Here is a 42,029-nt window from a genome sequence, read left to right as displayed (position 1 = left end):
GCTGATGGCCGTCCGTGAGCGCCGGCGGCGCGCGTACTTCATGATCAAGGCGGAAATGGCCGACGTGAAGGCGGTCAACTACGTCATCAATCACGCTCGGCTGATCCCGGTGGATCGGAGGTCGGGACACGACGCGTTCGATGTGGCCGTGCAACGCATGCGCGAGGGCGAGCTGATCGGGATGCATCCCGAGGCCACCATCAGCCGCAGTTTCGAACTGCGGGAGTTCAAGACCGGGGCGGCGCGCATGGCGCTGGAAGCCCAGGTGCCGATCGTTCCGATCGTGGTGTGGGGCGCTCATCGCATCTGGCCGAAGGACCATCCCAAGAAGGTGTTTCGCAACAAAGTCCCGATCACCGTCGCGGCCGGGCCGCCATTGGCGCCGCGGGGCACGCCCGAGGAACTCAACCTGCTGTTGCGTTCGGCGATGAACGACCTGCTGTATTCGGTGCAGGAGGAATATCCGCACCCGAAGGACGAGTTCTGGGTACCGCGGCGACTGGGCGGCAGCGCGCCCACCCAGGAGGATTCCCGGGCCCTCCGGTTGTCCGAGTTGCAGGAGCGGATGCAGAGATACGGAACCGACGGCGTGACACGACCGGGTCAGACCCAGAGCGGGCTGCATTGAGCGGTCCGGTCAGCTGCCAACGCGGGCGGTGTCGATGACTCTGCCCGTGCTCATCGCTTGCGACGTCGACGGCACCCTGTTCGACGACGACGAGAAGATCTCCCCGCGCACCCGCGACGCCATCCGCGCCGCCGTAGCCGGCGGCGCGCAGTTCGTGCTGGCGACCGGCCGTCCGCCGCGCTGGATACGTCCCGTCGTCGACGCGCTGGGCTTCGCGCCGATCTCGGTGTGCGCCAACGGCGCCGTCATCTACGACGCCGAAACGGATCGGGTGATGTCCACGCGCACCCTGGGCGTCGATACCCTGGCCGAGTTGGCCGAGCTGGCGACCCGTGTCATCCCCGGCGCGGGGCTGGCCGTCGAGCGCATCGGCGAAAGTGCGCATGACACGGCGACACCCCAGTTCGTCAGCTCTCCCGGTTACGAGCATGCCTGGCTGAACCCGGACAATACCGAGGTGTCGATCCAGGATCTGCTCAGCGCCCCGGCGATCAAGCTGCTCATCCGCCGGTCCGGAGCCCGCAGCGACGACATGGCGGCCGAACTGGCCAAGCACGTCGTTGCCGAGGCCGACATCACCTACTCCACCAACAACGGTTTGATCGAGATCGTGCCGCCGGGGACCAGCAAAGCCACCGGCATCGCCGAGATCACCCGACCGCGCAAGATCGCTCCCGAGGAGGTGGTGGCGTTCGGCGACATGCCGAACGACCTGCCGATGCTGCGGTGGGCGGGACATGGCGTGGCGATGGGCAATGCGCACCCGGACGTGCAGGCTGCCGCCGACGAGATCACCACCGCCAACAATGACGACGGGGTGGGCCGGGTGCTGGAACGCTGGTGGCTCTAGCGACGGTTATGTCGGCGTCGGGTGCGACGGCAGCGAGAAGTGCTCGGCCGGTACCGTTGGGCCGCTTGGCGATTCGGTTGTCAGTGGAACCGTGATTCCGTCCACGACCTCGGTGACATCTCCGGTCAGCCGCTCATAGTTGAGCGTGCCGTGCTGGAAGTTCTGCGTAATCTGCAGCGGCTGTTGAATTTCCGCGCTGGTCGGCAATCCGAGCGGGCCGCGTTCGTAGCTCTGCGAGCCCCATGCGTCGTAAATGGCGCCGGTGACCGGCTGGGCGCCGGTCTCGGGTGACCAGTACATCGCGCCGCGGGCGAAGGTGACGAAGCGGGCATTGCCTTCGGCGTCGTCTTCCGGCGAGGTCGGCGCGCCCAGCACGCTGGTCATCCCGCCGATCGCTTGCCAGTGGTCATAGATCGCACCGCCCTGCAGCGCCTTGAGCAATTCTTCCGGCGGATCGTTGACATGCGATGCGATGTCACGCATTTCGTCCAGCAGCGCGTAGGCGGCGTTGCCCGGACAATCGGTATTGCCGACGTCGCGGTGGGTGAAGATGGTCGGCAGCGTTGCGATGGAGCCGGCCGGAAAGGTGGTGTAGTGGCTGCCGGCCGACTCCAGTTGCACCGTGCCCTTGGGGTCGACGCCATCCAGGCCCAGCCGCCAGCCGAGCAGCCGGCCCATCATTCTGAGCTGGATCGGCGTGGGGGGCACGTCGTCGAAGTTGCCGATCATCGCCACACCGAAGGTGTTGCGGTTGAATCCGCCGGTGTGGAAGGCCTCGACCGCCTTGGTGAGCCCGCCTGCGCTGCCCTCGAACACCTGGCCGTACTTGTCGACCAGTGCGTTGTAGGCGATGTCGCACCAGCCCAGCGTCTTGCTGTGATAGGTGTAGATGGCCTTGACGATCCCGGCTGATTCAAGCGGTGAGTAGTCATTGCTGCCCGCGGTGTGGTGGACGACCGCAGCGCGAATCCCGTTGTCGTACTGCGGGGTACCGCATCGCAGGGACTCGTCGGCGCCCCACTCGGCTCGGCTGATGATGGGCGGGGCCTGGCCGGGCATCAAGACTCCGGCTGGTGGTGTCCAACGTGTTTTGGCCGGCGCCTGTGGTGGGGAGATGAGGACGGCCGAGATGTTCTGCCCGAAGGGCTTTTCCCGGGATGCGGGTTTGTAGCCCAGATCGGCCTTCGCGCTCGGCGGCGCCGGCGGCGTTTGGGTCACCGTCGCGTCGAGCGGGCGGGTGACGGCGATCTGGACGGTCGTGGTGGTGCCGACGAACAGCGGATCGGTTCCACGAGGCCCTTCGGTCGCGCCGCCGGCGGCCGGCCCGGCCGGTTCTTCGGTGCCCGCCGGAGGCGCCGGATCGGGTGCCGCCGTTTCGTACTCGGTCTGGTACCAGGGGCCCCACGAACCGTCGGGGCGCTTCGCGCGCACGCGGGTAGACGTGCCGGCCAGGTCGCCGGTGAGGGCGACCAGAGAAAAGGGAGTGGCCTGACTGATTTCGCGAACCGTGACGCCCGGGCCCAGCCCGATCAGCGGTTGCTCCACGAGTTGGGTGCCGTGCGAAGCCGGCGGGCCGGCGGTACCGCGATCGCGGGTCGGGTCCGTCACCCACGAGACGAGGAGGACGGTCGCCGCCACGGCGGTGAGCAGCATCGTCGGCGCACGACTGCGAGGCACCAGGCGATGTTACGTGTGTTTCTGGTGTTATCTGTGAGACGACACGAGCCGCGGGATGGTGAATCTCCACAAAGTCGACGGCACCGCAGATCATCTGCGGTGCCGTCTTGTGGAGAGTTTGAAATGGATTAGACCGGGGGCAGTGCCGGTAGGGCACCGGCGGCCGCCGGCAGTGCACCGGCCGCACCCGCGGCGGCAGGGAGAGCACCAGCAGCGGCGCCCGGCAGGGCACCCGCGGCACCCGGCAGCGCGCCCGCCACACCCGGCAAGGCACCCGCAGCGCCCGGCAGGGCACCCGCCGCACCCGGCAGCGCACCCGCCACACCCGGCAAGGCACCCGCCGCACCCGGCAGGGCACCCGCGGCGCCCGGCAGGGCACTCGCGGCTCCGGCGCCGCCGTGCATGCCCTGCGTGATGGCCGGCATGACCAAGCCCTTGAGCAGGTCGATCGCCTGGCCGGCGCCCAGCTGGTTGGCGGCCTGCATCACGTCGTTGACCAGACCGCCACTGGCACCGCCACCGGTGCCGGAGCCAGCGCCCAGGCCGGTACCGCCGCCACCAATCGGCGAAGCGTTACCGAAGGTGGACGGGTCGCCCAGGATCGGGTAGGTGCCACCGGCGCCCGGATCCAACCCGGCCCCAGAGTCGATCGGCACCTCGCTCGGCGACATCGCCGGGGCACCCAGGCCCGGTGTGACCCCAGCCGGGCTGGTCAGCCCGGGGTTGGAGAGCGCGGGGTTGAGTCCGGCGCCCGGGGGCGCGGGGCCGCCACCAGGGGTGGTCGGCAACGCGCCGGGCGCGGTGAGCCCGGGCGTCATGGGCGCCGTGCCGGGGCTGGCCAAGCCGGGGCTAGCCAAGCCGGGGCTGGCCAAGCCGGGGCTAGCCAAGCCGGGGCTGGCCAAGCCGGGGCTGGCCAAGCCGGGGCTGGTCATTGCCGGATTGGTCAGACCCGTCGTCCCCAGGCCCGGGGTCCCGAGACCCGGAGTGCCCAGGCTGGGGCTGGCGAGACCCGGCGTGCCGGCAGCACCCCCGCTCAAGGCGGGCACCGGGGGCAGGTTGATCCCGAATTGCGACAAGCCCTGCGACAGCGCGCCCATCAGCTCACCGGGCAGATCGCTCATCACCGCGGCCTGCTTGAACGCGTGATGCTCGGGCGCCTTGTTGCCGGCGGTTGATTCGTAAACAAGGAAGTATGCGCAAGGACTCGCCACTGCCAGGGCGGCAACCGCGCTCATGGCTGTTGAGAGCTTGCGTCGGCGTCGGTTCGGCACGGAAGTCTCCTCAATCTGACTATGTGTTGTGTCGGCGCGTCCCACCGCTCCTATCCGGCGGAATCACACAAAGTCGATGGTACGAGTGGTGATGCTGTTACTAGAGTGGTGATATTGAATCGTGAGGCAATTGCGACCACGACTGTGATCGCGGATCCCAGGCGCCGCAACGATCGTCGTCATAGAGCCAATGCCGCTGCATGGCCTCGCCAAATGGGTTAGGGCCACTCGGTCGGATACCCTAAGCAACCGATGACCGCTCGTTTCGATCTTTTCGTCGTCGGCTCTGGATTCTTCGGACTGACCATTGCCGAGCGCGTGGCTACCCAACTCGGGAAGCGCGTCCTCGTCGTGGACCGCCGACCGCACATCGGTGGCAACGCCTACTCAGAAGCCGAGCCCCACACCGGCATCGAGGTGCACAAGTACGGTGCGCACCTGTTCCACACCTCAAACAAGCGGGTCTGGGACTACGTGCGGCAGTTCACCGACTTCACCGACTACCGCCACCGGGTCTTCGCGATGCACAACGGGCAGGCCTACCAGTTCCCGATGGGGCTGGGCCTGGTGTCGCAGTTCTTCGGCAAGTACTTCACCCCGGACGAAGCCCGCAAGCTCATCGCCGAGCAGGCCGCCGAGATCGATACCGCCGACGCGCAAAACCTCGAGGAGAAGGCGATCTCGCTGATCGGCCGACCGCTCTACGAGGCGTTCGTAAAGGGGTACACGGCCAAGCAGTGGCAGACCGACCCCAAGGAGCTGCCCGCCGCGAACATCACCCGGCTGCCGGTGCGCTACACCTTCGACAACCGCTACTTTTCCGACACCTACGAGGGCCTGCCCGTCGACGGCTACACCGCCTGGCTGCGCAACATGGCCGCCGACGACCGCATCGAGGTCAGGCTGGACACGGACTGGTTCGACGTGCGCGACGAACTCCGCGCGGACAGTCCCGACGCGCCGGTCGTCTACACCGGGCCGCTGGACCGTTACTTCGACTACGCCGAGGGGCGACTGGGCTGGCGCACCCTCGACTTCGAGGTGGAAGTGCTGCCTATCGGGGATTTCCAGGGCACGCCGGTGATGAACTACAACGACCCCGACGTGCCATACACCCGCATCCACGAATTCCGCCACTTCCACACCGAGCGCGACTATCCCGCCGACAAGACCGTGATCATGCGGGAGTATTCGCGCTTCGCCGAGGACGACGACGAGCCCTACTATCCGATCAACACCGAGGCCGACCGTGCCGTGTTGGCCGCGTATCGAGCCCGGGCCAAGTCCGAGACCGCGACGTCGAAGGTACTGTTCGGCGGCCGGCTGGGCACGTACCAATACCTGGATATGCACATGGCCATCGCCAGCGCGCTGAACATGTACGACAACGTCCTCGCGCCGCACCTGCGCGACGGCGCATCCCTGACCGAAGCCCAGAACAAAGAGGAAGGCGCGCGCTGAATGACTGCCGTGAGCCTGCTGTCCCGGATCATCCTGCCGCGTCCCGGCGAGCCGCTCGACGTGCGCAAGCTGTACCTGGAGGAGTCGACGACCAACGCCCGGCGCGCGCACGCCACCAGCCGTACCTCGCTGGAGATCGGCAAAGAGTCCGAGGTGTCGTTCGCCACCTACTTCAACGCGTTCCCGGCCAGTTACTGGCGGCGGTGGTCCATCTGTCAGTCGGTGGTGCTGCGGGTCGAGCTGACCGGAACGGGACGCGTCGACGTCTATCGGACCAAGGCCACCGGGGTGCGCATCTCGGTGGAAGGCCGCCAATTCGTCGGCACCGACGAGCAGCCGGCGATCGTCGAAATCGAGGTGGCGCTCAAGCCTTTCGAGGACGGTGGCTGGATCTGGTTCGACATCACCACCGACACCGCGGTCAACCTGATCAGCGGCGGCTGGTATGCCACCGAGCCCGCTCCGGGCATCGCCAACATCGCCGTCGGCATCCCCACATTCAACCGCCCCGCCGACTGCGTCAACGCGCTGGCCGATCTCACCGCAGATCCGTTGGTGGACCAGGTGATTGGTGCGGTCATCGTCCCGGACCAGGGGGTGCGCAAGGTGCGTGACCACCCGGACTTCGCGGCGGCGGCCGCGGGCCTGGGCAACCGGCTGTCCATCCACAACCAGCCGAACCTCGGCGGCTCCGGTGGCTACAGCCGGGTGATGTACGAGGCGCTGAAAAACACGGACTGTCAACAGATTCTGTTCATGGACGACGACATCCGCATCGAGCCGGACACGATCCTGCGGGTGCTGGCGCTCAACCGTTTCGCCAAGACGCCGACGCTGATCGGCGGGCAGATGCTGAACCTGCAGGAGCCGTCACACCTGCACATCATGGGGGAGGTCGTCAACCAATCGAACTTCATGTGGACCGCCGCGCCGCACGCCGAGTACGACCACGACTTCGCCAGATTTCCGTTGAACGACAAGAACGATCGCAGCGCACTGCTGCACCGTCGCATCGACGTCGACTTCAACGGCTGGTGGACGTGCATGATCCCGCGCCAGGTCGCCGAGGAACTGGGCCAGCCGCTGCCGTTGTTCATCAAATGGGACGACGCCGAGTACGGTCTGCGCGCCGGTGAGCACGGTTACCCCACCGTCACGCTGCCCGGCGCCGCGATCTGGCACATGGCCTGGAGCGACAAGGACGACGCCATCGACTGGCAGGCCTACTTCCACCTGCGCAACCGGTTGGTGGTGGCATCGTTGCACTGGGATGGCGACATCACGGGCCTGGTCCGCAGCCACCTCAAGGCGACACTGAAACACCTTGCCTGCCTTGAATATTCGACGGTCGCAATCCAGAACCGGGCCATCGATGACTTCCTCGCTGGGCCCGAACACATCTTCTCGATCCTGGAATCCGCGCTGCCCGAGGTGCATCGCCTGCGCAAGGAATACCCGGACGCCGTCGTGCTGCCGGCAGCCAGCGAACTCGCTTCGCCGCAGCACAAGACCAAGGCGATGAGGCCGCCGGTGAACCCGGTGTCGATCGGCTACCGGCTGGCCCGCGGAATCCTGCACAACATGACGAAGGCCGACCCGCAGTCCCGCACGCGGCCCGAGTTCAATGTGCCGACCCAGGATGCGCGCTGGTTCCGGCTGTGCACCGTCGACGGCGTGACGGTCACCACGGCCGACGGTTGCGGCGTTGTCTACCGCCAGCGGGACCGGCGAAAGATGTTCTCGCTGTTGTTCGCCTCGCTGCGCCGTCAGCGTCAACTGCTCAGCAGGTTCGACGAAATGCGCACGGTGTACCGCGGCGCGCTGCCCGTGTTGTCCAGCAAGCAGAAGTGGGAGACGGCGTTGTCCCCCGCAAGCGGGCGGAGCCCCCAGCCGGCTGCCGAACATGCATGAGGCCGCCGCCGCAGAGGCGCCGCGCGGCGAGGTGGCCGCGCTCGTCGCCGTCCAGGCCGCACTCAGCGATCGTCCCGGCGTGCTCCCCGTGGCGCGCGCACTGTCCCACTTCGGTGAGCACAGCATCGGCTGGGTGGGCGTCGCCGCGCTCGGCGCGGTGCTTTCACCGAGGCGGCGACGGGACTGGCTGGTGGCCGGGGCAGGGGCGTTCGTCGCACACGCCGCCGCCGTCATCGTCAAGCGGATCGTGCGCCGCTTGCGGCCGCACGATCCCGCCGTCGTGGTGAACGTCGGCACGCCGAGCCAACTGAGTTTCCCGTCCGCACACGCCACTTCGACCACCGCCGCGGCGATTCTGCTGGGCCGGACCACTGGTTTGCCGCTGCCCGCGGTCCTAGTGCCGCCGATGGCGTTGTCACGGATGCTGCTGGGCGTGCACTACCCCAGCGACGTGGCCTTCGGCATCGCCCTCGGTGCCGTTGTTGCGGCGATCGCGCGCCGCGCACAAGAGGTCGCAAGAGGTGGAGCCGAATGAGTGAGGACGTCGTGACCCGACCGCCGGGCAACCTGGTCACCGGGGTGATCAAGGCGATACGCCCCCGGCAGTGGGTGAAGAACGTGTTGGTGCTGGCCGCGCCGGTGGCCGGGCTGGGCAGTGGTATTCGGTATGACTACGCGCAGATGCTCACGCAGGTGGCGTTGGCGTTCGTGGTGTTCAGCCTGGCGGCGTCGTCGGTCTATCTGGTCAACGATGTGCGCGACGTCGAGGCCGACCGCGAGCACCCGACCAAAAGGTTCCGCCCGATCGCGGCGGGCATCGTCCCCGAGTGGCTGGCCTACTGCTTGGCGGTGCTGCTGGGCGCGGCTTCGCTGGGCATCGCATGGCTTGTGACGCCGAACCTGGCGCTGGTGATGGCCGTCTACCTCGCCATGCAGCTGGCCTATTGTTTCGGCCTCAAACATCAAGCCGTGCTTGACATTTGCATCGTGTCGTCGGCATATCTGCTGCGGGCCATCGCCGGCGGTGTGGCCACCGACATCCCGCTGTCGCAGTGGTTCCTGTTGTCGGCCGCATTCGCTTCGCTGTTCATGGTGGCCGGCAAGCGCTACGCCGAATTGCAGCTCGCGGAGCGCACCGGGGCGGCGATACGCAAGTCGCTGGAGAGCTACACCAGCACCTATCTGCGCTTCGTCTGGACGCTGTCGGCCACCGCGGTGGTGATCTGCTACGGCCTGTGGGCGTTCGAACGCGACCGCCACTCGGGGTCTTGGTTCGCGGTGTCCATGGTCCCGTTCACCATCGCGATCCTGCGCTACGCAGTCGACGTGGACGGTGGGCTGGCCGGCGAACCCGAAGACATCGCGCTGCGTGACAGGGTGCTGCAGCTGCTGTTTTTGGCGTGGATCGCAACAGTCGGAGCCGCCGTTGCCTTCGGTTAGCCCCGAACTGCAGGCTCTCAAAGCGCGGATGATGCGCAGCCGGCCGGTGATCAGGCGGCCCGGCTGGCCGGTGTTTCCGTACACCACCATGGTGCGGGTCAGCCTGTGGATCAGCGTGGCATTGGTCGCCGTGCTGTTCGGCTGGGGAAGTTGGCAGCGTCGGTGGATCGCCGACGACGGCCTCATCGTGCTGCGCACGGTGCGTAATCTGCTCGCGGGCAACGGACCGGTGTTCAACCAGGGTGAGCGGGTGGAGGCCAACACCTCCACCGCCTGGACCTACCTGATGTATGTCGGCAGCTGGGTCGGCGGCCCGCTGCGCATGGAGTACGTGGCCCTCGCGCTCGCGCTGGTGCTGTCGATCGTGGGTGTGGCGCTGCTGATGCTGGGCGCCGCGCGGCTGTACGCGCCGAGCTTGCGGGCCCGCAAGGCCATCATGTTGCCCGCCGGCGCGCTGGTGTACATCGCGCTGCCTCCGGCGCGGGACTTCGCCACGTCCGGTCTGGAGAGCGGTTTGGCGCTGACCTATCTCGGGCTGTTGTGGTGGATGATGGTCTGCTGGGCGCAGCCGGTGCGTAACCGCGCGGATAACAAGGTGTTCGCCGGCCTGCTCGCGTTCGTTGCCGGCTTCAGCGTGCTGGTCCGGCCGGAACTGGCGCTCATGGGCGGCCTGGCGCTGATCATGATGCTCGTCGCCGCCCGGACCTGGCGCCGCCGGGTGCTGATCGTGGTGGCCGGCGGTTTCGTGCCGGTCGCTTACGAGATCTTCCGGATGGGCTATTACGGCCTGCTGGTGCCCGGCACCGCCCTGGCCAAAGACGCGGCCGGGGACAAGTGGTCGCAAGGCATGATCTACCTCTCCAATTTCGACGCGCCGTACGCGGTGTGGATTCCTTTGGTGCTCCTCGTACCGCTGGGCGTGCTGCTGTTCGCAGCCCGCCGGCGGCCGTCGTTCCTGCGCCCCGCGCTGGCGCCCGACTACGGGCGGGTGGCCCGTGCTGTGCACAGCCCGCCCGCGGTGGTGGCGTGGGTGGTGGTCAGCGGTCTGGTGCAGGCCCTCTACTGGATCCGCCAAGGCGGCGACTTCATGCACGCCCGGGTGCTGCTGGCCCCGCTGTTCTGTCTGCTGGCTCCGGTCGCGGTCGTACCGATCGCCATCCCGGACGGCCAGGACTACTCGCGGGAGACCGGTAACTGGGTTGCCGGCGCCGCCGGCGCGCTGTGGCTGGGACTGGCCGGATGGTCGCTGTGGGCGGCGAATTCACCCGGAATGGGCGACGATGCCACCCACGTCACCTACTCCGGGATCGTCGACGAACGCCGGTTCTACTCCCAGGCCACCGGCAACGCGCACCCGCTGACCGCGGCGGACTACCTGGGCTATCCGCGGATGGCGGCCATCCTGACCGCCCTCAACAACACCCCCGAAGGCGCGCTGCTGTTGCCGTCGGGCAACTACATCCAGTGGGACCTGGTTCCGCAGGCCCAGGCCCCACCCGGCGACAAGTCCGCACAAAAACCCCAGCATGCAGTGTTTTTCACCAACCTAGGCATGGTCGGCATGAACGTCGGGCTCGATGTCAGGGTGATCGATCAGATCGGCTTGGCGAATCCGCTTGCGCAACACACCGAACGGCTCAAGCACGGCCGCATCGGGCACGACAAGAACCTCTTTCCCGACTGGGTGATCGCCGACGGCCCTTGGGTGAAATTGCCTCCGGGGATTCCGGGCTACCTGGACCAACAGTGGGTCGCAGAGGCAGTCTCGGCGCTGCAATGCCCGGAGACAAAGGCGGTGCTCAGCTCGGTGCGCGCACCGATGACCCCGCACCGCTTCCTGTCCAACCTGGTGAATTCCTTCCGGTTCACCAAGTACCGGATTGACCGGGTGCCGCGCTACGAACTGGCCCGGTGCGGGCTACCGGTACCCGAAGAGGCGCCGCCCCCACCTCGCGAGTAAGCGTCGCGCAGAAGAAATTTCGGCAAACGCCGAACAGATCACAGCGCGCCGGCCGCGAAAGAATGGCAGCAACATCACATTTGGCCTCTCACCAGCTGGCAACGGCAATCAAGCACATGTGAGAACACCGCCTTTTAGACACATGTTCGAATTGAAAACCGCTGGGTGGGAGGGCCGCTCGACGGTTGGTGCCCGTGCCTCGATGCGACCGAATGGCACAACGTGTGGTTGACTACACGGGCACTCCTGCGCTTAGCGCGGCGACGATGCGGGCCGAAAGGGCCCGAGCAGGAGCCGTGCCTTCGGGTTAGTGCAGGCAGTTCGACCAATCAAGACAGTGACCGATCGGTGAAATGCGCCGAAAGGCCGCAAGAAGGATGAGGAAGCAAGGATGACGCTTGTCGACAGATTGCGCGGCGCCGTGGCGGATATGCCGCGCCGGCTCGTCGTGGCGGCCGCGGGTGCGGCGCTACTCTCGGGCCTGATTGGCGCCGTCGGAGGCTCGGCGACCGCCGGGGCCTTCTCCCGCCCGGGTCTGCCGGTGGAATACCTACAGGTTCCGTCCGCCGCAATGGGCCGCGACATCAAGGTTCAGTTCCAGAGCGGTGGCGCCAACTCGCCGGCGTTGTACCTGCTCGACGGTATGCGCGCGCAGGACGACTTCAATGGTTGGGACATCAACACCCCGGTGTTCGAGTGGTACCTGCAGTCCGGCATTTCGGTTGCCCTGCCGGTCGGTGGCCAGTCCAGCTTCTACTCCGACTGGTACAAGCCCGCCTGCGGTAAGGCCGGCTGCACCACCTACAAGTGGGAGACCTTCCTGACCAGCGAGCTGCCCCAGTACCTCTCGTCGCAGAAGCAGGTGAAGCCGACCGGCAGCGCCGTGGTCGGTCTGTCGATGGCCGGTTCGTCGGCGCTGATCCTGGCCGCCTACCACCCGCAGCAGTTCGTTTACGCCGGCTCGCTGTCGGCGCTGCTGGACCCGTCGCAGGGGATGGGCCCGTCGCTGATCGGCCTCGCCATGGGTGACGCCGGTGGCTACAAGACGGCCGACATGTGGGGTCCCAAGGAGGACCCGGCCTGGGCCCGCAACGACCCGTCGCTTCAGGTCGGCAAGCTGGTCGCCAACAACACCCGCATCTGGGTGTACTGCGGTAACGGCAAGCCCTCGGACCTGGGTGGGGACAACCTGCCCGCGAAGTTCCTCGAGGGGTTCGTGCGGACCAGCAACCTGAAGTTCCAGGACGCCTACAACGGCGCCGGTGGCCACAACGCGGTGTGGAACTTCGACGCCAACGGCACCCACGACTGGCCCTACTGGGGCGCGCAGGTGCACGCGATGCTGCCTGACCTGCAGTCGACGCTGGGCGCTACCCCGGGTGCGGGTCCGGCCACGGCCGCTACCACCAACGCCGGTAACGGCCAGGGCACCTAAACACGCCAAGCAGCACGACCAGCGGCGGAAACCCTGAGGGTTTCCGCCGCTAGTCGTTTGCGGCGTATGTGACTTGTTTCACTACCCGGCGCGCGGGGGAACTACGGCCCTGGCTAATGTGCTTTCAGCGACTACACGATGGAGGGTGGACATGACGGTCGTGCGGGGTATGTCGGCGCTTTTCCGGGTGTTCTGCGTTGCCGTGTTGGCCGTCGGGTTGGCCTTCGCGCTACAGACCGCGGCAACCGTCGGCAAAGCCAGGGCGGCGGGCTACGAAAGCCTGATGGTTCCGTCGGCGGCGATGGGCCGCGACATTCCGGTGGCCTTCATGGCCGGGGGCCCGCACGCGGTCTACCTGCTGGACGCCTTCAACGCGGCCCCGGACGTGAGCAACTGGGTCACCGCCGGTAACGCGATGAACACGCTCGGCGGCAAGGGCATCTCGGTGGTGGCCCCGGCCGGCGGCGCGTGGAGCATGTACACCAACTGGGAGCAGGACGGCAGCAAGCAGTGGGACACCTTCCTGTCCAGCGAGCTGCCTGATTGGCTGGCGGCCAACAAGGGCCTGGCGCCTGGCGGCCACGCCGCCGTCGGTGCCTCGCAGGGCGGGTATGGCGCGATGGCGCTGGCCGCCTTCCATCCCGACCGCTTCGGCTTCGCCGGATCGCTGTCCGGGTTCCTCTACCCGTCGAGCACCAACTACAACGGCGCGATCCTGGCCGGCCTGCAGCAGTTCGGCGGCATCGACGGCAACGGCATGTGGGGAGCCCCGCAGCTGGGCCGGTGGAAGTGGCACGACCCCTACGTGCACGCCTCGCTGCTGGCGCAGAACAACACCCGAGTCTGGGTCTACAGCCCGACGAACATGGGCGGCGACGACGCCGCGATGATCGGCCAGGCCGGCGCGGCGATGGGCAGTTCGCGGGAGTTCTATCAGCAGTACCGGAGCAACGGCGGCCACAACGGCCACTTCGACTTCCCCGGCGGCGGTGACAACGGCTGGGGTTCGTGGTCGGGTCAGCTCGGCGCGATGTCGGGCGAGATCGTCGGCGCCATTCGCTAGCGGCGATCGCGAGCCGCTGCCCAGCCCGCTCTGGCGGGTCGCGCCCGGCTGGCCCACCCGGCCGAACCGGTACCGTGTAGGGGGTGCAGCAGGGGTCGGGAGGACCGCGTAGCTGCGATCCACCGACACTGCTGGCAGGAGAACATGGCTACAAGCGCGCGGCGTAAGCGGCAACGCACCCTCGCCTGGATCGCCGCACTGTCGGTCGCTGCCGTCGTCCTGCTGGGCATCTGGGCCGCGGTGACCTTGCTGCGCGGGCACTCCTCGGAGCCCAGCGCGGTCCCGCCCGGGGTCCTGCCCCCGACGTCGACCACGACGCATCCGCACAAGCCGCGACCCGCGTCTCAGGACGCTTCCTGCCCAGACGTGCTGTTGGTCAACGTTCCCGGCACGTGGGAGTCCTCGGTGCAGGACGACCCCGCCAGCCCTGTCCAATTCCCCATGGCACTGCTGCACAAGGCGACCGCGACCCTCACCCAGCAGTTCCCGTCGTCGCGGGTGCAGGCTTACACCACCCCCTACACCGCGCAGTTTCACAATCCGCTGAGTGGGGACACGCAGATGTCCTACAACGCCAGCCGGGCCGAAGGCACCCGCGCGACTGTGCAGGCGATCACCGACATGAACGCCAAATGCCCGTTGACCAGCTACGTGCTGATGGGGTTTTCGCAGGGCGCCGTGATCATGGGCGACATCGCCAGCGATATCGGCAACGGGCGCGGACCCGTCGACGACGACCTGGTGTTGGGTGTGACGTTGATCGCTGACGGCCGTCGCCAGATCGGGGTCGGCAACGACATTGGGCCCAACCCGCCGGGGCAGGGCGCTGAGATCACGTTGCACGAGGTGCCCATCCTGTCCGGAATGGGCCTCACGATGACCGGTGAGCGGCCGGGCGGTTTCGGCGACCTCAACGGCAAGACCAACGAAATCTGCGCGCCGGGCGACCTGATCTGCGCCGCTCCTGAGGAGGCGTTCAGCATCGCGAACCTGCCCACGACGCTGAACACCTTGGCCGGCGGGGCCGGTCAGCCGGTCCACGCGCTGTACGCAACGACGCAGTGCTGGAGCATCGACGGGGCTCCGGCGACCGACTGGACGCTCAACTGGGCTCACGGTCTGATTGCAAATGCGCCACAACCCAAACACGGATGATCGGCGCGGCGGGACACAAGCATCAGGTGGCGGTTGCCGATGTCGATCAGCGGTACCTTGTGATTTGGTCTGCCGTGGGCAGCCCCGTAACATTAAGAGGAATTTAAGAGCTATCGGACCTTTGTAGCGCACCCGTTCGGGGTGGATGCTGGCTTGGGCTGGCAATCACCGGCGTCCCCAACCGGGTGCCGTGCGAGGTCTGGCGCGTGTGATTAGACATGTAGCGGTCGGTACAGCCGGCGGAAGAACGAAGCCGTCGGCGGGAGCCGGCCTAAAAACAAAGCGTCGGCAGAGCCGACCGAAAACAGGTGCGACAGGAGAGCGGCATGGTGTACCACAACCCGTTCATCGTGAATGGAAAGATCAAGTTCCCCGACAACACGAACTTGGTCAAGCACGTTGAGAAGTGGGCGAAGGTTCGCGGCGACAAGCTTGCCTACCGGTTCCTGGATTTCTCCACCGAGCGAGACGGTGTCGCCTGCGACATCTCCTGGTCGGAGTTCAGCGCCCGCAACCGCGCCGTGGGCGCCCGGCTGCAGCAGGTCACCCACCCCGACGACCGCATCGCCATCCTGTGCCCGCAGAACCTGGACTACCTCGTGGCACTCTTCGGCGCGCTGTACGCCGGCCGGATCGCGGTGCCGCTGTTCGACCCCAGCGAGCCGGGCCACGTCGGGCGCCTGCATGCCGTGCTCGACGACTGCACCCCGTCGACGATCCTGACCACCACCGAGGCAGCCGAGGGCGTCCGCAAGTTCATCCGCGCCCGTTCGGCCAAGGAGCGCCCCCGCGTCATCGCCGTCGACGCGGTCCCCAACGAAGTCGCGTCGACCTGGGAGCCGCCGGAGGCCACCGAGAACACGATCGCCTACCTGCAGTACACCTCCGGCTCCACCCGCACCCCGACCGGCGTGGCGATCACGCACCTCAACCTGCCCACCAACGTGCTGCAGGTGCTCAACGGCCTGGAAGGCAAGGAGGCCGACCGCGGCCTGTCCTGGCTGCCGTTCTTCCATGACATGGGGTTGATCACAGCCCTGCTGTCACCGGTGATCGGCCACAACTTCACCTTCATGACCCCGGCCGCCTTCGTGCGCCGGCCCGGCCGGTGGATCCGCGAGATGGCGCGTAAGCCCGAGGACGCCCCGGACTGCGAAGTCATTACCGTGGCGCCGAACTTCGCGTTCGAGCACGCCGCGGTCCGCGGGGTGCCCAAGGAGGGCGATCCGCCGCTGGACCTGAGCAACGTCAAGGCGATCCTCAACGGCAGCGAGCCGGTGTCCCCGGCGTCGATGCGCAAGTTCTACGAGGCGTTCTCGCCCTACGGTCTGCGGGAGACCGCGATCAAGCCGTCCTACGGCCTGGCCGAGGCGACGCTGTTCGTCTCCACGACGCCGATGGACGAGGCCCCCACGGTCATCCACGTCGACCGTGACGAGCTGAACAAGCAGCGCTTCGTCGAGGTGCCCGCCGATTCGCCGAAGGCCGTTCCGCAGGTGTCGGCCGGCGTCATCGGTGTCGACGAGTGGGCCGTCATCGTCGACCCGGAGACGGCCAGCGAGCTGCCCGACGGTCAGATCGGCGAGATCTGGCTGCACGGGAACAACCTGGGCATCGGCTACTGGGGAAAGGAAGAAGAGACCAACGACGTCTTCCGCAACATCCTCAAGTCGCGGATCAGCCAGTCGCACGCCGAGGGGGCCCCCGACGACGGCATGTGGGTCAAGACCGGCGACTACGGCACCTACCACAAGGGCCACCTCTACATCGCGGGCCGCATCAAGGACCTCGTCATCATCGACGGCCGCAACCACTACCCGCAGGACCTCGAATATTCGGCGCAGGAGGCCAGCAAGGCGCTGCGCACCGGTTACGTCGCCGCCTTCTCGGTGCCGGCCAACCAACTGCCGAAGGAAGTGTTCGACAACCCGCACGCCGGCATCAAGTACGACCCCGACGACGGCTCCGAGCAGCTGGTGATCGTCGCCGAGCGCGCGGCCGGCTCGCACAAGATGGACTACCAGCCCATCGCCGACGACATCCGGGCCGCGATCGCCGTGCGCCACGGTGTGACCGTGCGCGACCTGTTGCTGGTGCAGTCGGGAACGATTCCGCGCACCTCCAGCGGCAAGATCGGGCACCGCGCCTGCCGCGCGGCCTATCTCGACGGCAGTCTGCGAAGCGGCGTCGGTTCCCCGACGGCCTTCGCCAGCTCCACTGACTGAATCTCTAAGGACCATGGCTGACACTGAGCACCCCGAAAACCAGACCCCGGGCCCTGACGGGGAGGTGCCCGCCAAAAAGACCGACATGACCGTCCCCGAGATGCGCGAATGGCTGCGCAACTGGGTGGGTCGCGCCGTCGGTAAATCACCCGACGAGATCGATGAGTCGGTGCCGATGGTCGAGCTGGGCCTGGCCTCGCGGGACGCCGTGGCGATGGCCGCCGACATCGAGGACATGACTGGTGTGACCCTGTCGGTCGCGGTCGCGTTCCAGCACCCGACCATCGAATCGCTGGCCACCCGCATCATCGAGGGCGAGCCCGAGGTCGCCGACGACGAACTCGACGGCGCCGACTGGACGCGCACCGGCCCGGCCGAGCGCGTCGACATCGCGATCGTGGGCCTTTCGACCCGGCTGCCCGGCGACATGAACTCCCCGGACGAGACCTGGGCGGCGCTGATGGAGGGCCGCGACGCGATCACCGATCTGCCCGAGGGCCGCTGGTCGGAATTCCTCGAGGAGCCGCGCATCGCCCAGCGCGTCGGCACGGCCCGCACCCGGGGCGGCTACCTGAAGGACATCAAGGGCTTCGACTCCGAGTTCTTCGCGGTCGCCAAGACCGAGGCCGACAACATCGACCCACAGCAGCGGATGGCGCTGGAGCTCACCTGGGAGGCGCTCGAGCACGCCCGCATCCCGGCGTCGAGCCTGCGCGGTGAGGCCGTCGGCGTGTATGTCGGCTTCTCCAACAACGACTACCAGTTCCTGGCAGTGTCGGACCCCACGGTCGCACACCCGTACGCGATCACCGGGACGGCGAGCTCGATCATCGCCAACCGGGTGTCCTACTTCTACGACTTCCGCGGACCGTCGGTGGCGCTGGACACCGCGTGCTCGAGCTCGCTGGTGGCCACGCATCAGGCGGTGCAGGCGCTGCGCAACGGCGAGTGCGACGTGGCGGTCGCCGGCGGCGTCAACGCGCTCCTCACCCCGTTGGTGACGCTCGGTTTCGACGAGATCGGCGCGGTGCTGGCCCCCGACGGCCGGATCAAGTCGTTCTCCTCCGACGCCGACGGCTACACCCGCTCCGAGGGCGGCGGCATGTTCGTGCTCAAGCGGGTCGACGACGCCCGCCGCGACGGCGACCAGATCCTGGCCGTCATCGCCGGCAGCGCCGTCAACCACGACGGCCGGTCCAACGGGCTTATCGCCCCCAACCAGGACGCCCAGGCCGAGGTGTTGCGCCGGGCGTACAAGGACGCGGGGATCGACCCGCGCGCGGTCGACTACATCGAGGCGCACGGCACCGGCACCGTCCTGGGCGACCCGATCGAGGCCGAGGCACTGGGTCGCATCGTCGGTCGGGGCCGCCCCGCGGACCGTCCCGCGCTGCTGGGCGCGGTGAAAACCAATGTGGGACACCTGGAGTCGGCCGCCGGCGCGGCGAGCCTGGCCAAGGTGGTGCTTGCGCTGCAGCACGACAAGCTGCCGCCGTCGATCAACTTCGCCGGCCCCAGCCCCTACATCGACTTCGACCGCATGCGTCTGAAAGTCGTTGACAGCGCTAGCGATTGGCCACGCTACGGCGGCTACGCCCTGGCCGGCGTGTCCAGCTTCGGCTTCGGTGGGGCCAACGCCCATCTGGTGGTGCGCGAGGTGCTGCCCCGCGACGTCATCGAACGCGAAGCCGAGCCACAGCCCGTCGCCGCGGCTCGGGCCGCCGACGCGGCCGAGGCGCCCACGATGGAAAGCCACTCGCTGCGGTTCGACGACTTCGGCAACATCATCCCCGACCCCTCCGAGGTGGAGGAGGAAGAATACGACCTCCCCGGTGTGACCGACGAGGCGCTGCGCCTCAAAGCGATCGCGTTGGAAGAGCTTGCCGCACAAGAGGAGTCGGAGCCGACCAAGCCGCTGATTCCGCTCGCGGTGTCGGCGTTTTTGACGTCGCGCAAGAAGGTGGCGGCCGCCGAGCTCGCGGACTGGATGGAGAGCCCGGAGGGGCAGGCGTCGTCGCTGGAATCCATCGGCCGGTCGCTGTCGCGGCGCAACCACGGCCGTTCGCGTGCGGTTGTCCTGGCCCACGACCATGAAGAGGCCATCAAGGGCCTGCGCGCGGTCGCCGAGGGGAAGCAACGACCAGGAGTGTTCAGCACCGACGGGCCGGTGACCAGCGGTCCGGTGTGGGCGATGGCCGGTTTCGGTGCGCAGCACCGCAAGATGGGCAAGAGCCTGTACCTGCGCAACGAGGTCTTCGCAGAGTGGATCGAGAAGGTCGACGCGCTGATCCAGGACGAGCGCGGTTACTCGGTGCTCGAGATGATCCTCGACGACTCGGTGGACTACGGCATCGAAACCAGCAACGTCGTCATCTTCGCGATCCAGATCGCTCTGGGCGAGCTGCTCAAGCACCACGGCGCCAAACCCGCTGCGGTGGTGGGCCAGTCGCTCGGCGAGCCCGCGTCGGCGTACTTCGCCGGCGGCCTGTCGCTGGCGGACGCGGCCCGCGTGATCGCGTCGCGCTCGCACCTGATGGGCGAAGGCGAATCGATGCTGTTCGGCGAGTACATCCGGTTCATGGCGCTCGTCGAGTACTCCGCCGACGAGCTCAAGACGGTGTTCGGCGACTTCCCCGGCCTGGAGGTGTGCGTCTACGCCGCGCCGAGCCAGACCGTGATCGGTGGCCCGCCGGACCAGATCGACGCGATCGTCGCCCGCGCGGAGGCCGAGGGCCGCTTCGCCCGCAAGCTGCAGACCAAGGGCGCGGGCCACACCTCGCAGATGGACCCGCTGCTCGGGGAGTTCTCCGCCGAGCTGCAGGGGATTCACCCGCTGAGCCCGAGCGTCGGGATCTTCTCGACGGTGCACGAGGGCACCTACATCAAGCCCGGCGGCGAGCCCGTCCACGATGTCGCCTACTGGGTCAAGGGGATGCGGCATTCGGTCTACTTCACCCATGGCGTGCGCAACGCCGTCGACAGCGGCCACACCACGTTCCTGGAGCTCGCACCCAACCCGGTGGCGCTGATGCAGATCGGCCTGACCACCGCCGCCGCGGGACTGCATGACGCGCAACTGATTCCGACGCTGGCCCGCAAGCAGGATGACGTCGAGTCGATGATCTCGGCCATGGCCCAGCTCTACGTCCACGGCCACGACCTGGACATCCGCACCTTGTTCACCCGCGCGCAAGGCCCCGAGGACTACGCGAACATCCCGCCGACCCGGTTCAAGCGCAAAGAGCACTGGCTCGACGTGCACTTCTCCGGCGACGGCTCGGTGATCATGCCGGGCACGCACGTCGCGTTGCCGGACGGCCGCCACGTCTGGGAGTACGCGCCGCGCAACGGCGAGACGGACCTGGCCGCGTTGGTGAGATCCGCTGCGACACAGGTGCTTTCGGACGCCCAGCTGGTGGCTTCCGAGCAACGCGCGGTGCCCGGCGCCGGCGCGCGGCTGGTGACGACGATGACCCGCCACCCCGGTGGCGCCTCGGTCCAGGTGCACGCCCGCATCGACGAGTCCTTCACCCTGGTCTACGACGCCCTGGTGTCGCGGGCCGGTCAGAGTGTGGCCGCACTGCCGACCGCAGTGGGCGCCGGAGCGACCATCGCCGCCCCGGCCACGACCGCCCCGGTCGAGGCTCCCGCGGCGCCGGCCGAGGAGCCCGACGCCGAGACGCTGTCAGACAGCCTGACCAACCGCTACCTGCCGTCCAGCGTGGGCCGATGGACACCGGATTCCGGTGAGACCATCGGCGAGCGGCTGGGCCTGATCGTCTCGGCGGCCATGGGTTACGAGCCCGAGGACCTGCCGTGGGAGGTGCCGCTGATCGAGCTGGGCCTGGACTCGCTGATGGCCGTGCGGATCAAGAACCGTGTCGAATACGACTTCGACATGCCGCCCATCCAGTTGACGGCCGTGCGTGACGCCAACCTCTACGCCGTCGAGAAGCTGATCGAGTACGCGGTCGAACACCGCGACGAGGTCGCGCAGCTGCACGAGCATCAGAAGACGCTGACGCCCGAGGAGATCGCCAGGGAGCAGGCCCAACTGCTCAGCGGGGCGACGCCGACAACGGCCGCCGCACCCGCACCGGATCCGCAGGCGGAGCCCGAGACCCAGCCGGCCCCGCCTTCCGACGCCGCCATCCCGCCGCCGCCGACGGATCCGTCCGGCCCGAAGGGCGCGGCGACCAACGGCGCGAAGCCGGATCTCGCCGGAGCGCTCAGCCAGGAGGCAGTGGCCAAGGCGCTGAATTCCGATGTGCCGCCACGTGACGCCGCCGAGCGGGTCACCTTCGCCACGTGGGCGATCGTCACTGGCAAGTCGCCGGGCGGCATCTTCAATCCGCTGCCCAAGCTCGACGAGGACACCGCGGCCAAGATGGCGCAGCGGCTCTCGGAGCGCGCCGAGGGCACCATCACCGCCGAGGATGTCCAGACGTCGGACACCATCGAGGCGCTGGCCGAAAAGGTCCGTCAGTACCTGGAGGCCGGTCAGATCGACGGCTTCGTCCGCACCCTGCGGGCTCCCCAGAGCGAGTCGCAGATCCCCGTGTTCGTGTTCCACCCCGCCGGCGGTTCGACCGTGGTCTACGAGCCGCTGCTGAAGAGGTTGCCGGCGGACACGCCGATGTATGGGTTCGAGCGCGTGGAGGGCACCGTCCAGGAACGGGCCGCCCAGTATGTGCCGAAGCTGTTGGAGATGAACGGGGGCAAGCCGTTCATCCTGGCCGGGTGGTCGCTCGGCGGGGCGCTGGCGTACGCCTGCGCGATCGGGCTGAAGCGGGCGGGCGCCGACGTGCGCTTCGTCGGGATGATCGACACGGTGCGCGCCGGCGAGGAGATCCCGCAGACGCAGGAGGAGACCCGCAAGCGCTGGGACCGGTATGCGAAGTTCGCCGAACGCACCTTCAACGTCGAGATTCCCGCGATCCCCTACGAGCAGCTCGAAGAGCTCGACGACGAGGGGCAGGTCAAGTTCGTGCTGGACATCGTCCAGCAGAGCGGCGTGCAGATCCCGGGCGGCATCGTCGAGCACCAGCGGACGTCCTACCTGGACAACCGGGCACTCGAGACCGTCCAGATCGAGCCGTACGACGGCCACGTGACCCTGTACATGGCCGATCGCTACCACGACGACGTCATCCAGTTCGAGCCGCGATATGCGGTTCGCCAGCCCGACGGCGGCTGGGGCGAGTACGTGGCCGACCTCGAGGTCGTCCCGATCGGTGGCGAGCACATCCAGGCCATCGACGAACCGATCATCGGCAAGGTCGGTGCTCACCTCGCCGACGTGCTGAATAAGGTGGAGGCCGAAACCAGTCAGACGAGTGAGGTGGGCAAGTAGTGACGGAGACCGTGCCAGCTCCGGGGGAAGCTCCCATTCAGCACACCACCGCCGAGAAGCTGGCCGAGCTCCGAGCTCGCCTGGAACTGGCCAAAGAGCCCGGCGGTGAGAAGGCCGCCGCCAAGCGCGACAAGAAGGGCATCCCGAGCGCCCGCGCGCGGGTGCACGCTCTGGTCGACCCGGGCACCTTCCTGGAAGTCGGGGCCCTGGCCAAAACCCCCAACGACCCGAACGCGCTCTACGGTGACGGCTGCATCACCGGCCACGCCATGATCGACGGCCGTCCGGTCGGGGTGTTCTCCCACGACCAGACGGTGTTTCAGGGCACCGTCGGCGAGATGTTCGGCCGCAAGGTCGCGCGTCTGATGGAGTGGTGCGCGATGGTCGGCTGCCCGATCATCGGCATCCAGGACTCCGGCGGCGCCCGCATCCAGGACGCGGTCACCTCGCTGGCGTGGTATGCCGAGCTGGGCCGCCGCCACGAGGCGCTGTCCGGGCTGGTGCCTCAGATCTCCCTCATTTTCGGCAAATGCGCTGGGGGAGCGGTGTATTCGCCGATCCAGGACGACCTGCTGGTCTCCGTGCGCGATCAGGGCTACTTCTTCGTCACCGGCCCTGACGTGATCCGGGAAGTCACCGGCGAGGACGTCACCCTCGACGAGCTCGGTGGCTCGGATGCGCAGGCCCGCTACGGCAACATCCACCAGGTGGTGAACTCCGAGGCCGAGGCGTTCCAGTACGTTCGTGACTTCCTGTCGTTCCTGCCGTCGAGCGCCGTCAGCGAGCCGCCGATCGTCAACCCGGGCCTGGAGCCGGAGACGACACCGACCGATCTGGAGCTCGACACGATCGTGCCCGACTCGGACAACATGGCCTACGACATGCACGAGATCCTGTTGAGGATCTTCGACGACGGCGACTTCCTCGAGGTCGCCGCGCAACACGGGCCGGCCATCATCACCGGGTACGCCCGGGTCGACGGACACCCGGTTGGCGTGATCGCCAACCAGCCCATGCACCTGTCGGGGTCGATCGACAACGAGGCGTCCGACAAGGCGGCGCGCTTCATCCGGTTCTGCGACGCGTTCAACATCCCGTTGGTCTTCGTGGTGGACACCCCGGGCTTCCTGCCGGGCGCCGAGCAGGAGAAGAACGGCATCATCAAGCGCGGCGGCCGGTTCCTGTACTCGGTCGTCGAAGCCGACGTGCCGAAGGTGACGATCACCGTCCGCAAGTCCTACGGCGGCGCCTACGCCGTCATGGGGTCGCGGCAGCTGACCGCCGACTTCAACTTCGCCTGGCCGACCGCACGCATCGCGGTGATCGGCGCCGAGGGGGCCGCGCAGCTGCTGATGAAGCGGTTCCCCGACCCGACCACGCCCGAGGCGCAGCAGATCAAGAAGGACTTCATCGAGGGCTACAACCTCAACATGGCGATCCCGTGGACCGCCGCCGAGCGCGGCTTCATCGATGCGGTCATCGACCCGCACCAGACCAGGCTGCTGCTGCGCAAGTCGATGAAACTGCTGCGGGAGAAGCAGCTGTGGTTCCGCACGGCACGTAAGCACGGCCTCATCCCGATCTAAGGGGCCGCGCCTACAGCTCGAACGCGCCGTCCACCAGTTCGTCGAAGCGCTCCAGCGCCTCGTCGGAGTCGGAGTCGATCCCGCGCATTGCTCCACGATCGGCGAGATAGCGCTGGGTGTGGAGCCGCGCGACGAGCGCTTTGCGCTCACCACCGCGGGCGGCGCGCTCCCAGGCTGCCTGCTCGATGAGCAACGCACCGGCATAGACGTCACCCATGAATTGGGCCAGCGGAAACAGCCGCGCCTCGGCCAGCTGTCTGTCGAGTTTGGTCCACGCGGTGATCGCCGCGTCGAGGTCCTCGATCCGGCCGGCGACCAGCCGGGTGGCTTCGCCGTCGTCGGCGACCGACACCGCATCGCGCAGCCGGGCCAACAGCGTCTCGTGCGCGCGGGTCTGCTCGATGCCGCGCCGCACATCCAGACACAGAATGTTGTCCGGCCCCTCCCAGATGGTGTTCACCTGCGCGTCGCGCAGTAGCCGCGCCACCGGCCACGTCTCGATATAGCCGTTGCCGCCGTGGATTTCGATCGCGTCCGACGCCGCGGTGATCCCCAGCCGGCACACCTTGAGCTTGGTGACGGGCACGGCGATCCGTTGTCGCATGCCGCGCGGCTGACGATGGTTGGTGGCGCCGGTGCCGTCGAACACCAACGCCTGTGCCGCCTCGACGTCGACGATCATCTCGGCGAGTTTGCGCCGCATCAGCGGCTTGTCGATGAGCGCGCCGCCGAACGCTCGGCGTTGCCGGGCGTAACACAGCGATTCGACCAGGGCGCGGCGCGCATTGCCGAGCCCGAACAAGGCGATGCCAAGGCGCGCGGCGTTGGTCAGTTCCATCATGCGCCCCAGCCCTTTGCCGTCGGACGGACCCGCAGCGGCGTCGGTGGGCTCACCGGACAGCAAAAACGCTTCGGCGTCGACGAATTCGACCTCACCCGAGGCCACCGATCGGGTGCCCAGCTTGTCCTTCAGCCGCCGGACCCGGACCCCGTTCCGCGAGCCGTCGCGGCGGGCGCGCAGCACCAGGAAGTTGGCGACTCCTCGCGAAGTGTCCGGTGCGCCTTCGGGTTTCGCCATGACGACGAAGGCCTCCCCGGCGCAGTTGGACGCGAACCACTTGAAGCCGTTCAGCAACCACGCGTCACCTTGCCGGGTCGCGGTAGTTTCCAGCGCGCCCAAGTCGGAGCCACCGGTGCGTTCGGTCAGCAGCTGCGCCGTCTCGCCGGCCCACTCGCCCGAGGCGAATTTGGCCAGCACGTGTTCGGCCACATCGGGTGGCGCGTAGGCGGCCACCAGCGACTGGACCATGCCGCCGCCGGTGCCCAACGCGCAACCCATCCCGATATCGGCTTGGTTGAGCAGGTAATTCGACGCGAACATGGGCAGCGACGAGCTGATCTTCGCCTCGCGCGCCTCGGTTCGCAGCGCCTGCTGGGCATCCAGAACCGCCCGCTTGGACTGCGTGAAGGAGGCCGGCATCACCACCTCGCTGATGTCGTGACCCCACCGGTCGTAGCGCCGCAGCTGCGGTGGGTTGCGATCTGTTTCTTCGGCCCACCGCGCCACCGGGCCGCCCATCAGTTCACCGATGCGGGTCAAGTGGCGCTCGGCCAGCTCCAATTCCTCGGGCTCGAGGTAGTAGGCCATGGTGAACCGCAGCGTGGGATCGGTGAGGTACCAATTGAGCCCGACGGCTCCGCGGTAGTTCTCCGTCGCGTAGCGCTGGGATTTCTCGTCGGTGGAAAACGGCAGCCGGTCCACCGCCTCGACGGCGTAGTCGCTCATGGATCATGACGCTACGCGCCGAGCGTGGCGGTCACGGCGAGTCAGCCGCCCAGGGCGGTGAGAAAGATCAGCCGGAAATTGCCGACCTGGAGCACGTCGCCGTTGCTCAGCACCGCGGAGTCGACGGGGGCTTCACCCGGCGCGATGGGTTGCTGTCTTGTCTCCTCGTATGACGCCGACACCGCTTCCTCTCACCCCGTTGCTTCCGACATCGCAGCATTTGCCGTAAGCGTCAAGATAGGGACCGAAGTCCCTGTTTCGTCGGGCACGGTTGTGCCGACGAGTGTGCAGACCGTGGTTACGCCCGCACCGGCACCAGGAACTCAGAGGTATAGAACTCGCCCGGGTTCTGTGAGTTTGCATTCGGCCGCTCGATAATCACCCACACACCGGTCGTGCCCGGTCGAAGGGCGTCGGTAACGGTGGCCGTTCCGTTTCCCGCGCCGTCGAGATCCATACCGGTAAATGCGGTTCCCGGGTCCCCGGGCCCACAGGTCGACGAGGACGGGCGGGGTTCTTCGATGAGGCCGACGTCGTAATGCATGCCCGGCTCGGGGCCGTCGACCAGATGCACCTCGGCTACGGCCCGGCCACCGCCGGTGCGGATGACGGCCGAGCCGGTGCCGAGCATCGGGCCCGGCACCTTGGGGGCGATGGCGACCTTGCTGAAATCGCAACGCCGCAGGTAATTATCGAAAACGACGGTCGTGCCGCCGCCCTCGGCGGCGGCCGTCCCGATGGTCAAACTCAAGGGCGGGGCGACCAGCAGCGCGACTGCGGCCGTACAGGTTCCCAGGCGTGTCAGCGTGTGCATAGGGGCACCCTTTTCCGTGGTGTGAAATGGATCACAGCGGAATAAGTATTGTCCCGAAAATGGTGCCGTTAAACCTGGAGAACTAATTACTCTGCCGTTAATTCAGCGCACTATTCGACCTATGAATAATGACAAAGCAACGCCATTTGAAAACGCGGTGCTTCGTTCGCTGGCTACGGCTTGATGCGAATGGGTCCGGGTGACCACCATCCGGTCCGGGTGGCGGTGCCGAGGTCGAGTTGCGCCGGGCGCGCGTCGGCGATGGTGTCGAACTTGCGCAGCGATCCCCAGTCACGGCCCCAGTCATTCGACAGGTACGTCGACATCACGTGGGCCCGCAGCAACAGGTCGGTGATGCCCAGCAGCCCGCCGTTGACGCCGTCCTGCCAGGTGTCGGTGTCCTGCTTCTTGGCGTTGTAGTCCGGCGTGATGCGGAACTCCGGGATCTCGGTGACGCCGTTGGAGTGCAGCATCGGCTGCTGGCACGGGAAGGCCAGCCCCACGGCCCAGTCCATCAGCACTGGCCGCCTGGAACCGATGTACTCCTGCAACGAGCGCAGCTCGGGCACTCGCGGCGGGGTCAGCGCGATCCAGTCGTCCGGTGTCAGCGACAAGTCCTCGGCGACCACCCGCACCGCGACCGCGTCGGTGGGCATCGCCGAGCGCGCGAAGCGCAGGTTCCGCCATACCTTCGGTTGCTCGCCGTACAGGTCGTAGGGCACCAGCCGGCCGGCCGGCTGCACCGAGCCGCCGGGACCGGGCCTGCCGAATTCCAGCTCCACGGTCTGGCCGCTGGTGTGGCCGTGCAGGATGCTGTTGCCGGCGATGGTGCCCGCGGCGGTCACCACCACCAGCGGGTGTCCGTCGTCGGGCTTCGGCAGCTGGTACCACGCCGAGGTGAGTCTGCTCTGCTGCTGCGCGCCTGTGGTGTAGCTGCCCGCCAGCGGCACCCGGTTGGGGTCGAGACCATACGGCAGCGGCATCGTCGAGCCGTTGACGCCCGGGGCCTTCAGCTTGGTCGGCGCATCCCAGTCGTAGTCTGTGCCAGGCTGCGGCACCTCCGTCTCCTTGATCGACTCGGCCAGGGTGCGGTCCGGCACGCCGTTGGGCGTGAATCCCATTGGGTTGACGCCACCCAACGGCCCGAGCGGGCCATAATTGCCCGGCAGCGGCGCCATGAAGCCGGTATTACTGTCCGGCTCGACGAGCACGTCGTCGGCCAACCCGCAGCCACCGCTGAACTCGCGCAGGTTGTCCCAGGCATTGGAGTACGTGGGGTACTGGCGAACGATGCCGGCCACCATCGACGCGATGAACACCATCGCCATGAAGCCGGCCGCGATGGGGATGGGCGCGGCGGTCAGCGCCCGCGCCAACCGTCCTTCGCCGCGGTCCTTAGGCGCGAAGTGCAAGTACGCCGCGTACAGTGCGACAATAACGAACAGCGCGAAAAAGACTGTGCTGACGCTGATTCCGTGGAACCTCGGCATCACGTTGTTGAACGGGACACCGAAGCTCGACACGTACCACCAACCGTTCGTGGTGGCGAAACACAGCGCCAGGACGAAGAGCAGCGCCGCCAGGAACGCCATGCGATTGCGCGACCAGCGCAGGATCTCGTGCGACACCAGCACCGTCGTCAGCGCGGCCATCGCCGCTCCCACCGCGGCGAACAGCCCGAAGTGGTGGACCCACTTGGTGGGGGTGAACATCAGGAAGAACATGGTGCCGAAGATGACACCCATCAGCCGCCAGGCCGGCCCGCGCGCCACGCCGGGAATTCGCTTGCGCCGCAACATGATGAAGACTGCCGTGAAGAGGCACAGCGCCGCGACCAGAAAGCCGAAGCGGCGCGACAGCGACCCGTCGACGGTGGGCAGTATCAGGTAGTAGTAGCGCAGGTTCTCGGTGTACCAAGCCTGACTGGGCCCGATCGAGGTTCGAATCCTGGTGGCTTCCAACACCGTTGACAACGTCTGATCGGCGAACACCACGGTCAGGATCACCGTGCCGGCCGCCAGCATCGGCGCCACGAGCGGCAACGTGCCGACAAGGCGGTGACGTTTCACCAGAATTCGCAGGATGGGGCGGCCACCAGCGACCAGCGCGGCCACCGCGATCAATCCGGTGGGCTGGACGCCGAGGGTGAACGCCGCGGTGACGACCGCCAGCGCGGCCGGCGTCAGCCGGCTGTAGCGCATCGAGCGTTCGATCAGGACGTAGGTGATCAGGGAACCGACGGCGATGATCGGCTCGGGGCGCAGGCCGTTGTCGAACGGCATCCAGGCGGTCAGCAGGACCATGCCCGCCGCCCAGTTCGCCGCCTTGCTGGAGGCCACCGCGGGCCCCAGTCGGGGCAGCACCTCACGGGAGAGCAGCAGCCAGCACACTATTCCGGCGATCAAGTCCGGCAACCGCATCCACAGGCTGGCGTCGGTGACATGGGTCATCAGCGCCAGCAGGTTGTAGTACCAGCCGAAGGGGTCCTCGGGGCTACCGAACCAACGGAAGTAGTTCGACATGTAGCCGGCGCGGTCGGCCACGCGGGCCATGCCCAGGATGTAGCCGTCGTCCGACGAGTTCGCCCCAATCACATGCCACAGCACGAAGCCGGAGATCACCGTGACGTCGGCCAGGGTGAAGGTGCGCCAGTTCGCCGGGATGAGCCGGCGCATCCGGTGACCGTCCAACTGGTCGAGGCGCCACAGCGCGATAAGCGCGACGATGGTGGACACGATCGCCAGCACCATCGCGGCGAGCTTCAAAGTCGTTGGTGTGGTGGAGAACCGGGTGTCGATGGTCGCCGACAGCTTCAGATCCGCCGGGGCCGGCCCGCTGAGGTCGGTGAACACCCCCACGATCTGCGGCCGCAGGTTCGGGTCGGGGAAGCCGCCGCCGATCGGTTTGCCCGCCGGATCATTCAGTCCGACGAAGGTGGCGTAGGCCCCCGCCTTCGTCGAGGTGATCTCGATGCGCTGACATTGGGGGGACGCCACCTGATCCCGTGCCGCACTCGCGATCACCACGTTGCGGTCGGTGACATCGACGCGCTTGCCGTTGACGACCACGAACAACGCGTTGAGCGCGGCGTCCTTGCCCTTCTTGGGCGCCGTCGAGAGCACGACCCCGCCCTCGGGCGGCAGGGCGCGCACCACCGAACACGGCACCGTCACGTGCACGTCGACCGGTGTCAGCGAGATCAGCGGCGCGGTAACGCTGTTCAGCTGGCCGTTCTGCGGCCAGTTCAGCTGCGCGGTGGTCTGCACGACCGGGAGCAGCGGCGTCGCGATCGACAGGATGAAACCGATCAGCCCGGCGATCGTGGCCACCCAGCGCGTTACGCGGATGTCCTGGCGGGGGGCCGCCTTATCGTCTTCGCGCTTGTCGACGGTCGTAACGCTCATGGGAGTGCTCGAATCGGTCCCTGCCGGCTCCAGCCGTGCACTGTCATCACACCCTGTTCGATTGCGGCGTCCGGCGCCTGGTCAGCCGGCACCAACCGGAAGTACTGCTCCACGGATCCCCAGTCACGATGCCAGTCGCCACGCAGATACGTCGCGACCGTCGAGGTACGAAGCATCGCCTGAGTGATAAGGAATGGGCCCCCGTCCTCGCTGGCCTGCCACCCGTTCGACGACGCCGCCGTCTGCTTGTGATCGGGCAGGATGCGGTACTGCGGAAGTTCCGCAACGCCAAGGTGTTCGGAGAGCGGATGCTGGCAGGGGAAGTTCGCGGCCGTGGCGATGTCCATCAGCACGGGGGTCTGCGATCCCATCAATTGCTGCAGGGTCTGCAGCACCGGGACCCGCGGCGGCGTGACGGCGAACCACTGATCCGAGCTCAGGTTCGGGTCGTACGCGACGATGCGCGCCACGTTCGCCTCCGGTGGCGCCCAGGTCAGCGGGAACCGCAGGTTGCGCCACGCCGGCTCCGGCCCGATGTCGATCGGATACACCTCCGCCAGCGGCTGGGTGGTGCCGTCGGGACGGGCGACACCCCACTGCAGTTTCAGCTGCTGCCCATACGTGAAGGTGCCGTCCTCCTTGTACGACCAGATGGCGCCGGCCGCCGTCACCACCACGATCGGCCGGTCCGGGCTACGCGGCGGCAGTTGGTACCACGCCGAGGTCGCGGTGGCGGCCAGCGAATTTTCGCCGTAGCTGCCCATCACCGGGGTGCGGGCCGGGTCCAGGCCGAACGGCAGCGCCGCGTGCGAGCCGTTCACCCCGACGGGGCCTTTGCCGCCGGCCGTCCCCGCGGAGTCGGTCATGGTGGCATTGGGTTTGTTGGGTGAGCCGGTGGAATTCACCACACCCGGCTTGGTCACCACCGGGTACGACCTCAGGTCGTCGCCCACGCCGTCAGGTTTGAAGCCGACCGGATTGCTGCCGCCCAGCGGTCCGTCCGGCCCGAAGGTCTGCCCGGGCGCCGGCTGCAGCATGCCCGCATTGGGGTCTGGCTCGGCCAGCACGTCGTCGGCCATGGCGCAGCTGGCGGGCGACAGCCCCGAACTGATCGCGGCGAGGTTGGCCTTGCCGGTGGTGTAGAGCGGGTAGCGGAACACCGCGCCCTTGGTCAGCGAGGCGACTTCCCCGACGACCATGATGGTCGCGACCACCAGCAGCGGGGTCGACGCGAGAACCCGGTTGCGCCGGTTGTCTTTGACCTCGGTGTGCCCGGCGTAGTCCATCCGGAAGTGCTGCCAGGCGGCCAGCAGGCCGGTCGCGATCGACAGCGCCAAAAACATCGACGTCACCGGGTGGCTGGCGACGACCGGCTGGATGTCGTACCAGGGCACCCCGTAGTTGCCGACGTAGAACCAGCCGTTGACGCCGGAGGTCGCCACCGCCAGCACGAACAGCAGCGCGGTGACGTACAGCGTCAGGTTGCGGCGGTTGTGCAGGCCGATCCGGGCCAGGGCGAATGCGGTGACCGCGCCCAGCGCGCCGGCCAGCCCGGCGAACGCACCGAACTGGACCGCCCACTTCGTCGGCGTGAACGTCAACAACAGCAGGCCGAACGCCGTGGTCCCGATCAACCGCCACGCCGGGCCGCTGGCCACGCCCGGGATCCGGCCGCGACGCAGCAGGGTGACCAGCATGCCGAACATGCACAGCAGCAGCACCAGCACGGCGAATCGCCGGGCCATCGATCCGTCGGGGTTGGACTCCACCGTGAGGAAGTAGTAGCGCAGCCAATCCTGGTACCAGGCGATGGTCGGGCCGACCTTGTACTTGATCCGGGCCGACTCGCCGACCGTGGCCAGCGTCTGACTGCGGAACACCACGATAAGGATCAGCGACAGCGCGGCCGCCAGCACCGCCAGCGGCGCCAACAGTCCGTCGGTCGTCCGGCGGCGCCGGATCGTCTGGGCGACGGCCCGCGCACCGGTCAACAGCGCGGCGACGGCGATCAGGCCCTGCGGCGCCAGCGTCGCGGTCAGCATCGCCACGATGATGGCCACCGCCGCGGGCGCCAGCCGGCGCAGCGCGATCGAACGTTCCATCAGCATCCAGGTGACCAGCACACCGAGGGCGATCAGCGGTTCAGGCCGCAGGCCGTTGTTGAACGGCAGCCACGCGGCCACGAAGACCGCGCCCGCGGTGAACACCGCGACCCGGTTGGCCGCGAGCCCGCCGCGGCCCGGCCCGAGCCGGCGCAGCACCCAGTGGCTGATGATCAGCCAGCACCCGATTGCGGCGACCGTGGCGGGCAGCCGCATCCAGACGCCGGCCGTGCTCACCGAGGCCATCTTGGCCAGCAGCGCGAGGTACCAGTCGAACGGCGCGTCCGTGGTGCCGAAGTAGCGGTAGTAGTTGGCGATGTAGCCGGCGCCGGGGGCGACGCGCGCGATGGTCAGGTTATAGCCGTCGTCCGACGAGGTGGCCCCGATAACGTGCCACAGCAGCAGGGTCGCGATCACCCCGGCGTCGGCGATCCAGGTCGCGATCCCCACCCGCCGCCAATTGGCCAGGCGGGTGCCGGGGCGGTATCGGGAGAGCCAGGCGATCGGGGAGCGCCAGTTGAGTAGCGTGCTGCCGCCCCGGCTGCGGCGGTCCAGCACCGCGAGCGCGACGATGGCCGTCAGCACCGCCAGGGCGCCCAGGACCATCACCACTTCCTTGAGGACGGTGGGCGCGGTGATGAATCGGGTGTCAATGTCGATGCGCGCCGACAGCCCCGGCCCCGCGGGCACCTTCATGTCGGTGAAGACGCCGCCAACCTGGGGTTTCTTTTCGGCCGGCAGTACCCCGGAGGCGCCGGGTATGCCGACGAAATCGGCGCCCGTCGCGCCGGCGTTGGCCCAGACGTGCAGCACGCTGCAACCCCCGGCGGCGACCGCTGCGCGTTGTGCGACCGTGGCCACCGTATCCCGGAAAGCGACGACGACCACGTCGGCGTTGGCCCGCACGAACAGTCCGTTCTTCCCGGCGTCTATTCCGCCGGGCGGCAGGGTCGAGACGACCAAACCGCCGGCGGCGGGCAGGGTGGCGATGTCCGGGCAGGGAATCGAGATGTCCAGCGCGCGGGGCGCCCCCGATACCAGGGGGGCGGTGACCTGGCTGACGTGCCCGTCCGTGCTGCCCTGGGGCCACAGGACCGTTGCGGTGGTCTGTCTTACCGGGAGCAGCGGGACGGACAGACACAGCAGCAGGCCCACGATTCCCGCGATGGCGGCCACCGACCGGGGCATCCGCTGCGATCGCTCTTTACCGTCGTGGGGCACGAGGCTCGATCGTAAGCGACGCGGCTTTGTCCGATGAGGACGCGGGGCCGCGCAGCGCCCCGGCGACGAGCCTGACCGTCGCTGTCATCCGATGCGCGCGAGGGGCCGCGCAGCGCTTCAACACGGGGGGTCGGCCACCGGACGCTATTTGCGGACCCGGTCCGCCAGCGTCCCAACCCCGGGCCCGGCGAGGTCGGCCAGCGCGGCCGGGCGCCCGGTCATGGCCAGCAGGAGCGCCTCGCCGGGGCCGGTCACCTCGGGCCCGTCGCCGTGCGTCCACTCGACATCGGTGGCGCGCAGGCGCAAGCCCCGGATCCTGCGGCCCGCGCCAAGTCGGGGATTACCGGGCACCAGGGGAAGGATTCGCGCGAGCCGATCGGGCGGCACGTCGCGCGGCCGGTCAAGCGCGCGCCGAATGTCCTGGTGATGAATTGTGCCGTCGACGAGTGCGATCATCCCGCCGAAACCTGCTGTCAATCCGCGTGGTTGGAGGTGGGTGCGCAGGAATTCCAGCAGCTGTTGCGGGGTCAGAGCCGCGAATTCGTCGACGCCCACCTGGTTTGCCCGCACGATCCGGCCTTTGGCGAACCGTTTGAGCAGCCCCAGCGGGCCCAGCTCTTCATAGCTGATCACATGCGCGACAACATCTTTCACGGTCCAGCGGGTACACAGCGTGGGCGCGTCCCAGTCTTGCGGTGTCAGCGTGGCAAGGAATTCCGCGAGGTCGGCCCTCTCCTGGCAGGCCATGTCCATCAGGTCGGAGCTCATCGCGGGTCACCGCCGCTGAACAGCCCCACATACCGGCGTAGGTACAACGGCCAACCCGCGTCGCCGTCGACGCCGTCGGCGACGGACTCCCAGGCCGGCCCGTGCCGGTCCAGATGGCGGTGTTGCAGTTCGACGCGGGTGCGATCGTCGGACTCCGCGGTGAAGCGCACTTCGACCTCGCTTGTCTTGGCCGGGTCGGTTTCCACCTGCCATGTCGGACCGATGTCCCAGCTGAACATCACGCGGTGAGGCGGCTCGTAGACCAGGATTCGCGCCCATCGGCACACGCTGCCGTCGACGCCTCGGTCGTAAATATGGCCGCCCACTTGGGGTTCGAACACTGTCTCGGCGATCGGAACCGCCAACAGATTGTGCTCACGCGGCTTGAATGCGCCGAACTGTTCGGTGAAGACTGCGAACGCGCGCTCGATGGGTGCGTTGACGACGACGTGATGGTGGACGTCGGGAGTCCGCTGGGTCATGTTGCTCCTTCGTTCATCTCGTCGATGGTCTGCGCGTAGCCGGCCAGCGCTTGCGTCCAGAATCGGTCGAGATCGGCGCGTAACGCCTGCAGACCGGTGGGGTCGAGCTGATAGACCCGACGGGTTCCCGCGGCGCGGTCGCGCACCAGCCCGGCGGACTTGAGCACCTTGAGGTGCTGGGACACCGCCGGCCTGCTGACGGGCAGATCGCGAGCCAAATCACCGACCGCCGACGGGCCGTGCGCAAGGCGCTCCACGATGGCCCGCCGTGTCCCGTCCGCCAGCGCCAGCCAGACGTCACTCGCTTGGTAAGTGACCACGAACCGTAAGTGTAGACTTACCGATAGCGGACCTCAAGGGTCCCGGGCGACTATGCGCGCCCGATACGCCGGGCAAAGAGCGCGGCTGCTCGAGACGTATTGTGCGCCTTAATGTCTCAGTGGCGCGGGCCCCCACAGGCCGCTGCGCGTGGCCGTCCCCAGCAACAGGTGGGCGGGTTCGGCGTCGGGGTAGTAGGGCGTCAGCCGTTGCAGCGAGCCCCAATCGCGAGACCAGTCGCCGTTGAGATAGGTGGCCATGGTGGTCGCCTTGGTCAACAGCTCGGTGACGCCCAACGGGCCGCCGCCGTTGTTGTCCATCACCGGTGAGTTGGCCTCGGCTCCGAATCGGTCCGGCAGGATGCGCCATCTCGGAGTCTCGTCGACGCCGTTCTGATGGCCGAACGGTCGTTGGCAGGGGAAGGCCAGCCCGACGAGCCAGTCCAAAAACACCGGGTCGGTGGAGCCCACCACGTCCTGCAGCGTGCGCAGCTGCGGAATCCTCGGCGCGGTCAGCGCGATCCAGTGCTGCGGAGCCAGGTCTTCGTCGTCGGCGACCAGCCGAATCTGGGTGGCGGTATTGGGAATTGCGGACATCGCCAACCGCAGGTTGCGCCAGGCCGGCGACGCGCCCACGTCCGCGAATTGGAGTGAACCGCCGGGGTGTCCGCCGGCCGCCTGATCGTCGGTGGCCCATTGCACCTGGACCTCACGCGGGTCGAAGCGACCGGCCGCACTCACCACCAGCAGGGGTCCCGCCTTGTCCCGGTCGGGTATTCGGTACCAGCTGGACCGCAGGTGCGCGGGCACCTGGATGCCGGAGCGCCAGCTGCCCAGCACCGGTGTGCGCGCGGGGTCGAGGTTGAAGGGCAGCTGGGCGGACGAGCCATTGATCCCCGGTGCGGGGGTGGTGCCGCCCTCGGTGCCGGCCTGGTTGCTGCCGGTCTTCTCCTCGTCGTTGACGAAGCTGCGGTCACCCGGGCGGTCCATCACCGGGTCCGCGCGCACGTCGGCGGGAATCCCGTTGGGCGTGAAGGCTTCCGACAAGCCCGCGCCCAGGGCTTCTCCCACCGAAGGGCCGCCCGGTGCGCTCACCGGCGTCAGCATGCCGGCGCCCGGGTCTTGTTCCACCAGCACGTCTTCGGCCAGTCCGCAGGACTTGCCGGTCAAGGCCTGCAGGTTGGAGCGACCGACCGACCACGCCGGATACTGGCCGGTCATCGCCAGGGTCAGCGAAGCGACCTCGAACACCACCAGCAACCAGGTCGCGATTGCCAAGGGGGACTGGACGATTCCGGCGGCCCGCGTGCCCAGGCGGGTCTTGGGTGGCCCGTTGTGCGGGTCGACGAAGTGGAACCACGCCGCCAGTAGCAGCACCACCACGGTCAACCCGAGCAGCGCGGTGGCGAAGGCGTAATGCCAGGCCGGGAACTCATTCGACCACGGCACACCGAAATTCGATACGTACCACCAACCGTTGACGCTGGCGAACGACAACGCCACCAGGAACAGCACCACCGCGGCGTACACGGTGCGGTTGCGCCGGGAGCGCATCGCCACGGAGGTGACCGCGACCGCGGCGAGCGCGCCCAGCGGCCCGGCCAGTCCGGCGAACACTCCGAAGTGGTGGGTCCATTTGGTGGGCGTGAACATCATCGCCACGAAGGAGATGATGGTGATCCCGACGATGCGCCGGCTGGGCCCGGTGGCCGTGCCCGGAATCCGGCCCTTGCGCAACGACATTGCGACCGTGATGCCGAGCGCGAGAATCAGCGCCAGCACCGCGAAGCGGCGGGCGACCGACCCGTCGGGGCTGGCCATGAACAGCCGCTCGTAGCGGGTGTGTTCGTCGAACCAGCTGAGGCTGGGCCCGACGGCACGCTTGAGCATGCTGGCCTGGATCTCGCCGGTCAGCGTCTGGTCGCGGAAGATCAGGATGGCCGTGACGGTGACCGCGGCCAGCAGGGGGGCGATCAGCGGTAGCGCGCCGAACCGTTTGGAGCGGCGGTGCAGGATCGTCCGCAGCGGCCCGATCGCCACCAGCAGCGCGCCGATCGAGGCGATGCCCGTCGGCCCCGAGAACAGGGTCAGCGCGCCGATGATGCAGGCGATCGCCACCGGCAGCAGCCGGCTGGTCGCCACCGCGCGTTCCACCGAGCACCAGGTCAGCAGGATGCCCAGGGCGATGATCGGCTCCGGGCGCAGTCCGTTGTCCAGCGGCAGCCAGACGGCCAGGAACATGCCCGCCGCGGTCCAGGCCGCGGCGCGGTTCTGCTTGACGGCGTGGCCCAGCCGGGGCATGACTTCCCGGCTGATGACCCACCAGCACGTCAGCGCCATCGCGAGGGTAGGCAACCGCATCCAGACGCTGGTGGCGCTCACGTGTGCCCACAGCGCCAGCAGGTCGTAGTACCAGCCGAACGGCGCTTCGGGCGTGCCGAGCCACCGGTAGTAGTTGGCCATGTAGCCGGCGTGCTCGGATACCCGGGCCATGGTCAGGATGTAGCCGTCGTCGGAAGTGTTGGCGCCGACGAAATGCCACCACACCAGCACGCCGATGACCAGCGCGTCCAGCCCGCCGATCGACCACCAGCGGGCGGGCAGGAAGCGGCGGTGCCGGGTCCCGTCGGCGGTGTCGAGGACGTGCAGGGCGACCAGGGCGGCGGCCGTGAGCACCAGCCCGAGGATCATCGCGGCCATCTTCAGCGGCGTGGGGCTGCTGCTGTAGCGGGTGTCGATGGTCGCCGAGAAGTTCAGGCCCGACGGCGCCGGTCCGCTCAGATCCGTGAAGACGCCGACGATCTGGGGCCGAAAGTCGTAGCCGCTTTTCTCGCCGCGCAGCGGCGAGCCGGGATGCTCGGCGTTGGGCCCCTGGGTCAGCCCGACGAACTCGGCGGTGACGCGGTCGGCGTGCGCGGTGAAGGTCAACCGCTGGCAGGCCGGGCTGAGCACCTGGCTCAGCGGCGCGGTCACCACCGGGACGTTGCGCACCACCAGCACCAGGTCGTTGTTGGCGCGCACGATCAGCAGCCCCCGGTCCACGGCCTTCGGTGCCTGCTTGGGCACCGTCGACAACAACACCGTCTTGCCGGCGTTGCCTCCGCCGGACTGACCGGCGGCGGCCTGGCACGGGACGGTGACGGTCAAATCCGTGGCGACGTAGCCGATCAGCGGTGCGTCGACGCTGCCGAAGGTGCCGTTCTGCGGCCAGTTCAGTTGGGCGGTGGTCTGGTCGACCGGAAGCAGCGGGGTGGCGATCGCCAGCAGCACGCCGAGCAGCCCCGCGACGGAAGCAACCAGCCGGGCGATCCGGTGATTCGCTTCCCTGTCGTTCACGGAGCTAGATGCTAGTTCTTTGGCCGTTTGAGGCGCAGTGTCGGTGCTCATCAGCAGTTACGCCCCCGGCTTGCGGATGGCCAGTACGAATGGGCCGACGCTCTGGACGACGAAACGCGGGTTGTCGAACAGGGCCCCGCGCAGATCGACCGTGTATCGCCGCACGTTGGGCTGGTTTGGGTAGACGTCCTCGGCCAATCGCAGCGTGTAATTGCCTCCCGCCCCGCGGCGCATCAGGAAAACCGTCGGCGGCGGCCACGGGCAGGTGTCCAGGGCGTGAATCAACTCGTCTGCGGTCTTGAGGTTGGACCACTTGTTGATCTGCGCGGCGCGCAGGTCGAACTGGGCGAGCGGGTTGGCGTAGTGCGAGGTGAGCCCCTGGAATCCCCAGTACGGGTAGAAGGACAGGAAGCTGTAGTCGGCCGTCATCACCACGGTCTGGTCGCGGGGCTTGCCGGTCACCTGCGTGATGGCGTGATCGATTGTGGCGTAGAACTTCTCGGCGCTGGGTGGTCGGCGGTCCCCGCGCTGCCCGTGACCGTCGGTGTCGGTGTAGGCGATGGTGAGGTCGGGCCGCAGCACGTCGGGGATGTCCTGGCTGAACGCGATCGCGGCAGCCAGGCCGATGGCGCCGGCCACCGGGGCTATTGCGCGGCCCCAGCTGCGGTCGCGGCCCGCGGCGGCCAGCGCCTGCGCGAGTTCGAGGAACCCGAACGCCCCGGCGGCGACCAGCAACACGCTCAGGGTCGGCTGCAGCCGGAACGACAACAGGGTGGTGCGCGCCAGCGTGGTGAGCATCGACAGCAGCGACCACAGGTAGATGGCCAGCACGCCGATGGCCAGCGCGCCCGCCCGCACCGAGGATCGGGCCCGCAGCACCAGCCACAGGGTGCCGATCAGGCAGACGATGCCCAGCAGCGTGAACTGCAGCATCGGGAACGTCAACTCGGCGCCGTCGGCCGGTAGGTAATGCATGGCGCTGCCGGAGTTGCTGACCGGGCTGTGGACCGCGCGCACCACGAACGGGAGCCACGTCGTGCACGCGATCACCACGGCGATGCCGGCGATGACGGCCAACCGCCGCAGTGGATCGAGAGAGGCTTTGAGGCCGCCGGTCTTCCGGTTCCGGCGCCAGCGCACGCCGGCCAGCCACAGGGCCATCAACGCAAGCGTGAACGCGCTGAACCCGAACAGCAGCGTGTACCAGGTGGCCGTCCAGCCGAGAAACAGCCCAGCCGCGATCACCGCGCCCCAGCCCGCACGGCCAGGCGCGCCCGGTTCCTCCCGCTCCGCTGCCGCGAGTGTGAAGTTAGTTTCACGCTCGGACTCGACTGTGCGGTTGGTTTCACGCTCGGTGTCGGTTGCGCGGGCAGTCCCACGCTCACCGGCGCGCAGCCCCGACCAGGTCAGCACCAGCATCGGCGGCAACAACATGGTGATCATCGCCGAGTACGGCTCGGGCGAGCCGTAGGCCAGGGTCACCGCCGCGGTCGCGGTGGTGACGATCAGCGCGTATTCGAAGCGGACCATGCGCCACCACAGCACCAGCGCGACCGCGACGGCGATGGTGATCGAGGTGATGGCCCACGGCTTGAAGATCTCCCATGCCGGCGCCCCGCCGAGCGCCGCGGCGCGCCCGCCGATCCAGAACCAGCCCGGTGGGTAATACGGCGGCAGCCCGAGATAGGTCATGTCGCGCAGGGCGGGGCTGTCGGCCAGACGGGTCACGTATTCGGTGCGGAACTGCTGGTCGCGGAGATGCCGAACAGGTACAGCTTGGTCGCGCCCAGCGGCATGCCGAGGGTCACGACGGTGAACGCGGAGACGAACGCCAGCCCGGCCAGTTGGGCCAGCAGCCGGCCGCGCGGACGGGCACAACGCCGCCACACGAAGCCGACGGCGACCAGGCCGGCCAGGCAGCCGACCTGCCCGACGGTGGTCAGCGCGTGCAGCTGATTGGACGACGGAAACGCCGGCCACTGGACCCGGGAGATGGCGATCAGCGATACCACCGCGACGGCAACCGCGACCAGCACCGCCAAGGCCATCTGGCCGAGGGTGGCCAGCGCGTTCCGCATTATCAGATGGGAAGCTTGCGGAAGATGGGACGCGGGACGTGTCGCAACACCATCATCACATAACGGAATGCTGCTGGTGCCCAAACCAATTCCTTACCTTTGGCGGCCGCGGTCACCGCGAGGTTGGCAACATACTCTTTGTCGACGGTCAGCGGCGCTTCCTTGACGTGTGCGCTCATCCGGGTACGCACCTGGCCGGGCCGGATCACCAGCACGCGAACGCCATACTCGCGCAATGCTTCCGAAAGCCCCAGGTAGAAGCCGTCCAATCCCGCTTTTGTGGAGCCGTAGACGAAGTTGGACCGCCGTACCCGCTCGCCGGCGGCGGAGCTCATCGCGATGATCTGGCCGAAGCCCTGGGCCCGCATCTTCTCGCCCAGCAGGACGCCCACCGAAACCGCTGCGGTGTAATTGATTTCGGCGGCCAGCACCGCCTTGTGCTGGTTCTGCCACAGCTCTTCGGCATCACCGAGGATGCCGAAAGCGACAATGGCCACGTCGACGTCACCGTTGGCGAAGGCCGCCTCGATCATCTTCGGGTGGGTGTCGGGATCGGTGGCCTCGAAATCGATCAACTCGACCGAACGCGCGCCCGCGGCCTGCATCTGCGCCACCGCGGCATCGCGCGCCGGGTCGCTGGGCATGGCGGCCAACACAATCCGCGCGTGCGCGTTCTGCAGGTAGCGCTCGCAGATCGCCAGGCCGATCTCGGAGGTTCCGCCGAGCAGCAGGATGGTCTGCGGATTCCCTACGGCATCGAGCACCATTTAGAGCAGCTCCAAACGTCGGGCCATGTCGGAGGCGAAGACCCGCAAGGGATCGGCCTTGCGGCGCACCGCGATCCATTCGTCGATGCGTGGATACATGGCGTGGAAGGTTTCGGCGCTCACGCGAGAATCCTTGGCGGTGTATACCCTTCCGCCAAATTCCAGCACGCGCCTGTCGAGTTCGTTGAGGAACTCGTTGATCCCCGGCTTGTTGGGGAAGTCCATGGCGACGTTCCAGCCGGCCATCGGGAAACTCAGCGGCGCGCGGTTGCCCGGGCCGAAGAGCTTGAACACGTTCAGCGCCGAGTAGTGGCCGCTGGTCTGAATCCAGCGGATGATCGCCTTGAATTCGTCCATCGCGTCCGGCGGCACCAGGAACTGGTGTTGTGCGAAACCCCTTGGGCCGTAAGCATTGTTCCAACCGCTGACCAGGTCGAGCATGTGATAGAACTGCGACAGGTTCTGGATCTTGCCGCTGTACGTTCCGCCCAGCCGGTAATACACCTCGCCGATCGCCATGAACGACAGCTTGTTCATCGCGCTGACCGGGAACACGTCCGGCACCGTCAATAGCTGCGGCGCATCGAATTTCAGCGGGTTCTTGGCCAGCTTCTTCGGCAGCTGATCGAGCTTGGCCAGGCTGCCGCGGCTGACCGCGGCCCGGCCCAGCTTCGGCGGTGGGCTGATCAGGTCGAACCAGGCGCTGGAGTACGTGTAGTTGGCCTCGCTGCCGTCGAGGTGAATGGCGACCGTTTCGTCGAGGTCCTTGGTGGCAACGCCGTCGGCGATGAAGTAGGCCGTCTCGGTCGGCGTCATCGCGATGGTGGCGCGCAGCACGATCCCGGTCAGGCCGTTGCCGCCGACGGTCGCCCAGAACAGCTCGGCATCGTCGCCGTCCGGGGTGATGGTGCGGACGGTGCCGTCGGCCATGAGGAGATC

Annotated in this window: 26 protein-coding genes and 1 pseudogene; 13 read left to right on the top strand and 14 right to left on the bottom strand. The window is 67.8% G+C overall.

Annotated features, from left to right (window positions below; genetic code table 11):
- Nucleotides 1-628 (top strand): 1-acyl-sn-glycerol-3-phosphate acyltransferase (locus A5652_RS21955; RefSeq protein ID WP_067356690.1); only part of this gene is annotated, 628 nt, incomplete at its 5' end.
- A gap of 34 nt (nt 629-662) precedes the next feature.
- Nucleotides 663-1,478 (top strand): Cof-type HAD-IIB family hydrolase, encoded by an 816-nt coding sequence (locus A5652_RS21950; protein ID WP_067356680.1) that lies wholly within the window; start codon nt 663-665, stop codon nt 1,476-1,478.
- A 6-nt stretch (nt 1,479-1,484) separates the two neighbouring features.
- Here the strand turns inward: A5652_RS21950 and A5652_RS21945 are convergent, their stop codons facing one another.
- Together A5652_RS21945 and A5652_RS21940 are read right to left on the bottom strand one after the other, a co-directional pair.
- The gene (locus A5652_RS21945) at nt 1,485-3,155 is read right to left on the bottom strand and encodes an N-acetylmuramoyl-L-alanine amidase (protein WP_369805850.1); all 1,671 of its coding nucleotides are present in this window, start codon (nt 3,153-3,155) and stop codon (nt 1,485-1,487) included.
- 128 nt (nt 3,156-3,283) lie between these two features.
- The gene (locus tag A5652_RS21940) at nt 3,284-4,426 is read right to left on the bottom strand and encodes a PirG (protein WP_197514054.1); all 1,143 of its coding nucleotides are present in this window, start codon (nt 4,424-4,426) and stop codon (nt 3,284-3,286) included.
- A 252-nt stretch (nt 4,427-4,678) separates the two neighbouring features.
- On the opposite strand from A5652_RS21940, the gene glf reads away from it, so the two are divergent.
- From glf to A5652_RS21885, 11 genes are all read left to right on the top strand, one after another.
- Nucleotides 4,679-5,887, top strand: coding sequence for a UDP-galactopyranose mutase (glf, locus tag A5652_RS21935; RefSeq protein ID WP_067356667.1), 1,209 nt, complete (start codon nt 4,679-4,681; stop codon nt 5,885-5,887).
- A complete protein-coding gene (locus A5652_RS21930) occupies nt 5,888-7,798 on the top strand; it encodes a glycosyltransferase (RefSeq protein WP_067356662.1) in 1,911 nt (636 codons plus the stop codon).
- Nucleotides 7,791-8,333 (top strand): phosphatase PAP2 family protein, encoded by a 543-nt coding sequence (locus A5652_RS21925; RefSeq protein WP_197514053.1) that lies wholly within the window; start codon nt 7,791-7,793, stop codon nt 8,331-8,333. The genes A5652_RS21930 and A5652_RS21925 overlap by 8 nt, the downstream gene beginning before the upstream one ends.
- Nucleotides 8,330-9,238, top strand: coding sequence for a decaprenyl-phosphate phosphoribosyltransferase (locus tag A5652_RS21920; protein ID WP_067356658.1), 909 nt, complete (start codon nt 8,330-8,332; stop codon nt 9,236-9,238). Before A5652_RS21925 ends, A5652_RS21920 begins: the two co-directional genes overlap by 4 nt.
- On the top strand, nt 9,225-11,198 hold the full coding sequence (gene aftB / locus A5652_RS21915) for a terminal beta-(1->2)-arabinofuranosyltransferase (protein WP_304441781.1): 1,974 nt from the start codon (nt 9,225-9,227) through the stop codon (nt 11,196-11,198). The genes A5652_RS21920 and aftB overlap by 14 nt, the downstream gene beginning before the upstream one ends.
- A 391-nt stretch (nt 11,199-11,589) precedes the next feature.
- Nucleotides 11,590-12,633 (top strand): diacylglycerol acyltransferase/mycolyltransferase Ag85A, encoded by a 1,044-nt coding sequence (gene ag85A, locus A5652_RS21910; protein WP_067356652.1) that lies wholly within the window; start codon nt 11,590-11,592, stop codon nt 12,631-12,633.
- A gap of 160 nt (nt 12,634-12,793) precedes the next feature.
- Nucleotides 12,794-13,696 carry an esterase family protein gene (locus A5652_RS21905; RefSeq protein WP_067356684.1) on the top strand — a complete coding sequence of 301 codons (903 nt, stop codon included), beginning with the start codon at nt 12,794-12,796 and terminating at the stop codon, nt 13,694-13,696.
- Nucleotides 13,697-13,840: 144 nt separating this feature from the next.
- Complete coding sequence (locus tag A5652_RS21900) at nt 13,841-14,851, top strand: cutinase family protein (RefSeq protein ID WP_067356649.1); 1,011 nt, start codon at nt 13,841-13,843, stop codon at nt 14,849-14,851.
- A 326-nt stretch (nt 14,852-15,177) separates the two neighbouring features.
- Entirely contained in the window at nt 15,178-17,076 is a 1,899-nt protein-coding gene (fadD32, locus tag A5652_RS21895; protein WP_067356646.1) for a long-chain-fatty-acid--AMP ligase FadD32, read from the top strand.
- Nucleotides 17,077-17,089: 13 nt separating this feature from the next.
- Nucleotides 17,090-22,429: a polyketide synthase Pks13 gene (gene pks13 / locus A5652_RS21890; RefSeq protein ID WP_067356643.1), complete on the top strand. Its 5,340-nt coding sequence runs from the start codon at nt 17,090-17,092 to the stop codon at nt 22,427-22,429.
- Nucleotides 22,430-22,440: 11 nt separating this feature from the next.
- Complete coding sequence (locus A5652_RS21885; RefSeq protein ID WP_156745477.1) at nt 22,441-24,015, top strand: acyl-CoA carboxylase subunit beta; 1,575 nt, start codon at nt 22,441-22,443, stop codon at nt 24,013-24,015.
- A gap of 10 nt (nt 24,016-24,025) precedes the next feature.
- On the opposite strand, the gene A5652_RS21880 is transcribed toward A5652_RS21885, so the two are convergent.
- From A5652_RS21880 to A5652_RS21830, 12 genes and pseudogenes are all read right to left on the bottom strand, one after another.
- Nucleotides 24,026-25,801 carry an acyl-CoA dehydrogenase family protein gene (locus tag A5652_RS21880; protein ID WP_067356634.1) on the bottom strand — a complete coding sequence of 592 codons (1,776 nt, stop codon included), beginning with the start codon at nt 25,799-25,801 and terminating at the stop codon, nt 24,026-24,028.
- 41 nt (nt 25,802-25,842) lie between these two features.
- Entirely contained in the window at nt 25,843-25,983 is a 141-nt protein-coding gene (locus tag A5652_RS28180; protein ID WP_197514052.1) for a hypothetical protein, read from the bottom strand.
- A 116-nt stretch (nt 25,984-26,099) separates the two neighbouring features.
- Nucleotides 26,100-26,615, bottom strand: a complete 516-nt coding sequence (locus A5652_RS21875) for a hypothetical protein (RefSeq protein ID WP_067356630.1) — start codon at nt 26,613-26,615, stop codon at nt 26,100-26,102.
- 173 nt (nt 26,616-26,788) lie between these two features.
- Entirely contained in the window at nt 26,789-30,019 is a 3,231-nt protein-coding gene (locus tag A5652_RS21870) for an arabinosyltransferase domain-containing protein (RefSeq protein WP_067356626.1), read from the bottom strand.
- Nucleotides 30,016-33,342, bottom strand: a complete 3,327-nt coding sequence (locus A5652_RS21865) for an arabinosyltransferase domain-containing protein (protein WP_067356623.1) — start codon at nt 33,340-33,342, stop codon at nt 30,016-30,018. The genes A5652_RS21870 and A5652_RS21865 overlap by 4 nt, the downstream gene beginning before the upstream one ends.
- 144 nt (nt 33,343-33,486) lie before the next feature.
- On the bottom strand, nt 33,487-34,110 hold the full coding sequence (locus A5652_RS21860) for a maleylpyruvate isomerase family mycothiol-dependent enzyme (protein WP_067356620.1): 624 nt from the start codon (nt 34,108-34,110) through the stop codon (nt 33,487-33,489).
- Entirely contained in the window at nt 34,107-34,592 is a 486-nt protein-coding gene (locus tag A5652_RS21855; protein ID WP_067356616.1) for an SRPBCC family protein, read from the bottom strand. The genes A5652_RS21860 and A5652_RS21855 overlap by 4 nt, the downstream gene beginning before the upstream one ends.
- The gene (locus A5652_RS21850; protein WP_067356611.1) at nt 34,589-34,912 is read right to left on the bottom strand and encodes a helix-turn-helix transcriptional regulator; all 324 of its coding nucleotides are present in this window, start codon (nt 34,910-34,912) and stop codon (nt 34,589-34,591) included. Before A5652_RS21850 ends, A5652_RS21855 begins: the two co-directional genes overlap by 4 nt.
- Nucleotides 34,913-35,020: 108 nt before the next feature.
- On the bottom strand, nt 35,021-38,296 hold the full coding sequence (locus A5652_RS21845) for an arabinosyltransferase domain-containing protein (RefSeq protein WP_067356608.1): 3,276 nt from the start codon (nt 38,294-38,296) through the stop codon (nt 35,021-35,023).
- Between the two features lie 6 nt (nt 38,297-38,302).
- Nucleotides 38,303-40,323 (bottom strand): annotated as a pseudogene (locus A5652_RS21840) (galactan 5-O-arabinofuranosyltransferase).
- A gap of 2 nt (nt 40,324-40,325) precedes the next feature.
- Nucleotides 40,326-41,090: a decaprenylphospho-beta-D-erythro-pentofuranosid-2-ulose 2-reductase gene (locus tag A5652_RS21835; protein WP_067356605.1), complete on the bottom strand. Its 765-nt coding sequence runs from the start codon at nt 41,088-41,090 to the stop codon at nt 40,326-40,328.
- On the bottom strand, nt 41,091-42,029 hold a 939-nt coding region (locus A5652_RS21830), incomplete at its 5' end, for a D-arabinono-1,4-lactone oxidase (RefSeq protein ID WP_067356601.1). It lies immediately after the preceding gene.

This window comes from Mycobacterium sp. 1165178.9 (genome assembly GCF_001673555.1).
GTDB lineage: Bacteria > Actinomycetota > Actinomycetes > Mycobacteriales > Mycobacteriaceae > Mycobacterium.
The sequence above is the reverse complement of the archived record's forward strand: the minus strand, read 5'-3'. Positions and strand labels throughout refer to the sequence as shown.

Bases quoted from the DNA above. Each gene is read 5' to 3' on its own strand.
- A5652_RS21870 (WP_067356626.1), bottom strand. From the start codon at position 30,019: ATGAGCGTTACGACCGTCGACAAGCGCGAAGACGATAAGGCGGCCCCC.
- A5652_RS21845 (WP_067356608.1), bottom strand. From the start codon at position 38,296: ATGAGCACCGACACTGCGCCTCAAACGGCCAAAGAACTAGCATCTAGC.
- A5652_RS21925 (WP_197514053.1), top strand. From the start codon at position 7,791: ATGCATGAGGCCGCCGCCGCAGAGGCGCCGCGCGGCGAGGTGGCCGCG.
- A5652_RS21860 (WP_067356620.1), bottom strand. From the start codon at position 34,110: ATGAGCTCCGACCTGATGGACATGGCCTGCCAGGAGAGGGCCGACCTC.
- A5652_RS21900 (WP_067356649.1), top strand. From the start codon at position 13,841: ATGGCTACAAGCGCGCGGCGTAAGCGGCAACGCACCCTCGCCTGGATC.
- pks13 (WP_067356643.1), top strand. From the start codon at position 17,090: ATGGCTGACACTGAGCACCCCGAAAACCAGACCCCGGGCCCTGACGGG.
- A5652_RS21875 (WP_067356630.1), bottom strand. From the start codon at position 26,615: ATGCACACGCTGACACGCCTGGGAACCTGTACGGCCGCAGTCGCGCTG.
- glf (WP_067356667.1), top strand. From the start codon at position 4,679: ATGACCGCTCGTTTCGATCTTTTCGTCGTCGGCTCTGGATTCTTCGGA.
- ag85A (WP_067356652.1), top strand. From the start codon at position 11,590: ATGACGCTTGTCGACAGATTGCGCGGCGCCGTGGCGGATATGCCGCGC.
- A5652_RS21880 (WP_067356634.1), bottom strand. From the start codon at position 25,801: ATGAGCGACTACGCCGTCGAGGCGGTGGACCGGCTGCCGTTTTCCACC.
- A5652_RS21835 (WP_067356605.1), bottom strand. From the start codon at position 41,090: ATGGTGCTCGATGCCGTAGGGAATCCGCAGACCATCCTGCTGCTCGGC.
- fadD32 (WP_067356646.1), top strand. From the start codon at position 15,178: ATGGTGTACCACAACCCGTTCATCGTGAATGGAAAGATCAAGTTCCCC.
- A5652_RS21920 (WP_067356658.1), top strand. From the start codon at position 8,330: ATGAGTGAGGACGTCGTGACCCGACCGCCGGGCAACCTGGTCACCGGG.
- A5652_RS21950 (WP_067356680.1), top strand. From the start codon at position 663: ATGACTCTGCCCGTGCTCATCGCTTGCGACGTCGACGGCACCCTGTTC.
- A5652_RS21855 (WP_067356616.1), bottom strand. From the start codon at position 34,592: ATGACCCAGCGGACTCCCGACGTCCACCATCACGTCGTCGTCAACGCA.
- A5652_RS21930 (WP_067356662.1), top strand. From the start codon at position 5,888: ATGACTGCCGTGAGCCTGCTGTCCCGGATCATCCTGCCGCGTCCCGGC.